This window comes from Jatrophihabitans sp. YIM 134969 (assembly GCF_054456675.1).
Window position 1 is genome coordinate 1 of sequence record NZ_JBTJEQ010000021.1, and the last position, 57,671, is coordinate 57,671.

57 protein-coding genes and 1 tRNA gene (1 of these 58 running past the window's edge) are annotated in these 57,671 nt (G+C 72.8%); 13 read left to right on the forward strand and 45 right to left on the reverse strand.

Annotation, left to right across the window (positions count from 1 at the left end):
* The 7 genes from ACXR2U_RS12605 to ACXR2U_RS12635 form a co-directional block, all read right to left on the reverse strand.
* Positions 1-563 (reverse strand): GNAT family N-acetyltransferase (locus tag ACXR2U_RS12605; protein WP_458825393.1); only part of this gene is annotated, 563 nt, incomplete at its 3' end.
* Between the two features lie 198 nt (positions 564-761).
* On the reverse strand, positions 762-1,553 hold the full coding sequence (locus ACXR2U_RS12610) for an ABC transporter ATP-binding protein (RefSeq protein WP_458825394.1): 792 nt from the start codon (positions 1,551-1,553) through the stop codon (positions 762-764).
* Complete coding sequence (locus tag ACXR2U_RS12615; RefSeq protein WP_458825395.1) at positions 1,550-2,506, reverse strand: ABC transporter ATP-binding protein; 957 nt, start codon at positions 2,504-2,506, stop codon at positions 1,550-1,552. The genes ACXR2U_RS12610 and ACXR2U_RS12615 overlap by 4 nt, the downstream gene beginning before the upstream one ends.
* Positions 2,503-4,785 carry a branched-chain amino acid ABC transporter permease gene (locus tag ACXR2U_RS12620; protein WP_458825396.1) on the reverse strand — a complete coding sequence of 761 codons (2,283 nt, stop codon included), beginning with the start codon at positions 4,783-4,785 and terminating at the stop codon, positions 2,503-2,505. The genes ACXR2U_RS12615 and ACXR2U_RS12620 overlap by 4 nt, the downstream gene beginning before the upstream one ends.
* Positions 4,782-5,738: a branched-chain amino acid ABC transporter permease gene (locus ACXR2U_RS12625; protein WP_458825397.1), complete on the reverse strand. Its 957-nt coding sequence runs from the start codon at positions 5,736-5,738 to the stop codon at positions 4,782-4,784. The genes ACXR2U_RS12620 and ACXR2U_RS12625 overlap by 4 nt, the downstream gene beginning before the upstream one ends.
* 235 nt (positions 5,739-5,973) lie before the next feature.
* Positions 5,974-7,179, reverse strand: a complete 1,206-nt coding sequence (locus tag ACXR2U_RS12630; protein ID WP_458825398.1) for a branched-chain amino acid ABC transporter substrate-binding protein — start codon at positions 7,177-7,179, stop codon at positions 5,974-5,976.
* A gap of 196 nt (positions 7,180-7,375) precedes the next feature.
* Complete coding sequence (locus ACXR2U_RS12635) at positions 7,376-7,987, reverse strand: ANTAR domain-containing response regulator (RefSeq protein ID WP_458825399.1); 612 nt, start codon at positions 7,985-7,987, stop codon at positions 7,376-7,378.
* Between the two features lie 165 nt (positions 7,988-8,152).
* Here ACXR2U_RS12635 and ACXR2U_RS12640 point away from each other — a divergent pair.
* A tRNA-Leu gene (locus tag ACXR2U_RS12640) sits at positions 8,153-8,233 on the forward strand.
* Positions 8,234-8,263: 30 nt separating this feature from the next.
* Here ACXR2U_RS12640 and ACXR2U_RS12645 read toward each other — a convergent pair.
* The 4 genes from ACXR2U_RS12645 to lgt all read right to left on the reverse strand — a co-directional run bounded on the left by ACXR2U_RS12645 (position 8,264) and on the right by lgt (position 16,340).
* The gene (locus ACXR2U_RS12645; protein WP_458825400.1) at positions 8,264-9,142 is read right to left on the reverse strand and encodes an acyl-CoA thioesterase; all 879 of its coding nucleotides are present in this window, start codon (positions 9,140-9,142) and stop codon (positions 8,264-8,266) included.
* Entirely contained in the window at positions 9,139-10,566 is a 1,428-nt protein-coding gene (pyk, locus tag ACXR2U_RS12650) for a pyruvate kinase (RefSeq protein WP_458825401.1), read from the reverse strand. Before pyk ends, ACXR2U_RS12645 begins: the two co-directional genes overlap by 4 nt.
* 91 nt (positions 10,567-10,657) lie before the next feature.
* Positions 10,658-15,301: a glutamate synthase large subunit gene (gltB, locus tag ACXR2U_RS12655; RefSeq protein WP_458825402.1), complete on the reverse strand. Its 4,644-nt coding sequence runs from the start codon at positions 15,299-15,301 to the stop codon at positions 10,658-10,660.
* 76 nt (positions 15,302-15,377) lie between these two features.
* Positions 15,378-16,340: a prolipoprotein diacylglyceryl transferase gene (lgt, locus tag ACXR2U_RS12660; protein ID WP_458825403.1), complete on the reverse strand. Its 963-nt coding sequence runs from the start codon at positions 16,338-16,340 to the stop codon at positions 15,378-15,380.
* Positions 16,341-16,414: 74 nt separating this feature from the next.
* Between lgt and ACXR2U_RS12665 the strand changes: the two genes are divergently transcribed.
* The 3 genes from ACXR2U_RS12665 to ACXR2U_RS12675 all read left to right on the forward strand — a co-directional run bounded on the left by ACXR2U_RS12665 (position 16,415) and on the right by ACXR2U_RS12675 (position 19,015).
* Positions 16,415-17,062 carry a hypothetical protein gene (locus tag ACXR2U_RS12665; RefSeq protein ID WP_458825404.1) on the forward strand — a complete coding sequence of 216 codons (648 nt, stop codon included), beginning with the start codon at positions 16,415-16,417 and terminating at the stop codon, positions 17,060-17,062.
* A 10-nt stretch (positions 17,063-17,072) separates the two neighbouring features.
* On the forward strand, positions 17,073-18,062 hold the full coding sequence (locus ACXR2U_RS12670; protein WP_458825405.1) for a quinone oxidoreductase family protein: 990 nt from the start codon (positions 17,073-17,075) through the stop codon (positions 18,060-18,062).
* Between the two features lie 77 nt (positions 18,063-18,139).
* The gene (locus ACXR2U_RS12675) at positions 18,140-19,015 is read left to right on the forward strand and encodes a LolA-like protein (protein ID WP_458825406.1); all 876 of its coding nucleotides are present in this window, start codon (positions 18,140-18,142) and stop codon (positions 19,013-19,015) included.
* 124 nt (positions 19,016-19,139) lie between these two features.
* Here ACXR2U_RS12675 and trpA read toward each other — a convergent pair whose 3' ends face one another.
* The 11 genes from trpA to ACXR2U_RS12730 form a co-directional block, all read right to left on the reverse strand.
* On the reverse strand, positions 19,140-19,952 hold the full coding sequence (gene trpA, locus ACXR2U_RS12680; protein WP_458825407.1) for a tryptophan synthase subunit alpha: 813 nt from the start codon (positions 19,950-19,952) through the stop codon (positions 19,140-19,142).
* Positions 19,949-21,229 (reverse strand): tryptophan synthase subunit beta, encoded by a 1,281-nt coding sequence (gene trpB, locus ACXR2U_RS12685; RefSeq protein WP_458825408.1) that lies wholly within the window; start codon positions 21,227-21,229, stop codon positions 19,949-19,951. The genes trpA and trpB overlap by 4 nt, the downstream gene beginning before the upstream one ends.
* A gap of 87 nt (positions 21,230-21,316) precedes the next feature.
* Positions 21,317-22,123 carry an indole-3-glycerol phosphate synthase TrpC gene (gene trpC / locus ACXR2U_RS12690; RefSeq protein WP_458825464.1) on the reverse strand — a complete coding sequence of 269 codons (807 nt, stop codon included), beginning with the start codon at positions 22,121-22,123 and terminating at the stop codon, positions 21,317-21,319.
* Positions 22,124-22,250: 127 nt separating this feature from the next.
* The gene (locus ACXR2U_RS12695) at positions 22,251-23,714 is read right to left on the reverse strand and encodes a HAMP domain-containing sensor histidine kinase (protein WP_458825409.1); all 1,464 of its coding nucleotides are present in this window, start codon (positions 23,712-23,714) and stop codon (positions 22,251-22,253) included.
* A 5-nt stretch (positions 23,715-23,719) separates the two neighbouring features.
* Positions 23,720-24,493, reverse strand: coding sequence for a response regulator transcription factor (locus ACXR2U_RS12700; protein WP_458825410.1), 774 nt, complete (start codon positions 24,491-24,493; stop codon positions 23,720-23,722).
* Positions 24,494-24,534: 41 nt separating this feature from the next.
* On the reverse strand, positions 24,535-25,230 hold the full coding sequence (locus ACXR2U_RS12705) for a Trp biosynthesis-associated membrane protein (RefSeq protein ID WP_458825411.1): 696 nt from the start codon (positions 25,228-25,230) through the stop codon (positions 24,535-24,537).
* Positions 25,227-26,759, reverse strand: a complete 1,533-nt coding sequence (locus tag ACXR2U_RS12710; protein WP_458825412.1) for an anthranilate synthase component I — start codon at positions 26,757-26,759, stop codon at positions 25,227-25,229. Before ACXR2U_RS12710 ends, ACXR2U_RS12705 begins: the two co-directional genes overlap by 4 nt.
* Positions 26,756-27,121 (reverse strand): phosphoribosyl-AMP cyclohydrolase, encoded by a 366-nt coding sequence (gene hisI / locus ACXR2U_RS12715; protein WP_458825413.1) that lies wholly within the window; start codon positions 27,119-27,121, stop codon positions 26,756-26,758. The genes ACXR2U_RS12710 and hisI overlap by 4 nt, the downstream gene beginning before the upstream one ends.
* 39 nt (positions 27,122-27,160) lie before the next feature.
* Entirely contained in the window at positions 27,161-28,744 is a 1,584-nt protein-coding gene (locus tag ACXR2U_RS12720; RefSeq protein WP_458825414.1) for a sensor histidine kinase, read from the reverse strand.
* A 19-nt stretch (positions 28,745-28,763) separates the two neighbouring features.
* Positions 28,764-29,492, reverse strand: coding sequence for a response regulator transcription factor (locus ACXR2U_RS12725; protein WP_458825465.1), 729 nt, complete (start codon positions 29,490-29,492; stop codon positions 28,764-28,766).
* Positions 29,493-29,686: 194 nt separating this feature from the next.
* Positions 29,687-30,292, reverse strand: a complete 606-nt coding sequence (locus tag ACXR2U_RS12730; protein ID WP_458825415.1) for a hypothetical protein — start codon at positions 30,290-30,292, stop codon at positions 29,687-29,689.
* Between the two features lie 58 nt (positions 30,293-30,350).
* Between ACXR2U_RS12730 and ACXR2U_RS12735 the strand changes: the two genes are divergently transcribed.
* A complete protein-coding gene (locus ACXR2U_RS12735) occupies positions 30,351-30,689 on the forward strand; it encodes an MGMT family protein (protein ID WP_458825416.1) in 339 nt (112 codons plus the stop codon).
* A 5-nt stretch (positions 30,690-30,694) separates the two neighbouring features.
* On the opposite strand, the gene hisF is transcribed toward ACXR2U_RS12735, so the two are convergent.
* The 3 genes from hisF to ACXR2U_RS12750 are packed head-to-tail and all read right to left on the reverse strand — an operon-like array spanning position 30,695 to position 32,929.
* The gene (gene hisF / locus ACXR2U_RS12740; protein ID WP_458825417.1) at positions 30,695-31,474 is read right to left on the reverse strand and encodes an imidazole glycerol phosphate synthase subunit HisF; all 780 of its coding nucleotides are present in this window, start codon (positions 31,472-31,474) and stop codon (positions 30,695-30,697) included.
* Complete coding sequence (locus ACXR2U_RS12745; RefSeq protein WP_458825418.1) at positions 31,471-31,947, reverse strand: GNAT family N-acetyltransferase; 477 nt, start codon at positions 31,945-31,947, stop codon at positions 31,471-31,473. The genes hisF and ACXR2U_RS12745 overlap by 4 nt, the downstream gene beginning before the upstream one ends.
* Before the next feature lies 1 nt (position 31,948).
* Positions 31,949-32,929, reverse strand: coding sequence for a zinc-binding metallopeptidase family protein (locus tag ACXR2U_RS12750; RefSeq protein ID WP_458825419.1), 981 nt, complete (start codon positions 32,927-32,929; stop codon positions 31,949-31,951).
* 102 nt (positions 32,930-33,031) lie between these two features.
* On the opposite strand from ACXR2U_RS12750, the gene ACXR2U_RS12755 reads away from it, so the two are divergent.
* Positions 33,032-33,589, forward strand: a complete 558-nt coding sequence (locus ACXR2U_RS12755) for a TIGR03086 family metal-binding protein (RefSeq protein ID WP_458825420.1) — start codon at positions 33,032-33,034, stop codon at positions 33,587-33,589.
* 6 nt (positions 33,590-33,595) lie between these two features.
* Here ACXR2U_RS12755 and ACXR2U_RS12760 read toward each other — a convergent pair whose 3' ends face one another.
* From ACXR2U_RS12760 to hisD, 6 genes are all read right to left on the reverse strand, one after another.
* On the reverse strand, positions 33,596-34,477 hold the full coding sequence (locus ACXR2U_RS12760; protein ID WP_458825421.1) for a 1,4-dihydroxy-2-naphthoate polyprenyltransferase: 882 nt from the start codon (positions 34,475-34,477) through the stop codon (positions 33,596-33,598).
* Positions 34,477-35,262 (reverse strand): bifunctional 1-(5-phosphoribosyl)-5-((5-phosphoribosylamino)methylideneamino)imidazole-4-carboxamide isomerase/phosphoribosylanthranilate isomerase PriA, encoded by a 786-nt coding sequence (gene priA / locus ACXR2U_RS12765; protein ID WP_458825422.1) that lies wholly within the window; start codon positions 35,260-35,262, stop codon positions 34,477-34,479. Before priA ends, ACXR2U_RS12760 begins: the two co-directional genes overlap by 1 nt.
* Positions 35,263-35,335: 73 nt before the next feature.
* A complete protein-coding gene (gene hisH / locus ACXR2U_RS12770) occupies positions 35,336-35,944 on the reverse strand; it encodes an imidazole glycerol phosphate synthase subunit HisH (protein ID WP_458825423.1) in 609 nt (202 codons plus the stop codon).
* Position 35,945: 1 nt separating this feature from the next.
* A complete protein-coding gene (gene hisB / locus ACXR2U_RS12775; RefSeq protein WP_458825424.1) occupies positions 35,946-36,539 on the reverse strand; it encodes an imidazoleglycerol-phosphate dehydratase HisB in 594 nt (197 codons plus the stop codon).
* Positions 36,536-37,636 (reverse strand): histidinol-phosphate transaminase, encoded by a 1,101-nt coding sequence (locus ACXR2U_RS12780; protein ID WP_458825425.1) that lies wholly within the window; start codon positions 37,634-37,636, stop codon positions 36,536-36,538. The genes hisB and ACXR2U_RS12780 overlap by 4 nt, the downstream gene beginning before the upstream one ends.
* Positions 37,636-38,976, reverse strand: coding sequence for a histidinol dehydrogenase (gene hisD, locus ACXR2U_RS12785; RefSeq protein WP_458825426.1), 1,341 nt, complete (start codon positions 38,974-38,976; stop codon positions 37,636-37,638). The genes ACXR2U_RS12780 and hisD overlap by 1 nt, the downstream gene beginning before the upstream one ends.
* Positions 38,977-39,030: 54 nt before the next feature.
* Between hisD and ACXR2U_RS12790 the strand changes: the two genes are divergently transcribed.
* Entirely contained in the window at positions 39,031-39,756 is a 726-nt protein-coding gene (locus ACXR2U_RS12790; RefSeq protein ID WP_458825427.1) for an LON peptidase substrate-binding domain-containing protein, read from the forward strand.
* A 14-nt stretch (positions 39,757-39,770) separates the two neighbouring features.
* Complete coding sequence (locus ACXR2U_RS12795) at positions 39,771-40,775, forward strand: alpha/beta fold hydrolase (RefSeq protein WP_458825428.1); 1,005 nt, start codon at positions 39,771-39,773, stop codon at positions 40,773-40,775.
* On the opposite strand, the gene ACXR2U_RS12800 is transcribed toward ACXR2U_RS12795, so the two are convergent.
* Positions 40,667-41,332, reverse strand: a complete 666-nt coding sequence (locus ACXR2U_RS12800; protein ID WP_458825429.1) for a hypothetical protein — start codon at positions 41,330-41,332, stop codon at positions 40,667-40,669. The two genes, ACXR2U_RS12795 and ACXR2U_RS12800, sit on opposite strands and share 109 nt — an antisense overlap.
* A 15-nt stretch (positions 41,333-41,347) precedes the next feature.
* Positions 41,348-42,424: a hypothetical protein gene (locus ACXR2U_RS12805; RefSeq protein ID WP_458825430.1), complete on the reverse strand. Its 1,077-nt coding sequence runs from the start codon at positions 42,422-42,424 to the stop codon at positions 41,348-41,350.
* Between the two features lie 44 nt (positions 42,425-42,468).
* On the opposite strand from ACXR2U_RS12805, the gene ACXR2U_RS12810 reads away from it, so the two are divergent.
* From ACXR2U_RS12810 to ACXR2U_RS12820, 3 genes are read left to right on the forward strand one after another with little or no spacing between them, the layout of a single operon-like run.
* Positions 42,469-43,230: an SDR family NAD(P)-dependent oxidoreductase gene (locus ACXR2U_RS12810; protein ID WP_458825431.1), complete on the forward strand. Its 762-nt coding sequence runs from the start codon at positions 42,469-42,471 to the stop codon at positions 43,228-43,230.
* Positions 43,231-43,269: 39 nt separating this feature from the next.
* Positions 43,270-43,731, forward strand: a complete 462-nt coding sequence (locus ACXR2U_RS12815) for a hypothetical protein (RefSeq protein ID WP_458825432.1) — start codon at positions 43,270-43,272, stop codon at positions 43,729-43,731.
* 13 nt (positions 43,732-43,744) lie between these two features.
* Positions 43,745-44,638: an HTTM domain-containing protein gene (locus tag ACXR2U_RS12820; RefSeq protein ID WP_458825433.1), complete on the forward strand. Its 894-nt coding sequence runs from the start codon at positions 43,745-43,747 to the stop codon at positions 44,636-44,638.
* Here the strand turns inward: ACXR2U_RS12820 and ACXR2U_RS12825 are convergent.
* From ACXR2U_RS12825 to ACXR2U_RS12855, 7 genes are all read right to left on the reverse strand, one after another.
* Positions 44,601-45,236: a response regulator gene (locus ACXR2U_RS12825; RefSeq protein ID WP_458825466.1), complete on the reverse strand. Its 636-nt coding sequence runs from the start codon at positions 45,234-45,236 to the stop codon at positions 44,601-44,603. The genes ACXR2U_RS12820 and ACXR2U_RS12825 overlap by 38 nt on opposite strands.
* Before the next feature lie 29 nt (positions 45,237-45,265).
* Positions 45,266-46,495, reverse strand: coding sequence for a MacS family sensor histidine kinase (macS, locus tag ACXR2U_RS12830; protein ID WP_458825434.1), 1,230 nt, complete (start codon positions 46,493-46,495; stop codon positions 45,266-45,268).
* Positions 46,496-46,507: 12 nt separating this feature from the next.
* Entirely contained in the window at positions 46,508-47,152 is a 645-nt protein-coding gene (locus ACXR2U_RS12835; protein ID WP_458825435.1) for a hypothetical protein, read from the reverse strand.
* A gap of 64 nt (positions 47,153-47,216) precedes the next feature.
* Entirely contained in the window at positions 47,217-47,882 is a 666-nt protein-coding gene (locus ACXR2U_RS12840; protein WP_458825436.1) for a DUF4232 domain-containing protein, read from the reverse strand.
* A gap of 66 nt (positions 47,883-47,948) precedes the next feature.
* Positions 47,949-48,389, reverse strand: a complete 441-nt coding sequence (locus ACXR2U_RS12845; protein ID WP_458825437.1) for a VOC family protein — start codon at positions 48,387-48,389, stop codon at positions 47,949-47,951.
* A gap of 52 nt (positions 48,390-48,441) precedes the next feature.
* Positions 48,442-52,056, reverse strand: a complete 3,615-nt coding sequence (gene dnaE, locus ACXR2U_RS12850; RefSeq protein WP_458825438.1) for a DNA polymerase III subunit alpha — start codon at positions 52,054-52,056, stop codon at positions 48,442-48,444.
* A gap of 179 nt (positions 52,057-52,235) precedes the next feature.
* Complete coding sequence (locus tag ACXR2U_RS12855; protein WP_458825439.1) at positions 52,236-52,865, reverse strand: dienelactone hydrolase family protein; 630 nt, start codon at positions 52,863-52,865, stop codon at positions 52,236-52,238.
* Positions 52,866-53,018: 153 nt separating this feature from the next.
* On the opposite strand from ACXR2U_RS12855, the gene ACXR2U_RS12860 reads away from it, so the two are divergent.
* Entirely contained in the window at positions 53,019-53,528 is a 510-nt protein-coding gene (locus ACXR2U_RS12860; protein ID WP_458825440.1) for a hypothetical protein, read from the forward strand.
* A 91-nt stretch (positions 53,529-53,619) separates the two neighbouring features.
* Here the strand turns inward: ACXR2U_RS12860 and ACXR2U_RS12865 are convergent, their stop codons facing one another.
* Together ACXR2U_RS12865 and ACXR2U_RS12870 are read right to left on the reverse strand one after the other, a co-directional pair.
* On the reverse strand, positions 53,620-54,882 hold the full coding sequence (locus tag ACXR2U_RS12865) for a HAMP domain-containing sensor histidine kinase (RefSeq protein WP_458825441.1): 1,263 nt from the start codon (positions 54,880-54,882) through the stop codon (positions 53,620-53,622).
* Complete coding sequence (locus ACXR2U_RS12870) at positions 54,879-55,562, reverse strand: response regulator transcription factor (protein ID WP_458825442.1); 684 nt, start codon at positions 55,560-55,562, stop codon at positions 54,879-54,881. Before ACXR2U_RS12870 ends, ACXR2U_RS12865 begins: the two co-directional genes overlap by 4 nt.
* 103 nt (positions 55,563-55,665) lie before the next feature.
* On the opposite strand from ACXR2U_RS12870, the gene ACXR2U_RS12875 reads away from it, so the two are divergent.
* Positions 55,666-56,412 (forward strand): hypothetical protein, encoded by a 747-nt coding sequence (locus ACXR2U_RS12875; RefSeq protein ID WP_458825443.1) that lies wholly within the window; start codon positions 55,666-55,668, stop codon positions 56,410-56,412.
* A 15-nt stretch (positions 56,413-56,427) separates the two neighbouring features.
* Here the strand turns inward: ACXR2U_RS12875 and ACXR2U_RS12880 are convergent, their stop codons facing one another.
* The 3 genes in view from ACXR2U_RS12880 to ACXR2U_RS12890 are tightly spaced (at most 12 nt apart) and all read right to left on the reverse strand, a layout consistent with a single transcriptional unit that may run on beyond the window.
* The gene (locus ACXR2U_RS12880) at positions 56,428-56,949 is read right to left on the reverse strand and encodes a universal stress protein (protein WP_458825444.1); all 522 of its coding nucleotides are present in this window, start codon (positions 56,947-56,949) and stop codon (positions 56,428-56,430) included.
* A gap of 12 nt (positions 56,950-56,961) precedes the next feature.
* Positions 56,962-57,669, reverse strand: coding sequence for an FAD-binding oxidoreductase (locus ACXR2U_RS12885; RefSeq protein ID WP_458825445.1), 708 nt, complete (start codon positions 57,667-57,669; stop codon positions 56,962-56,964).
* Positions 57,669-57,671 carry the final stretch of a sulfite oxidase-like oxidoreductase gene (locus ACXR2U_RS12890; protein WP_458825446.1) on the reverse strand. It continues 612 nt past the right edge of the window, so 3 of the gene's 615 nt are visible here — the last part of the coding sequence; its start codon lies off the right edge, out of view; the stop codon is at positions 57,669-57,671. Before ACXR2U_RS12890 ends, ACXR2U_RS12885 begins: the two co-directional genes overlap by 1 nt.

Below are 57,671 nucleotides of genomic sequence, written 5' to 3' on the forward strand. Positions count from 1 at the left end.
GCCGGGCGGCCGTCGGCGCCGGCGACCACCAGGCCGAGCGACGGCAGCCCGAGGGCCCGGCGGACGGTCGGGACCGGGGCCATCCGGCGGGTGGCGATGGCGGCGAACCCGACGCGGGCGAGGTAGCGGTTGGCGTCGCGCGCCGACGGGTGGGACACGCTCTGCAGGTACTGCACGCCGGCACTCTCGGACAGCTCGATGCAGGCGGTCAGCAGCGCCCGGCCGATCCCCCGGCGGCGCAGCCCGGGCGACACCGCGAGGCGGCCGACGGCGAGCACGGGGGTCGGGACGATGAGGCCGGCGTCCTCGAACCGGGCGGCGACCACGCCGACGACCGGTTCGCCGGCCTCGCCGGTGTCGGTGGCGACCAGCACGTGCTGCTCCGGGTCGTCGAAGCGGGCCAGCAGGTGCTCGGCCGCCGCCTCGACGGTCAACTTGTGCTCGGCCCGGGCGCCGCGCCCGGCCCGGCCGACCGGGAACGCGGTCGGGATCGACGGCTCGAACGGCACCAGCAACTCCGCGACGGCCAGCGCGTCGGCGGCGACCGCCGGGCGCACGCACACGTTTGCACGGCGGCTCGCGGGGGAACCGATCGCCACACTGGCCTCCTGTGCGCACCCCTCGACCGGAGCCACGCCGGCCCGGTGACACGCCGACACTAAACCCCCGCGGTCAGACGGCGGAAGACTCTCGGCGCGGGGAAGTCGCACGCTCCGAGAGGCAGCGTCACCGAACGGTGACGCCACCACCCGTCGTCGAGGTCAGGACGCGATCTCCTCGCCGAGGTACGCCGCCCGGATCCGGTCGTCGGCCAGCAGGTCCTTGCCGGTGCCCGAGAGCACCAGTTCGCCGGTCTCGAGGACGAAGCCCCGGTCGGCCAGGGCGAGCGCCTGCGCCGCGTTCTGCTCGACCAGCAGCACGGTGACGCCCTCGCTGTTGATCTGCCGGACGATGTCGAAGATCTGGGCCACGATGAGCGGCGCCAGACCCATCGACGGCTCGTCGAGCAGTAGCAGCCGCGGCCGTCCCATGAGGGCGCGGCCGATGGCCAGCATCTGCTGCTCGCCACCCGAGAGCGTCCCGGCCTGCTGGCCGTAGCGCTCCTGCAGCCGCGGGAACATCTCCAGCACCCGCTCGAGGTCGCCGGGGTTGGGCCGGCGGAACCGGAACGCCCCCATCTCGAGGTTCTCGGCGACCGTCATCCGCGGGAACACGTGGCGCCCCTCGGGGACGTGGCACACGCCCAACGAGATCAGCTCGTGCGGCGGGATGCCGTCGATGCGCTTGCCGTCGTAGGTGATGCTGCCCTCGGCGGGGCGCAGCATGCCCGACACCGTCTTCTGGGTCGTGGTCTTGCCGGCGCCGTTCGCCCCGAGCAGCGCGACGATCTCGCCTTCGCGGACGTCGAACGAGATGCCCTTGATCGCCGCGATCGCGCCGTACTTGACGACGATGTCCCGCACGTCGAGGAGCACGTCGCCGACGACCCGCTCACCGGTGGGTCGGGCGCCCCGGACCACTCCTCGCGAGGAGTCCTTCGACAGGTCGGTCATGCCTCGTGCCTCCCGGGGCCGTCGTGCGTGTCGTCCTCGGCGCCGAGGACGACGCCCTCGGTGTCGATGCGGTGCAGTTCGGGCTGGGTGTGCGACGCCAACTCGGTCTCGGCCTCCTCGGCCGACGTGCCGAGGTACGCCGCGACCACGGCCGGGTCGCGCTGGATCTGGTCCGGTGTCCCCTCGGCGATCTTCTGCCCGAAGTTCAGCACGACGATGCGGTCGGCCACCGACATGACCAGCTTCATGTCGTGCTCGATGAGCAGGACGCCGATGTCGTCGTCGTTGACCTGCTTGATGAGCGCGGCGAGGTCCCGCTTCTCGGCCGGGTTGGTGCCGGCCGCGGGCTCGTCGAGCAGGATCACACCCGGGTTGGTCCCCAGCGCCCGCGCGATCTCCAGACGCCGCTGCTCGCCGTAGGCGAGCGACCCGGCGAGCTCGTTGGCCCGCAGCGACAGCCCGACCCGGTCGAGCAGGGCGTACGCCTTCGCGGTCGACTCCCGCTCCTCGCGCCGCTGCCACGGCAGGCCGAGCATCGAGGAGACCGGCCCCGCCTTCATGCGGGTCTCCACCCCGACCTTGACGTTCTCCAGCGCGGTCAGCGCCGGGAACAACCGGATGTTCTGGAACGTGCGGGCCACACCCAGGTGGTTGACCACGTGCGTCTTCTTGCCGATGACGCTCACCGGAGCGTCACCGGGATGCGCGACCAGGTCGATCGACCCCTCCTGCGGCGTGTAGACGCCGGTGAGGGAGTTGAACAACGAGGTCTTGCCGGCGCCGTTCGGGCCGATGACGGCGAGGATCTCGCCCCGTCGCATCTGCAGCGAGACGTCGTTGAGGCTCGTGACACCACCGAAGCGCAGCGTGACGTTGCGGACGTCGAAGACGAGGTCCCCGCGGCCGCGTGGCGGACCCGCGGGCGCCACGTCCTTCTCGGTGCTGATGGTCACCGTCCTGCACCTCCCGCCGGGGCGCCGCCGAGGCCTTCGCCCGCCGGCACCGCCTGTTCCCTCGCTCTGACCGCATCGTCGTGACCCGCGAGGCCGGTGAGTTCGGCCTTGCGCCGCCGCGCCGGGATGAGCCCCTGCGGCCGGAAGATCATCATGACGATGAGCACGGCACCGATCCACATCGTGCGGTCCTCGGCGGGCACCTGGTCGCGCAGGAAGTTCGGCAGCCAGGTGAGGAACGCGGCGCCGGCCATCGCACCCGGCAACGAACCCATGCCACCGAACACGACGTAGGCGACGACGAGGATCGAGTTGTTGAGCACGAAGTTCTGCGGGTTGAAGTAGCCGATCTGGCTGGCGAAGAACACGCCCGCGAGACCCGAGGTCGAGGCACCGATCGCGAACGCCAGCAGCTTGACCCGGGTGGTGTTGACACCGGTGGCCTGCGCCGCGATCTCGTCCTCCCGGATGGCCGCCCACGCGCGCCCGAGGCGCGAACCCTCGAGCCGGTAGAACAACGTGACGACGATGATCAGCAGCACGAGCAGCAGGTACCAGTACTGCAGGGCGTTGCTGCCCCACTCGATCTTGAACAGCCGGATGTCGGTGAACGGGATGCGCAAGTCGATCACCGGGTGCGGCACGGTCTTGGAGACACCCCGCGGGCCGTTGGTGAAGTTGCCCGGGTTGTTGACCGCGATGAGGCGGATGATCTCACCGAAGCCGAGCGTGACGATGGCGAGGTAGTCGCCGCGTAGCCGCAGTGTGGGTGTGCCGAGCAGGACGCCCGCGACCAGACAGATCGCGATCGCGAACGGGATCGCCCACAGCGGCGACAACGGTTCGAAGGGCGGCTGCACCGGCAGGGACCCGGTGAGGTACGCGGTCATGTACGACCCGATCGCGTAGAACGCGATGAACCCGAGGTCGAGCAGACCCGCCCAGCCGATGACCACGTTGAGGCCGACGGCCAGCAGCACGTAGACGCCGATGTCGGTGACGAGCGCCTTCTGCCAGAACGCCGTGGCGGTCGGGGGGTAGAACAGCGCGAACGCGATGCCGACGAGCGCGAGGCTGCGCATCGTGGTGGACCGGGCCGCGGTGTGCAGCCGGTCGGCCACGGGCGCGGCGTCGGAACTGCGGACCTCGTGCTCGCCGCGCTCGCGACCGCTCACGGCGGCGACGACCCCCGCCGCGCCGAGGACGAACAGCGCGATGCACGCGCCCCACCCGCCGGCACCGAGGTTCGACCAGGTCCCGCTCGAACCCGGCGATCCGGCGTCGGTGGCGAGCGAGCTGATGGCGTGCAACGTGAACACGGTGAGGATCACGGCGACGACGGCCACGACGCCCGCGGCCCAGCCGAGCGCCTTCTGTCGCAGCAACACGGCGCCCGCGGCGAGCACGAACGTCACCGCGAACAGCACGTAACCCAGCCACGCGAGGTACTGCACCGCGAGCGGGGCGAGCGGTGAGTTGAAGAACGCGTGCCGGGTGTCGGTGAGGGTCGCGTTCCGGTTCTGCGGGCTGAACCAGGTCGCCGCGAGGAAGGTGATCAGACCCATGATCAGGCCGAGCACCAGGATCGGCAGACCGGGGCGGTAGGCGAACACCCGCTCGACGTAGTCGCGGCTGTCGGCGGTCTCGCGGCGGGTCAACGCCACGATGCCGCCGCCGAGCGCGAACACCAGGTACCCGATGATCGCGGCCTCGACGCCGAAGGAGTGGTCGATGCCGCCGACGTAGTCGACGACCGCGCCGTGCGCGATGTAGGCGATGACCGCCGACACCACCGCCACACCCGCGACCACCCAGCCCAGGACCTTGAGGTTGGCGATGATCGCCAGCGCCAGCAGGACGATCAGCAACAGCATCGTGAGCAGCCAGAGCCAGCCGAAGTACGCCTTGGCCAACGGCGCGAGCCCACCGGTGTTGGTGGCGGCGTCGGAGACGGTGCCGAACTTGCCGTCACCGACGGCGTCGTTCCACTTCATGAGGAAGAACGCCGCGACCAGGACGAGCGTCCCGAGCGCGAGCGGGCGCACGCCCGGTCGATTGAGGTACGGGGTGATGACCGGCCGGTAGGTGATCGCGAGCCACGCCACCGCGCCGATGACGAGGAACGGGATGACCCGCGGGTTGAGGACGTGCTCGCGGAAGCCGAGACCGAAGTCGGACTGAGCACCCGAGCTCGACCCGACCATCATCGCCAGCACGATCGCGCCGGCGAAGCAGGCGAGAGCACGGACGGCCCACGTGGGGAGGGAGGAGAGTTTCACGCCGCACGCCCCAGACGCTCGCCGAGGATGCCGGTAGGTCGGAAGACCAGGATGCCGACGAGGATCACGAACGCGACGACGTCCGTCCACTGGATGCCGATGAACTGCCGGCCCCCGACCCACGGCAGGGTCGGGATGAGCGCTTCGAGCAACCCCAGCAGCAGACCGCCGATCATGGCGCCGCGGATGTTGCCGATGCCGCCGAGCACCGCGGCGGCGAACGCCTTGATGCCCGGGGTGAAGCCCATGTTGTACGAGAACGCGCCGAACGCGGTGGCGAACAGGAAGCCGGCCGCGCCGGCCAGCGCGCCACCGATCATGAACGTGCGCGAGATCGTCTTGTCGATGTCGATGCCCATGAGCGCCGCGGTGGGAGCGTCCTCGGCGGTGGCGCGGATGCTGCGCCCGAGCTTGGTCCCCGACACCAACCGGTCGAGGAAGATCATCATGATCACGGCGGAGCCGATGACGATGATCTGGATGAGGTTGATCTTCGCGCCGCCGCCGAGCGGGATGACCGTGGCGTTGGTGTTGAAGAAGCCGGGGATGGTGTTGTTGCCCTGGCGGTTGAACATCTTGCCGAACAGCTGCGAGAGCAGGAACGACGCCCCGATCGCGCTGATGAGGAAGGCGAGTTTGGGTGCGCCACGTCTGCGCAGTGGCCGGTACGCGACCCGCTCGAGGGTCCACGCCACGAGGGCGCCGGTGATCGCTCCGGCGAGCAGCGCCGCGAGGATCACGAAGGGAACGGCCCAGGTCGCGGTCGCCGCGCCGTCACCCACCATGAAGTGGACGAGCAGGTAACTGCCGAACGCGCCGGACATGAACACCTCGCTGTGCGCGAAGTTGATCAGTTGCAGCACGCCGTAGACCAGCGTGTAACCCAGCGCCACCAGGGCGTAGGCCGATCCGCGGGTGATCCCGAGGACCAGGTACGACAGGAAGTCGGACACGTATCGCCCTTCCAGAATGAGACGGTCAGCGTGAGGGACGGCTCCACCGGGGCGCCGTCCGGCCAGACGCAGCGCGTCAGCGTTGCACAGTGCAGGGGTCACCGGAAGCCCATCCGGGCGACGGGTTCACCTGCTGGTGCCCGTGTCGCTGACGCCGGACAGCACACGAGGACGGGGCCACCCCAGGGTGTGGGGCGGCCCCGCCCTCGTCGTGATCGATCAGGTCAGAGCGTGATCAGCTCTGGTCCTGGATGTTGCCGAGCGTCTTGATGACGCCGTCTTCCTGCTCGAACAGGTTGATGACCTGCGAGGACGCGTCCAGCTCGCCGTTCTCCTGGAACTTCACCGTGGTGGTGATGCCCTTGTAGTCGAGCTTGTTGACCGCGTCGAACACCGACTGGCGGGTCGGGGCGCCGTCCTTCGCCGCCTCCTTGAACGCCTCGATCATCGCGTTCGTGGCGTCGTACGCCTCGGGCGAGTAGGTCGACGGGTCGGTGTTCCACTTGGCCTTGTAGGCCGAGGTGAAGTCCTTGGCTTCCGGCGCCGTGGTGGCGTCGGCGCACCCGCAGGAGAAGAACCAGCCGTTGCCGGCGTCGCCCGCACCCGAGGTGAAGACCGAGGACTTGCCGCCGTTGCCGGTGTACTTGTCGCCGGAGTAGGAGGTCGCGGCGACCGCCTTGGCGAGCAGCGCGGCCTGGGCGTCGTAACCGCCGTAGAAGAACGCCTGCGCACCCGAGCCGGCGATGGTCTGCGCGGTGGGGCCGTAGTCCTTCGTGTCGGCGAGGACCGAGATGCGCTGGACCTGCTTGCCACCCGCCTTGATGCCGGCCTCGACGGTGTCGGCGACGCCGGTGCCGTAGTCGGAGCCGTCGTCGATGACGACGACCTTCGAGTAGCCCTTGGCCACCAGGTGGTCGGCGAGCTCCTTGCCCTCGAGGCCGTCCGGCGGGACCACGCGGTGGAAGGCCTTGAAGCCCTCCGAGGTCAGGGTGTCGTTGGTGGCCGACGGGCTGATGAGGACCAGGTTGGCCTCGCCGTAGCTGTTCGCGACGGCCTTGGTGGCGCCGGAGAACGACGGGCCCACGACGCCGAGCACGCCGGTGTCCTGGAGCAGGGTCGCCGCCGCGGTGGGCGCCTGGGCGGGGTCGCCGACGTCGTCGGCCTTGACCAGTTCGAGCTTGAAGGGCAGGTCGCCCGACTCGTTGGCCTGGTCGATGGCGAGCTCGACGGCGTTGACCTCGTTGATGCCGAGCTGCTGGTTGTCACCGGACAGCGGGCCTTCGAAACCGATCTTGTAGGTGGCGTTGGTGTCGCTGCCACCGTTGTTGCCACCGGAGGCGAGACCGCCGCCGCCGCCTCCGGAGCCGTTGGAGCAGGCGGTGAGCGCCAGCGCGCCGGCCGCGGAGAGGGCGAGGATCTGCCCCACGAGTCGCTTTTGCACGAACTGTTTCTCCTTGTCGTGGACTGTCTGGGTTGTGCGCGTCAGCGGACGTTCGGGTCCTGCGACGATGTCCGGCGGGACAGTAGCTCACCCGCAACCCGCCGGACGGGGGTCGCAGCCCGAACGCCGCGCTTCCGTGACCAAATCCTTACGTGGCGGCCGACGGCACCTGGTCGCCGAGCGGGAGATCGTCCCGTCAGGCGCGTGCTGCCCCCGCGCTGCGTGCCGGGGCGGCGTCCGCGGCGTCGGCGGCGGTGCCACCGCCCAGCACGACCTCGGCGACGGCCTTCATGGTCGTCCGGTTGTCCATCGCGGCGCGCTGGATCCACTTGAACGCGTCCGGCTCGGACAGCTTGTGCTCGACCATGAGCACGCCCTTGGCCCGCTCGACGAGCTTGCGGGTCTCCAGGCGCTCGGAGAGCGTCTCGACCTCGCCCTCGAGCGCGCGGATCTCGGCGAAGCGGGAGGTGGCCATCTCGATGGCGGGCAGCAGGTCGCGCTTCTGGAACGGCTTGACGAGGTAGGCCATCGCGCCGGCGTCACGCGCCCGCTCGATGAGGTCGCGCTGGCTGAACGCGGTGAGGATGACGACCGGGGCGATGCGTTCGCCGGCGATCAGGCCCGCCGCGGTGATGCCGTCCATCTTCGGCATCTTGACGTCGCAGATCACCAGGTCGGGTCGGAGCTCCCGCGCCTGCTCCACGGCGGCCTCGCCGTCGGCGGCCTCGCCGACGACGTCGAAGCCCTCCTCGGTGAGCATCTCGCGGAGGTCGAGCCGGATGAGCGCCTCGTCCTCGGCGATGAGCACCCGCCGGCCGGACGCTGTGGACGCCCCCTGAACTTCGCGGTCCTGCTGGCTGGCCACTGGAACAACGCCCCCTTGCGTCGGGACCGCCGCCGGAGAGGACGGTCCCTGATCGGAGTGGTCAGGGTATCGCCGCTACCATGACCGGCGCGTTACGCAGCAGTTCCCGCCGGGGTGATGGAACGGCAGACATGGTCGCCTCAAAAGCGACTGCCGAAAGGCGTGCGGGTTCGAATCCCGCTCCCGGCACCGACCAGACGACGACCGGTCACCGACCGCTCACACGCCGCGCAGGCGCAGCATCCCTTCCTGGAGCACGGTCACCGCGTGCTCGCCGGACGCCGTGAACATCCGGCCCTCGTTGAGCCCGCGCCCACCGGACGCCGCGGGTGACGCGGTGTCGTAGAGCAACCACTCGTCGACCCGGAACGGCTGGTGGAACCACATCGCGTGGTCCAGCGAGGCGCCGACCACCTCGTCGCGGTCCCACGAACGTCCCTGGCGGACCAGGGACGCCTCCAGCAGGCTGAAGTCCGAGGCGAAGGTCGCCACGCACACGTGGAGCAACGGGTCGTCGGGCAGCGTGCCCTTGGCCTTGAGCCACAGCCGGTGGTCCTCGCGGGGCGTCTCGTGCGCCCACGGCGGGTTGAGGTACCGCAGGTCGATCGGGTTCGGGACGGCGAGGAACCGTGGCGGCGCGTCCCCCCGCTCGAGCAGTTCGGCCAGGGACGGCACCTCGTGCGCGCCGGGCACCGCCGGCATGGTCGCGCCGTGTTCGAAGCCCGGCTGCGGCAGCTGGAACGACGCCGACAGCGTGAAGATCGTCTTGCCGTGTTGCTGGGCGACGACCCGCCGCACGCTGAACGAGCGACCGTCACGCACGTTCTCGACCAGGTACAGGATCGGGCGCGAGGGGTCACCCGGGCGGATGAAGTACGCGTGCAACGAGTGGACGCGCCGCTCCGGGTCGACGGTGCGGCCGGCCGCGACCAGCGCCTGCCCCGCGACCTGACCACCGAACACCCGCTGCAGCGAGGTCTCCGGGCTCTGCCCGAGGAACGCGGCGTCGTCGAGGGTCTCGATGTCGAGCAACCGGACCAGGGCGTCGAGCAGGTCCTGGTCGACGACGTCGGGGTGGGCGGTCGCGGCGTCGCTCACCGGTCGCGCTGGAGGACGTCGCCGATGTGGTGCACCCGGATGGTGTTGGTGCTGCCGGGGGTGGTGGGCGGCGTGCCCGCGATGATGACGACGAGGTCGCCCGGGTGGGACACCCCGCGCTGGACCAGGCCCGAGTCGACCTGGCGCACCATCTCGTCGGTGGTGCGCACGGTCCACACCACGTGCCCCTCGACGCCCCACAGCAACGCCATCTGCCGTTGCACGTTCTCGTCGGGGGTGAAGACGATGAGCCGCTGCCGCGGGTGCAGGCGCGACATGCGGCGGCCGGTGTCGCCGGTCTGGGTGAACGCGACCAGGGCGGACGCACCCATGGCGTCGGCGATCTGCACGGCGGCGTTGGTGATCGCGCCGCCGGAGGTGCGCGGGTCGTGGCGCAGCGGCGCGACGCGGTTGCCGGCCTCCTCGACCGACCGGATGATGCGCGACATCGTGGCGACGGCCTGGACGGGATAGGTCCCGACGCTGGTCTCGCCCGACAGCATCACGGCGTCGGCACCGTCGAGGACCGCGTTCGCGACGTCGGACGCCTCCGCACGGGTGGGCCGGGAGTGGGTGATCATCGACTCGAGCATCTGGGTCGCGACGATGACCGGCTTGGCGTTGTCGCGGGCGCTCTGGATGAGCCGCTTCTGGATGATCGGCACCTGCTCCAGCGGCATCTCGACGCCGAGGTCGCCGCGGGCGACCATGATCGCGTCGAACGCCAGCACGATCTCCTCGAGCCGGTCGACGGCCTCGGGCTTCTCGATCTTGGCGATGACCGGGCGGTGCACGCCGACGGCGTCCATCACCTGGTGCACGAGCTTGATGTCCTCGGGGGCGCGGACGAACGACAGCGCGACGTAGTCGACGCCGAGCGCGAGCGCGAACTCGAGGTCGGCGGTGTCCTTCTCGGACATCGCGGGGACCGAGACGTTCACGCCCGGCAGGGACAGACCCTTGTTGTCGCTGACCTTCCCGCCCTCGGTGACGTCGCAGACGACGTCGTCGCCGTCGACCTCGACGACGACCAGGCCGACGTTGCCGTCGTCGACGAGCAGACGGTCGCCCGGACGGCAGTCCTGCGCGAGTTGCTTGTAGGTCGTCGAGACCCGGTCGTGGTTGCCGGGGACGTCCTCCACGGTGACGCGGATGCGCTCGCCGGTCTGCCAGACGACCGGGCCCTCCTCGAACCGGCCCAAGCGGATCTTCGGGCCCTGCAGGTCGCCGAGGATGGCGACGTTGCGGCCCGCCGCCTCGGCGGCCTTGCGGACCTCGCGGAACCGGCGGCCGTGCTCGGCGTGCTCACCGTGGCTGAAGTTCAGCCGCGCGACGTCCATGCCGGCCTCGATGAGCGCCCGCAGCCGTTCCGGCGGGTCGGTGGCGGGACCCAGCGTGCAGACGATCTTGGCGCGACGGTTCACAGGCCCAGCCTAAGGGAGCGCCCGCCCAGGCCAAATTCTGTGTACTCCTGCAGCCTCAGACGGCAGGAGTACACAGAATTCGGCATGTGCGTCAGGTGCGGGCGGCGTCCATGACGGCCTCGTCGACGTCGCGGCCGGCGGCCTGCGCCGCGGCGGTCGCCTCGAGCACCCGGCGGTAGTCGCGGGGCACGACGACGCTGAACCGGGCGACGGCGGCGGGCCAGTCGGCCAGGAGGCTCCGCGCCCGTTCCGAGCCGGTGACCCGCGCGTGGCGCTCGACGATGCCGCGCAGGGTGTCGGCGTGGTCGTCGCGACCGCCGAGGTCCCCGAGGTCGGCGAGCGGCACGACGTCGACCATGGCGTCGTTGACCCGCCGGCGGTCGAGGTCGAGCAGGTACGCCAGGCCGCCGGACATGCCCGCGGCGACGTTGCGACCGGTCGCGCCGAGGATGACCGCGGTACCGCCGGTCATGTACTCCAGGGCGTGGTCGCCGACGCCCTCGGCGACGGCCGTGGCGCCGGAGTTGCGCACGCAGAAGCGCTCGCCCACCGTGCCCGACAGGTACAACTCCCCCGACGTCGCGCCGTAGGCGATGACGTTGCCGGCGATGACGTTGTCGGCCGCCGCGAACGGGGCCTCGGGGTCCGGTGCCACGGAGACCACGCCGCCGGACAATCCCTTGCCGACGTAGTCGTTGGCGTCACCGGCGAGCCGCAGGGTGATGCCGGGCGGCAGGAACGCCCCGAAGCTCTGCCCGGCCGAGCCGTGGAAGTCGATCTCGATGGTGTCGCGCGGCAGGCCCTCGGCGCCGTAGCGGCGGGTGACCAACGACCCGAGCATCGTGCCGACGGTGCGGTTGACGTTGCGCACCGGCAGTTGCAGCGTGACCGGTGTTGCATCGAGCAACGCTCCCTCGGCCAACTGGATGAGGGTGTTGTCGAGCGCCTCCTCCAGGCCGTGGTCCTGGTCGATGCGCTTGCGCAGCGCGGTGCCCTCGGGCAGCTCCGGCATGGTCAGCACCGGGGTCAGGTCGATGCCGTCGGCCTTCCAGTGGTCGACCGCACGGCGGACGTCGAGGGCGTCGGCGCGGCCGGTCGCCTCGTCCAGCGAACGGAAGCCCAACTCGGCGAGCAACACCCGCACCTGCTGGGCGACGAACTCGAAGAACGTCTCGACGAACTCGGGCTTGCCGGTGAAACGCTCGCGCAGCACGGGGTTCTGGGTCGCGACGCCGACCGGACAGGTGTCGAGGTGACAGACCCGCATCATCACGCAACCCGAGACCACCAGCGGCGCCGTGGCGAAGCCGAACTCCTCGGCGCCGAGCAGCGCCGCCACCACGACGTCGCGGCCGGTCTTCATCGCGCCGTCGACCTGCACGGTGATGCGGTCGCGCAACCCGTTGAGCAGCAGGGTCTGCTGGGTCTCGGCCAGGCCGAGCTCCCACGGCATGCCGGCGTGCTTGAGCGAGGTCAACGGCGCTGCGCCGGTGCCGCCGTCGTGGCCGGAGATCAGCACGACGTCGGCGTGCGCCTTGCTGACACCGGCGGCGACGGTGCCGACGCCGGACTCCGCGACCAGCTTGACGTGCACCCGCGCCTGCGGGTTCGCGTTCTTCAGGTCGTGGATGAGCTGGGCCAGGTCCTCGATCGAGTAGATGTCGTGGTGGGGCGGCGGGCTGATGAGGCCGACACCCGGCGTGGAGAACCGGGTGCGCGCGATCCAGGGGTAGACCTTGTAGCCGGGCAGCTGCCCGCCCTCGCCGGGCTTCGCGCCCTGCGCCACCTTGATCTGGATGTCGTCGGCGTTGACGAGGTAGTTGCTGGTCACGCCGAAGCGGCCGGACGCGACCTGCTTGACTGCCGACCGGCGCAGGTCACCGTTGTCGTCGGGGGTGAAGCGACGGGCGTCCTCGCCGCCCTCGCCGCAGTTGGACTTGCCGCCGATGCGGTTCATCGCGATGGCGAGGGTCTCGTGGGCCTCGGCCGAGATCGAGCCGTACGACATCGCGCCGGTGGCGAAGCGCTTGACGATCGCGCTGACTGGTTCGACCTCGTCGATCGGCACCGGCGGCCGCACGCCGGTCCGGAGTTCGAACAGCCCGCGCAGCGTGCCGCCGGCCTGGGAGATCTCGTCGACCTTGGCCGTGTACTCCTCGAACAGGTCGAAGCGGCGTTGGCGGGTGGCGTGCTGCAGCAGGAAGACCACCTGCGGGGTGAACAGGTGCAGCTCCCCCTCGCGCCGCCACTGGTACTCCCCGCCGACCTGCAACCGCCGGTGGGCGCGCGCGGTGGGCGACGCCGGGTAGGCGTCGGCGTGCCGGGCGGCGCACTCGGCCGCGAGCTCGTCCAGACCGACGCCGCCGATCTTGCTCGGCACGCCCTGGAAGTACTCGTCGACGACCTCGTGCGAGAGCCCGAGCGCCTCGAAGACCTGCGCGCCGGTGTACGAGGCGATGGTGGAGATGCCCATCTTCGACATCACCTTCAGGACGCCCTTGGACAACGCGCCGACGTACTTGCCGATGGCGGCCCGGGCGTGGTCCTCGGGGGTGACGCCCTCGGGCAGCGGGATCGCGCCGGTGCGGACGAGGTCGTCGATCGACTCGAAGGCGAGGTACGGGTTGACGGCGGCCGCGCCGAAGCCGATGAGCAGCGCGACGTGGTGAACCTCGCGGCAGTCGCCGGACTCGACGATCAGGCCGCACTGGGTGCGCTGACCGGTGCGGATCAGGTGGTGGTGGACCGCTGCAGTGAGCAACAGTGACGGGATCGGCGCGTGGTCGGCGTCGCAGTCACGGTCGGAGAGGATGAGGATGCGGGAACCCGCGTCGACCGCGGCTGACGCCTCCCGCCGCACGCGCTCCAGCGCCGCCCGCAACGCCTCGGCGCCGCCGTGCACGCGGTACCGGCCGTCGATGATGTGCGCGGCGAAGCCGGGCTTGTCACCGTCGGCGTTGACGTGCCAGATCTTGGCCAGCTCGTCGTTGTCGATCACCGGGCGCGGCAGGACCAACTGCCGGCACGAGGCGGGGCCGGGCGCGAGCAGGTTCTGCTCCGGTCCGACCGTGGCCGACAACGAGGTGACCAGCTCCTCGCGGATCGCGTCGAGCGGCGGGTTGGTGACCTGGGCGAACAACTCGACGAAGTAGTCGTAGAGCGGGCGCGGGCGCTGGGACAACGGCGCGATCGGGGTGTCGGTGCCCATCGAGCCGAGCGGTTCCATGCCGGTCGAGGCCATGGGTTCCAGCAGCAGCCGCAGTTCCTCCTCGGTGTAACCGAAGATCTGCTGCCGGCGGGTCACCGACTCGTGGCTGAACACGACGTGCTCGCGCGGCGGGAGATCGGCCAGCGGCACCAGGCCCGCGTGCAGCCACTCCCCGTAGGGGTTCTGCGCGGCGAGGTGGGCCTTGACGTCGTCGTCGGACGCGATGAGCCCGCGCGCGGTGTCGACGAGGAACATCCGGCCGGGCTGCAGCCGCCCCTTGGCGACGACCTGCGACGGCGCGATGTCGAGCACGCCCGCCTCCGAGGCCAGCACCACCATGTCGTCGCTGGTGCGCCACCAACGCCCCGGGCGCAGGCCGTTGCGGTCGAGGACGGCCCCGATGATCGTGCCGTCGGTGAACGTGACACAGGCCGGGCCGTCCCAGGGCTCCATGACCGAGGAGTGGAACTCGTAGAAGTCGCGGCGACGCTGGTCCATCACGCCCTTGGCGTGCTCCCACGCCTCCGGCACCATCATCAGCACGGCGTGGGGCAGTGACCGGCCGCCGAGGTGCAGCAGCTCCAGGACCTCGTCGAACGTGGCGGAGTCGCTCGCTTCGTCGGTACAGATCGGGAACAGCCGCGAGAGGCCGGTCGCCGGGTCGTTGTCGTTGAGCAGCAGGTCGCTGTGCAGCTGGGCCTCGCGGGTGCGCATCCAGTTGCGGTTGCCGCGGATGGTGTTGATCTCGCCGTTGTGGGCGATGAGCCGGAACGGGTGCGCGAGCGGCCACGACGGGAACGTGTTGGTCGAGAACCGGCTGTGCACCAGGGCGATGGCGGTGGCGTACCGCTCGTCGCGCAGGTCGGTGTAGAAGGTCGCCAGCTGCGCGGTGGTCAGCATCCCCTTGTAGACCAGGGTGCGGGTCGACAGCGACGGGAAGTACAGCTGCGCGTCGGTGTCGCCGGCCGCGCGCCGGGCCGCGATCTCGCGTTCGGCGACCTTGCGGGTGCAGAACGCGCGCCGCTCGAGCTCCATGACCGGGTCGTTGCCGCGCATCCCGCCCTCGCCGCGGGCGAGGAAGACCTGCTCGAAGTGCGGCATCACCGACACCGCGAGAGAGCCGAGGCCGTCCGCCTCGGTGGGGACGTCGCGCCAGCCGAGGACACGCAGGCCCTCGTCGACCGCCGTGGCCTCGACGACGGCCTTGACCGCGGCCCGGGCCTCGGCGCCGGTGGGCAGGAACGCGGTGCCGACGGCGTAACCGCCCTCGGGCGGCAGGTCGAAGTCGACGACCTCGCGGAGGAAGGCGTCGGGGATGTTGGTGGTGATGCCGGCGCCGTCACCGGACGAGCTCTCCGCGCCGGCGGCGCCGCGGTGGTCGAGGTTGTGCAGCGCCGCGAGGGCGCTGCGGACCGTCGCGTGGGTGCGGCGGCCGTGCAGGTCTGCGAGGAACGCGACGCCGCACGAGTCCTGCTCGGCGGCCGGGTCGTAGAGACCGGACGGCCCCGGCTGGGCGGAGAACTGCACGCGGTGGACCCCCGGCATCTGGACTTCGGGAAGGCGGAAGGCGGGACGTCGGCGGCCCTGGGAACTGACCAGCAGGTTACCGGGTGGTTTCCCGGTCGCCCCCGGTCTCGGTGACGTCCGCCTCGCTACCGGGATCGGCCGGCTCGGGCGGTTCGGTGTCAGTGTCCCCCACGGCGTCAACCGGTTCGACCGTGTCCCGGCCGTCGCGGTAGATCGAGGTCTCCCGCGGCCCCCGGTGGGTGAGGAACCAGGCCAGGCCGGCGAGGAACACCAGGATCGAGGTCCAGACGTTCAGCCGGACGCCGAGGATGTGGTTGGCGTCGTCGGTGCGCAGCATCTCGATCCACACCCGGCCGGAGGTGTAGCCCATGACGTAGAGGGCCATGACCCGGCCGTTGCCGAGCCGGAAGCGTCGGTCGGCCCAGAGCAGCACGAAGCCCAACGCGATGTCCCAGAGCAGTTCGTAGAGGAACGTCGGCTGGAAGTACCCGATGACCGGCCCGGCCTTGCCGGTGACCAGGTCCATGGTGTGGATCTCGAGCCGCCACGGCACCGAGGTCGGCCCGCCGTAGAGCTCGTTGTTGAACCAGTTGCCGACCCGGCCGATCCCCTGGGCGAAGACCACACCCGGCACGACGGCGTCGGCGAACGGCGGCAGCTTGATCCCGTGCCGTCGGCAACCGATCCAGGCGCCGAGGGTGCCCAGCGCGATCGCGCCCCAGATCCCGAGGCCGCCGTCCCAGATCTTGACCGCGTCGATCGGGCTCGTCCCCGGGCGGCCGAGGAAGTACAGCTCGGGATCGGACAGCACGTGGTACAGCCGTCCCCCGATGATCCCGAGGACGACGGCCCAGCCGGCGACGTCGAGGACCTCCTCGGGCTTGCCGCCCCGCTGCCCCCACCGCCGCATGCCGAGCCAGACCGCCACGATGATCCCGACGATGATGCACAGCGCGTAGAACCGCAGCGGCAGCGGACCGAGGAACACCGCACTGCGCGTGGGGCTGGGCAGTGAGGCCAGGGTCGCAGCGGCGGACACGAGCGGTCACGGTACTGCGCCCGTCCTGTGCCGGTCCCCGGGACGGGCGGCCACGCGCGGGTACACCGCGCGGCGTGCGACGTGTGCTGCTGGTGTTCTCCACCGTCCTCGTGTTCGTCCTCGCGGGGCTGCTGATCGCCCACGACGCGCTCTGGTCGGTCCTGCTGGGCATCGTCGTGGCCCTGGGCGGCTGCGTCGCTGCCGTCGGCCGGTCGACGGCGCGCCTCGGCGCGCTCCACGGGCTGGTCGGGGGCGTCGCCGTGACCCTCGGGACGGCTGCGGCGGGGTCGGAGCTGTGGCTGCAGACCGTCGGCCGCGAGGCGACCGTGACCGTGGCGTCCGTGCACCAGCACGACGGGGGCAAGGGCGTCGGGCTGGTGGACGAGGACACCCTGCGGCTCGACGACGGATCGGAGGTCGCCGGCCCGCTACGGGACGTCCGCCTCGGGCGGTACCACCCCGGCGACCGGGTCGACGTCCGGTACGACCCGGTCGGGCTGGTCCGGTTCCCGACGCTCGCCTCGGACCACCACCGGGACGGCGACGTGCTCGGCGGTGCGATCGCGGTCGCGGTCGGTCTCGTCCTGCTCGCGGCCGCCCGACCCCGGCGCCCCGACGACCAGCGCCGGCCCTCGTCGCCCTCGTCGTCCTCGTCGTCCTCGCCGTCCGGCGGATCGCCGCACCGACAACGGCGGGACGGGTCGGGCGCCGGGGCTCGGTAGCGTCGCCCGGGTGAGCAGCCGCGCCGTCCAGGTCAGCCGCACGGGCGGCCCCGAGGTCTTCGAGGTCGTCGAGGTCGAGCTGGGTGGGCCCGGCCCGGGTGAGCTCGCGGTCGACGTCACCGCGGCCGGGGTCAACTTCATCGAGGTGTACTTCCGGGAGGGTCGCTACCCCCGGCCGCTGCCGTACGTGCCCGGCGGTGAGGGCGCCGGGGTGGTGACGGCGCTGGGGTCCGACGTCCACGGGTTCGCGGTCGGCGACGTCGTGGCGTGGGCGGGCGGCAGCCGCGGCAGCTTCGCGGAGCGGACGCTGGTGGCGGCGGACCAGGCGGTACCGGTGCCCGCCGGGCTCGACCCGGCCCTGGCCGCCGCCGTGATGCTGCAGGGGATGACCGCCCACTACCTGGTCACCTCCACCTACCCGGTCGGGCCGGGCGACGTGGCCTTGGTCCACGCGGCGGCCGGCGGGGTGGGGCAACTGCTCGTCCAGATGCTGAAGACCCGCGGCGCCACGGTGGTCGCGACCGTGTCGACCGAGGCCAAGGCGGCGATCGCGCGCGACCGTGGGGCCGACTCCGTCCTGCTCTACGACCCGGTACCGGACGCCGCCGAGTTGGCCGGCCGGATCCGGACGGCGGGCGGGGGGCACGGCGTCGACGTCGCCTACGACGGGGTGGGCGCCGCCACGTTCGAGGCCACCCTCGCCGCGATGGCGCGGCGCGGCACCATCGCGCTGTTCGGCGCCAGCAGCGGCCCGGTGCCGCCGTTCGACCTGCAGCGCCTGAACCCGGCCGGGTCGCTGTTCGTCACCCGCCCCACGCTGGGCGACCACACCGCCACGCGGGAGGAACTGCTGTACCGCGCGGGCGATGTGCTGGACGCGGTCGCGGACGGCTCGCTCGACGTGCAGATCGGCGGCCGCTACGCCCTCGACGACGTCCCGCGCGCGTTCGAGGACCTCGAGGGTCGGACGACGACCGGCAAACTGCTCGTCGTCCCCTGAGCACCTCACACCGGTCCGTGACCGGTTCGTGACGCGTCCCGCGGTTGAGCAGGGCCGTCACCGGTGACCACAGGACCGTGACCTCACGTTTCCCACACGCCCGCCTGTTCACCGCCGGCGTCTCGGCCGTGCTCGCCTTCTGCGTCCTCGCCGGCTGCTCGGGTTCGACGTCCGGCTCGGGCGCCCCCGCCGGGGCGTCGACCGGTTCGGGATCCTCGGGCTCGGGTTCGGGCTCGTCGTCGGGTTCGGGTTCGTCCGGGTCGGGCCAGGCCCAGCCCGCCGGGTCGATCGAGGAACTCGCCGCCACCCTGGTCACGTCGACCTCGAAGGCCACGACCGTCCACCTGACCCTCTCGACCACGGGCGACGCCGCCGGTGACTCCGCCACCAACGGCGAGGGCGACGTCCGCACCGGCGCCGGCGGGAAGACCGAGGCGTTCTCCTTCGCCGTCGGGTCCGGCGGGTCGAACATCGAGCTCGTCTACATCGACGGGACCGGGTACGTGAAGCTGCCGGCGTCGGAGCAGTCCGACCCGTCGAAGCCGTGGGCGAAGGTCAGCGCCACCAGCTCGAACCCGCTGGTCAAGGCGATCGCGCAGTCGTTCGACCAGGTGCAGACCCAGACCTCGCTGACCCAGTACGCCACCCTCGTCAAGGGCGGGTCGAAGTTCGAGGCCACCGGTTCCGGCGACGTCGACGGCACCCCGGTGCAGGAGTACCGCTTCGAGATCGACCCGAAGGACCTGCCGAACGCGGCCGAACTGGGCGGTGTGGTCTCGCAGATCGACCCGGTGCCCACCACGATCTCGCTCGACGATCAGGGCCGCCCGGTGAAGGTCGTGCAGGACATCACGATCGCCGGCAAGACGCTCACCAACACCGTCACGTTCTCCGACTACGGCCAGGACGTCGACATCACCGCGCCGCCCGCCGCCCAGACCTCGACCGACTGAGCCCGAGGGTGTCGGCGGCGCCGACGGCGACCGGACGTCGACGCGGCCTTCGCGGGCTCCCGCTGCTGCGGCCCGGTCTGGTGCTCCTGCGAACCCACACCGCGCCGGTCGAGGCCGTGGCAGCTCAGCGGCGGCGGACGCCCTCGGCCAGTTCGGCGGCGAAGTCTCGGACCGCGGCGACGCCGCCGGGGCCGGGGTCGTCGAGCATGCGGCGCACGAAGGCGGAACCGACGATGACGCCGTCGGCGAAGCCCGCGACCTCCGCGGCCTGGTCGCCGTTCGAGACGCCGATGCCGACGCACACGTTGGTGTCGGGGGCGAGGCGGCGGACCCGGGCGACGAGGTCGCCCGCGGCACTGCCGATCGTGGCGCGGGTGCCGGTGACGCCCATGGTCGAGGCGGCGTAGACGAACCCGCGCGACGCCGCGGCGGTGGAGACCACACGGGCGTCGGTCGACGACGGCGCCACGAGGAACACCCGGTCCAGGCCGGTCTGCTCCGAGGCGGCGATCCAGTCAGCCGCTTCGTCGGGGATCAAGTCGGGCGTGATGACACCGGAACCCCCGGCGCCGGCGAGGTCCTCGGCGAACCGTTGCACACCGTAACGATCAACCGGGTTCCAGTAGGACATCACGAGGGCGACGGCACCGGCGTCGGCGACCGCCCGCGCGACGGTGAGCGTGTCACCCAACGACGTGCCGTTCTGCACGGCCACTTCGGCCGCCTGCTGCACGGTCGGGCCGTCCATCACCGGGTCGCTGTACGGCACGCCGATCTCGATGACGTCGCAGCCGCCCTCGACCATCGCCACCATGGCGGCGACCGAGGTGTCGAGGTCGGGGTAACCGGTCGGCAGGTAGCCGATGAGGGCGGCACGGTTCTCGGCCTTCGCGGCGTCGATGGCCGCGGCGACGGAGCGCGGCTGGGTGACGGTCATGACGACGGCGCGGCTTTGGCCGCCTCGAGGTGTTCCTGACCGCCCTGGGTCTCCCGCAGGTTGCCGACGTTGTCGGCGTCGGCGTCGAGCAGGTCGAACCAGCGGGCGGCGGTGTCGACGTCCTTGTCGCCGCGGCCGGACAGGTTGACCAGCAGGACGGCCTCGGGGCCGAGTTCGCGGCCGAGGGTCATCGCACCGGACAACGCGTGGGCGGTCTCGATCGCCGGGATGATGCCCTCGGTGCGGCACAGCACCCGGAAGGCCTCCATGGCCTCGGTGTCGGTCACCGACCGGTACTCGGCCCGGCCGATGTCGTGCAGGTACGAGTGTTCCGGGCCGACGCCGGGGTAGTCGAGACCGGCGGAGATGGAGTGGGACTCGACGGTCTGGCCGTGGGAGTCCTGCAGGAGGTACGAGCGTGCACCGTGCAACACTCCGGGCGTCCCGCCGGTGATGGTCGAGGCGTGACGCCCGGTGTCGACACCGTCGCCGCCCGCCTCGAGACCGACGAGCCGCACGCCGTCGTCGGGCACGAACGCGGTGAAGATGCCGATGGCGTTGGACCCACCGCCGACACACGCCAGCACGGCGTCAGGCAGGCGGCCGATGCGTTCGAGGACCTGCTCGCGCGCCTCGTCACCGATGATGCGCTGGTACTCGCGGACCATCAGCGGGAACGGGTGGGGGCCCGCCACGGTGCCGAAGACGTAGTTGGTGGTCTCGACGTTGGTGACCCAGTCGCGCATGGCCTCGTTGATGGCGTCCTTCAAGGTGCGCGACCCGGTGGTCACGGGCACGACCTCGGCGCCGAGCAACCTCATGCGGGCGACGTTGAGCGCCTGCCGGCGGGTGTCCTCCTCGCCCATGTAGACCGTGCAGTCCAGGCCGAACAACGCCGCGGCGGTCGCGGTGGCCACGCCGTGCTGGCCCGCGCCCGTCTCGGCGATCACCCGCTTCTTGCCGATCTTCTGGGTCAGCAGGGCCTGCCCCAGCACGTTGTTGATCTTGTGCGAGCCGGTGTGGTTGAGGTCCTCGCGCTTGAGCAGGACGGTCGCCCCGCCGCAGTGCTCGGAGAACCGCGCCGCGGTGGTCAGCGGCGAGGGCCGGCCGGTGTAGTCGCGGTGCAGGCGGGCCAACTCGGCGCGGAACGCGGGGTCCGCCTGCGTGGCGTGGAAGGCCTCGGTGAGTTCGTCGATCGCTGCGACGAGGGCCTCGGGGACGAAACGACCGCCGTAGGGGCCGAAGTGGCCGGTGGCGTCGGGAACGGTGGCTGTCATGACGCCTCCATCATGACCCTTCGGGTCCAGGCCGTTTCCACCGAGCCCGTGCGCTGGTGCGCAACGCGCGGGGCCCGGCGGGCACGCCTACCGCCGTTGCGAACGCGGGGTGGCCGGGTGCGAGCCGGCGGTGACCAGGTCGGCGACGGCCGCGCGGGGGTCATCGGCGGTGACCAGGCCGGAGCCGACGAGCACGGCGTCGGCGCCGGCCGACGCACACTCGATGAGGTCGAGCGGGCCGCGGACGCCGGACTCGGCCACGACGACGACGTCGCCGGGCAGGCCCGACACGATGCGGGCGAACGTGCCACGGTCGACGTGCAGGGTCCGCAGGTTGCGGTTGTTGATGCCGATGAGGGTGGCGCCGGCGTCGAGCGCGCGCGTGGCCTCCTCCTCGTCGTGCACCTCGACCAGGGCGGTCATACCGAGGGACTCGATGCGTTCGCGCAGCCCGACCAGCACGTTCTGCTCGAGGGCCGCCACGATCAGCAGGACGAGGTCGGCGCCGTGCGCCCGGGCCTCGTGCACCTGGTAGCTGCTGACGATGAAGTCCTTGCGCAGCAGGGGAAGGTCGACGGTGCGGCGGACGCTGTCGAAGTCCTCGAGGGACCCGCCGAAGTGGGCGCGCTCGGTGAGCACGCTGACCGCGGACGCGCCGCCGTCCTCGTACAGCCGCGCGAGGGCGGCGGGATCGGCGATGTCGGCGAGCGACCCGGCCGAGGGGCTGCGGCGCTTGACCTCGGCGATGACCGAGACTCCCGGGGCGCGGAACGCGGTGAGGGCGTCACGCGCGGGTGGGGCGGCGGCGGCGCGGTCACGCATGACCTCGAGCGGGACGGCCGCTTCCCGGGCCGCGAGATCCACCCGGACACCGGCGATGATGTCGGCGAGCACGTCGTGCACGACTGCTGTCGCCTCCCACGGTTTCCAGGCGGACGGTCACGGCGACATCGGATCGCCTCCGGACGTGCTGACTGTAACCGTGGCCCGACCACGGCCCCGACGCGGGTCGGAGGGCCGTTCAGGGAGCGACGGCGACCGGCGTGACCGCCGCGGGGGTCTGCCGCGTGAGCAGCGGCAACCACACCGTGAACGACGCCCCGCCCTCCGGCGCCCGGCCGGCGGTGACCTGTCCCCCGAGTCGCGTCACCAGGCCGTGCACGATCGCGAGTCCGAGGCCCGTGCCGACCGGTCGCACGCCGCGGTAACGCTCGTACAGCGCGCCCCGGTCGAACGCCACGGCGAGGTCGTCGTCGGACAGGCCCGGGCCGCCGTCGCGCACCGACACCTCGACCCCGGGCACCCCGGCGCGGCCGTCCGGCCGGATGGCGATGACCATGGGCCGTCCCGCGGGGGTCATGCGCAAGGCGTTCTCGCACAGGCCGTCGATGACCTGTCGGATGCGGCCCGGATCGGTGCGGACGCGGTACGACATCCCCGGCGGCGGTGGGTCGTTCTCCACCGAGAACACCACCCCGACGCTCTCGCACCGGTCGCTCCAGACCACGCCCGCGCGGCGGACCAGGTCGGCGAGGTCGACCTCGGTGAGGTCGATGCGGAACGTGTGGGCGTCCAGGCGCGCGAGGTCGAGCAGGTCCCTCACCAACCGGGCCAGGCGGTGCGACTCGTCGAGCATCACCTGTCCGACGACCGGGACGCCGTCGCCTTCGACCACGCCGTCGGCGAGGGACTCGGCGTAGCCGGTGATCGCGGTGAGCGGGGTGCGCAGATCGTGCGAGACCGAGAGCAGGAACTCGCGCTGCCGGGCCTCGGAACTGGCGAGTGAGCGGGACAGCGCGTTGATGGCCGCGCCGACCTCGGCGACCTCGCGGGGACCCTCGGGGCGGACGTCGACGTCGCGGTGCCCGTCCGCCAGCCGCAGCGCCCCGCGGGCCGTGCGTTGCAGCGGCCGCGCCAGACGCAGCGCGTAGAACAGCGACAGTGCGATGCCGAACCCCAGCGCGACGGCCAGGGCGACGAGGAGCAGGTTGATGGCGTCGTTGACCGGCCGCAGCGCGTCGGAGCGCCGTTGCACCAGCACGAGCGCGCCGTCCCGGGTGGGGCGGGCCTCGACGAACACGTCCTCGCCGTCGACCGTGCGCCGGTCGGACAGCGACATCCCGCCGAGCAGGCGGGTCACCTCGTCGTCGGTGACGGCGTCACGGGCGAGCTGCGCACCTCCACCGCGTTCGTGGCCCGCGACGTCGATGCTCGCGTACGCGATCCGCAGCGCACTCAGCGCCGACAGCGCGTTCTCCTGACCGAGGGCGGGCGACGAGCCGCTGTTGGCCGTGGCCTGGGCGGCGTCGGCGAGCGAAGCGAGCGAGCGGTCGGCCACGGCGTCGCTCTGGCGGCGGATGAGTCCGACGGCGAGGGTGCCCGCGACGAGCAGGCTCACCACGGACACCGCGATGCCGAGCACGGTCATGCGCGCGGCGAGTGTGCGCGGGCGCCGCACCACGGGAGAGGCGGTCGCGCTGCTCACGCCGCTCAGGTCGTGGAACCGACGGTGACGTCACCGTCGTCCGGGGCGCGCTCGTCGCCGCGGTCCTCGGCGGCGTACCCGACACCGCGCACGGTGCGCACCGGGCTGGCGTCGCCGAGCTTGCTCCGCAGCTGCGCGACGTGGACGTCGACGGTGCGGGTGCCGGCCGTCGGCGCGTAGCCCCAGACCTCGGACAGCAGCTGCTCGCGGGTGTGGACCCGGCCGGGCTTCTTCATGAGGTACGACAGCAGGTCGAACTCGGTCGCGGTGAGCGCGACCTCCTTGCCGGCGGCGTAGACCCGGTGGCCGTCGAGGTCGACCCGGACCTGGCCGACCTCGAGGGTCGAGCTGCTGGGCACGCCCTGGGTGCGGCGCAGCACGGACGCCACCCGGGCGACCATCTCCCGCGGGGAGAACGGCTTGGTGACGTAGTCGTCGGCGCCGAGCTCGAGCCCGACGATCCGGTCGACCTCCTCGTCACGCGCGGTCATGAACAGCACCGGGGTCCAGTCGTCGTCGGCGCGCAGGCGTCGGCAGATCTCGACGCCGTCCATGCCGGGCAGGGCGATGTCGAGGATGACGGCCGCGGGCCGCAGCCGCTTGATGGCGGCGTACCCGGCGTCGCCGTCGCTCTCGTGCTGCACGCCGTACCCGGCGCGGACGAGGTACATGGACACGACGTCGGCGATCGACTTCTCGTCCTCGACGATGAGCACCATGCCGCGGGCGGCGCCGGTGCTGCCCGGACCGGAGGTCGACGAGGTCTGCGTGCTGGTCATGCGGCCGAATCTAGCGCCCCGTGGGCTCGATCGGCGCGAGTTCACATGGAGGTCGTGGGTGGCGGCGCGAACCGGCCGCTCGCTGCGTCAGAGCCGTGTTCGTGCCCGTTCGGTGGCGGGTCAGCCTCGTCGACGGTGGGATCCTCGCCGTGGTCCAGCGCGGACCACAGCGTCGTGTCGCGGGGACGCTCGGCCGCCACCGGCGCCTCGTAGCGGGGGCCGAGGCCCCCGGCCGTGGTGGCGCGGCCCCGGGAGCGGTCCGGCAGCACGAACAGCACGCCCGCGACGACCGCGAGCACCGCCGCGACCGCGGTGAGCACCGGCCACAGCGCGTGGGCGACCACGGCCACCGTGCCGTCGTCGATCGGCACCACCGCGGTGGCCGAGGTCCGGTCCGCGACCGCCTCGGCCGCGAGGGTGCGGGCGTGGGCGTCCGAGGGCGCGCCGGTGGCCAGCAGGGCCGCGACCGCCGTGCCGACACCGGCGGCGGTCACCAGGACGCCGACGACGCGCCGCGCCACCCCGCGGGTGGCGAGCGCGGCGACGGCCCCGGCGAGGGTCACGAGCGCGAGGCCGAAGGCGGCGGGCGCGACGGTGCGACCGGACAGGCCGACCGCGACGTCGGCGAACGGCGGTTGGCGGTCGATGCGGACCTGCTGCCAGGTCAGCGACAGCAGGATCAGCACGACCGCGCTGCCGACGACGTCGAGCCCGACCGCGGCCGCGACGCGTCTCACGCGCGCGGATCCGTCTCGACCGGGCGCATCGTCTCGGCGGTGGCGATGGCCTGCAGCACGGCCCGCGCCTTGTTGCGGGTCTCCTGCGCCTCGAGCGCCGGGACGCTGTCGGCGACGATGCCGGCGCTGGCCTGGACGTAGGCGACGCCGTCGCGCAGCACCGCGGTGCGGATCGCGATGGCGAGGTCCATGTCGCCGCCCGCGCCGAAGTAGCCGACCGCGCCGCCGTAGACCCCCCGCCGGACGGGTTCGAGTTCGTCGATGAGCTGCATGGCCCGGACCTTCGGGGCCCCGGTGACCGTGCCGTGCGGGAACGCCGACACGAACACGTCGTAGGCGTCCTTGCCCTCGGCGACGTCGCCGCTGACGGTGGACACGATGTGCCACACGTGGCTGTAGCGCTCCACCGCGCCGAACTGCGTGACACGCACCGTGCCGGGGGTGCAGACCCGGCCGAGGTCGTTGCGGGCGAGGTCGACGAGCATCACGTGCTCGGCGCGTTCCTTCGGGTCGTTGACCAGCTCGGTCACCATGGCTTCGTCCTCGGCCGCCGTGGCGCCGCGGCGGCGGGTGCCCGCGAGCGGGTGGATCGTCGCCTCTCCCTCCCGCACGGTCACCAACGCCTCGGGGCTGGAGCCGACGATGTCGAGGCCCGGCAGGCGCAGGAAGTACAGGTAGGGCGACGGATTCAGGGTCCGGAGGACCCGGTAGACGTCGAACGGGTCGGCGTCGGTGGCGGTCTCGAAGCGTTGGCCGGGCAGGATCTGGAACACCTCACCGGCCCGGATGGCCTCGATGGCCCGCTCCACCGTGCGCTCGTACTCCCCCGCCGGCGTGCGGGACGTCGCCTCCTTCGGCGGCACCTGACTCAAGGTGGCGGGCGCCGCGGGCAACGGCCGCGCGAGGTCGGCCGTCATCCGGTCGAGGCGGTCGACGGCGTCGTCGTAGGCGGCGTCCGGATCGGTGCCCGGTGCAACGATCGCGTTGGCGACCAGGACCACGCGGCACTCGTAGGAGTCGACGGCGGCGATGTCGGTCGTGAGCAGCATGGTCAGCTCGGGCAGGCCGAGGTCGTCGACCGCTGCATCCGGCAACGGTTCCAGCCGGCGTACGACGTCGTAGCCCAGGTAGCCGACCAGCCCACCCGTGAACGGCGGCAGCGAGTCGTCGTGGTCGGTGCGCAGGAAGCGCCAGGTGGCGGCGAGGGCCTCGAGCGGGTCGCCGTCGACCGGCACGCCCGGCGGTGGCGTCCCGCGCCACACGGCGTTCTCGCCGTCGGAGGTCAACGCCGCCTGCGCCCGCACGCCGACGAACGACCAGCGCGAGAACGAGCGACCGGGCTCGGCCGACTCCAGCAGGAAGGTGTCGGGGCGACCGGCGGCGAGCTTGCGGTAGACGCCGATCGGGGTCTCGGTGTCGGCGACCAGCGTGCGGGTCACCGGCACCATGCCGCCCGTCGCGGCCAGGCGCGCGAAGCCGGCGCGGTCGGGACGGACCTGGGTCTCGCGGTCGAGGTCGAGGGCGGTCACGGTGCGCTCACCTCGAGCGCGCCGTCGTCGAAGCAGGTGCGGGTGCCGGTGTGGCAGGCCGGGCCGGTCTGGTCGACCCGGACCAGCAGGGTGTCGCCGTCGCAGTCCAGTGCCACGCTCACGACGCGCTGCACGTGCCCGGACGTCTCGCCCTTCACCCAGTACTCCTCGCGCGACCGCGACCAGAAGGTCCCGCGGCCGGTGGTGAGCGTGCGGTGCAGCGCCTCGTCGTCCATCCAGCCGAGCATGAGCACCTCGCCGGTGTCGTACTGCTGGACCACGGCGGGGACCAGGCCGGCGGCGTCGCGCTTGAGGCGCGTGGCGACAGCCGGGTCGAGCTGGGAGACGGGGACGGCACTCACGGCGCCCATTGTGCCGTCCGCGCCCACTCCGATCCGGGGTCAGTCCACGGGGACGGCGGCGGGCAGGACGATCGTCACGGTGCTGCCGGTCTCCGGGGTGCTGTCGAACCGCACCACGCCCTGGTGCTGCTCGACGATGGTCGCGACGATGGACATGCCGAGCCCCGACCCGCCGCGGGCGCGGGTGCGGGCCTTGTCGGCGCGCCAGAAGCGGTCGAAGACGTGGGCCGCCTGGTCAGGTTCCAGGCCGGGCCCCGAGTCCGCGACCTCGATGACGACCTGTTCACCGTCGGCGTGGGCCCGGACCAGGATCGGTCCCCCGGGTGCGGTGTGGACCGCGGCGTTGGTGACCAGGTTGCGCACGGCACGCAGCAGTTGGTCGCGGTCTCCGAGCACCGCCAGGTCCGCGGGGACCTCGGCGTCGACCGGTCGGTCGGGGTAGGCCGCGCGGGCGCTCTCGACGACGTCGCCGACCATCTCGGCGACGTCGACCCGGTCGCGGGCCGGTGTCGAGCCGTGGTCGCTGCGGGCGAGCAGCAGCAGGTCGTCGACCAGTTTCGACATCCGGGTGCCCTCGGACTCGATCCGGTCGAGGGCGTCGTCCTCGGCGGCGGTCGCGGGGTCCAGGCCCGCCTGCAGCGCCGACTGGCGTCGTTGCATGCGCGACAGTTCGGCGAAGCCGCGGATGGACGTCAGGGGCGTGCGCAGTTCGTGGGAGGCGTCGGCGAGGAACTCGCGCATGCGGTCCTCGCTGCGCACCCGCGCGGCGAACTGCGCCTCGACCGCCCCGAGCAGCGTGTTCACCGAGGTGGCGAGCTGCCCGACCTCGGTGTCGGTGTTGGGTTCGATCGGCACGCGCCGCTCGAGGCCGCCACCGGTCGGCGAGAGCTCGGCCGTCACCTCCTGCGCGGTGCTGGTGACCCGCCGCAGCGGCCGCAGACCGAACGTCACCCCGAAGTAGCTGGCCAGCAGCGCGACGGCGATCGCACCCGCCCCGATGCTGATCTCCAGGGTGAGCAACCGGCCGAGCGTGCGATCGACCTCGCGGGTCGAGAGGCCGGTGACGACGTAGATCCCGGGCTGGATGCGGGCCGGGGCTGCAAAGACCTCGAGGCGTACACCGTCGCCGGTGGTGAGAGCGACCGGGCCGTCGCTCCGGATGACCTTCGCGGCCTGGGCGCCGGTGATGCTCATGATCTTCAGGCTCGGGTTCTCACTGCTGGCCTTGATGACCTGGCTCTGCGAGGGGTCGTACAACGCGACCCACTCGACGAGTGGGGACTGCAGACGGGCCTCGTCCTCGGACTGCGCGGCCTCGTACCCGAACTGGCACCCGGTGGCCTGCTGACAGTTGAAGCTGTTGCCGTTGCTCCCGGCCAAGCCGGTGACCTGCGTGCGCAGCTGGTCGTAGAGGAACGCTTTCAGCAGGAAGAACGTCGACGCGCCGATCGCGAGCACCAGGACCGTCACCAGCACGACGACCCCGCTCACCAACCGGCTGATCAGTGAGCGTGGGCCGACGCGGACGAAGAGCGGCTCGCGGGGCGGCCGCTGCTGCAGCTCCTCGACGCCGCCGTCGCCGGCAGGACCGGGCTGGGCGGACGGCTGGACGGTGAGGGTCACGGCAGGTGGTGGGCGCGGATCAGTGCCGCGGGGCCTTGATGACGTAGCCCGCGCCGCGGACGGTGTGGATGAGCTTGGGCTCGACCGAGTCGACCTTCTTGCGCAGGTACCCGATGTAGAGCTCGACGATGTTGCTCTGGCCCTGGAAGTCGTACTTCCAGACGCGGTCGAGGATCTGGGCCTTGCTCAGCACGACCCGCTCGTTGCGCATGAGGTAGCGCAGCAGCTCGAACTCGGTGGCGGTGAGGTGCACCTCGACACCCGCGCGGGTGACCTCGTGGCTGTTCTCGTCGAGCTCGAGGTCCGCGACGGTGAGCACGCCCTCGCGCGCCTCGTCGGGCTGGGCGCGGCGCAGGACGGCGTGGATGCGGGCGAGCAGTTCCTCGACGCTGAACGGCTTCACGACGTAGTCGTCGGCGCCGGCCCGCAGCCCGCCGATGCGGTCGGCGGAGGCGTCACGCGCGGTGAGGAAGATGACCGGCACCTGCGAGCCCGCGGCGCGGAGGTTGTGCAGGACCCCCAGGCCGTCCAGGCCCGGCATCATGACGTCGAGGACGATGAGGTCGGGGTCGTGCTCGGCGACCGCGGCGAGCGCGGCGTGGCCGTTGTCGGCGGTGACGGTCTCGAAGCCGTCGAACCGCAGCGCCGAGCTCACCAGGTGGGTGACGTTGTCCTCGTCGTCGACCACGAGCACACGGCGCTTGGTCGGGTTCTGCTGGCCGCTCGCGACCGGTGCGTCACTGGTCATGGTCATCGTCGCTCCCTGTCCGAGGCCCGCGGGGTCCGCCGGGTCCCGGTCACGGCCGGGGCGACGGACGGCTGAGCCTCTGCTGTGCCGATCCTGTGCCCCCACGATGCGGGCCGTGGCCAGGCCCCGGGTTTGATTCAACTGTGCGCAACCTGTGAGGGCGCTTGCGGCAAGGCCGCGGTGTGCGGAACCGGTCAGCTGGAGGCGCGGTCGAGGGTGTGCGCGGCGAACCAGCGTCGCGACACCGGCGTCAGGGCGAGTCCGATCGCGACCACGGACAGGACCAGCACGGCGATCGTCACCGACCGGCCGCCGTGGGCGTCGTCGGACAGCAGGTAGGCGCAGGTGCCGACGACCACGACCTGGGCGCCGACGAACACCGGCAGCCCGCGCCCGCCCGCGGCCCGGGCGACGATGACGAGCATGACGATCGCGAGCACCGCCGCGACGACCCCCGCGATCCCCTCCCCGGTCCAACTCGACGTGATGTCCGGCGAGACCCCGGGCTCCAGGAAGTACCGCGAGACGAACAGGACGGCGTAGACCCCGAGCAGCGGTGCCGCGACGACCCCGAGGGCCACGGCACCGACCACCGGACCGGGTGTCGTGGTCAGGTCGACGCTGCCGAGGTCGACCGGCTCGGCGTGGCGCTCCCGCCGCCACCGGCGGCTCGGACGGCTCTGCTCGTCCTCGTCGGTCGCGGCGTCGGTGTCGTCGGTGAGCAGCGCCGCCCGTCGGGCCTCCTCGGCCTCCACGTCCTCGGGGACCCGGAACTCACCGTCCGTCGTCTCACGCGCCACGGCAGGGATGGTGCCACGGCGTTCGGGCCGCCGCCCGCCGGCCGCCTACCGTGTCGGCGTGCCCCGCGCCGTCCGTCCGGACCCGATGCCGCCGCACGCACGGCCTTGGCCGGCCGACCACGTCCCGACGCCGTTCCAGCGCGAGGTGGTCGAGACGGTCGCGGCGCTCGAGCGCGGCGAGGTCGTGACGTACGCCGAGATCGCCCTCGAACTGGGTCGGCCGCGCGCCGCCCAGGCGGTCGCGAACGTGCTGCGGTGCGCACCGGGGTTGCCGTGGTGGCGGGTGGTGCCGTCGGACGGCCGGGTCTACGGCTCGCACGCCCCGGTCCAGGTCCCCCTGCTCGAGGCCGAGGGGCACCGGGTCGACGAGCACCGGCGGGTGCACCCCGCGGCCTAGGTCGTTCAGGCGGTGCGGACCACGACTCCCTCGGCGGCGAGGGCGGTCTTGACCTCGCCGACGGTGAGGGTGCCGAAGTGGAAGACGCTGGCCGCGAGGACGGCGTCGGCGCCGGCGTGCACGGCCGGCGCGAAGTCGGCCAGCTTGCCCGCGCCGCCGCTGGCGATGACCGGCACCGACACCGCGGCCCGGACGAGGGAGACGAGCGGCAGGTCGAAGCCGTCCCGGGTGCCGTCGGCGTCCATGGAGTTGAGCAGGATCTCGCCGGCGCCGAGGTCGGCGGCGCGGGCGGCCCACTCGGCGGCGTCGATGCCGGTGCCCTGCCGGCCGCCGTGCGTGGTGACCTCGAACCCCGACGGCGTGGGCGGGTCGCCGGGTCGCACCCGGCGGGCGTCGACCGAGAGCACCAGCACCTGCCGACCGAACCGGTGCGCGATCTGCGCGACGAGTTCCGGCCGGGCGATGGCCGCGGTGTTGACCCCGACCTTGTCGGCGCCGGCGCGCAGGAGCGCGTCGACGTCGTCGACCGTGCGGACCCCACCCCCGACGGTCAGCGGGATGAACACCTGCTCGGCGGTGCGGCGGACGACGTCGAACGTCGTCGCGCGGCCGGCCGACGACGCGGTGACGTCGAGGAAGGTGAGCTCGTCGGCGCCCTGCTCGTCGTAGCGGCGGGCGAGTTCCACCGGGTCACCGGCGTCGCGCAGACCCGCGAAGTTGACGCCCTTGACCACCCGGCCGGCGTCGACGTCGAGGCACGGGATGACCCGGACGGCGAGGCTCACGCGTCCATCGTCCCGGACCACCCGGACGGCCGTTCGAGCAACGTCCGGTCCGGACGCTCGAAACCGGAGCGGGCGTAGAGCTCGTGGGCGTCGGCGGTGTGCAGCAGCCAGCGGAAGTTCGCGCCGGGGCCGTCGTCGACCATGTGCCGTACGAGGGCCGCGCCGAGTCCGCGGCCGCGGTGCGAGCCGAGGACGTAGACGTCGGCGAGGTAGGCGTTGCGCACGGTGTCCGACCACGCCCGGCAGAACCCGATCTGGTCGGCGGCGTCGTCGTCGGTGTAGACGCCCACGACCCGCCAGGCGTTCGCGATCTGCGCCTCGAGGTCCTCCAGGGTGCGGTCGCGGCCCCAGTAGGCCTCGGCCTTCAGGAACTGCCAGACGGCGTCGAGGTCGACGAGTGTGGGGTCGTCGGACACCACGAACCCGCCGGGCAGCACCCGCGAGCGGACACCGTCCGCGTCGGGTTCGACCACCTCAGACCGCCGTGCCGGACGTGACGACCTCGGCGACGAACCGCACCTTGGTGAGCACCGGCGCCGACAGCACGAACGGGTAGGCGTCCTCCTGGCCCAGGCTGCGGTTGACGGCGTTGAGCGCGTAGGACAACGGCAGCCAGGTCGAGATCAGCGCGTCGAACGCGAGCGGCCGGTCGATCGGGTACGACGACAGCGAGGCGAGGTTGTTCACCAGGGGCTGCGTCACCGGCCCGGCGATGGTCACCTGCCAGGTCGCCGCCGTCTGCACGGTGTCGGTGATGAGCAGGTAGTGCGCGAAGCACTCGGCCCAGTCCTCCCACGGGTGCGAGGCCGCGTACCGCGACAGGAACTGGCCGCGCCACGCACCGTCGTCGGGCTTGGCGTAGTGGACCTCGAGGGCGTGGGCGTAGTCCTCGCGGTCGTCGCCGAACAGGCGGCGCGAGGGTGCGAGGAAGTCGGTGCCGTCGACCAGCACCTGCCAGTAGTAGTGGCCGATCTCGTGCCGGAGGTGGCCGAGCATCGTGCGGTACGCCTCGCCCAGCCCGATGCGCACGGACTCGCGGTGGACGTCGTCGCCCTCGGCCATGTCGACGGTGATGACGCCGTCGGCGTGGCCGGTCGTGACGCTCTCCTCGCGGCTGGAGAGCAGGTCGAACACGACGTCGCCGGTGGGCAGGTGCAGGTCGTCGAGTTGGTAGAAGAGCCGGCGTTTGGCCGTCTCGGTCAGCGCCCAGGCCGCGACCCCGGCGATGTCGGCGTCGTTCGGGCGCACCCGGGTGGTCGCGCACGCCTCGCACAGGCCGCCGGCCGACGCCCAGTTGCAGCCGATCTGCTCGCGATTGGTGCACACAGCAGCGTTCGCGGCGCGCTCCATCCGGCGCAGCGGGCGGTCGTAGACGACCTCGGTGTGGCAGGACAGGCAGCTGAGGTCCTCGAACGACAGGAGGGCGTTGTCGACGGGACACACGAAGGGGCGCACCTGTCCATGCTGCCCGCCGCCCACCCGGGCCACGCCACCGGGCGGCTCGGGATGGTTCGAGCGAAGTGGAACAACGCACCGGGCGGGGGCGTTGCCGCAGCCATGGCGTCTGAACTGGAGCTCTACCGGCAGGTGGTCGACCACTTCGCGAAACTCGTGGGGACCGTGGCCCCCGACCAGTGGACCGCCGACACCCCCGACGAGGGGTGGACGGTCGCCGACCTGGTCGGACACGTGATCGAGCGCGACCGGATGCTCGCGGCCACCGTCGGCGGACCGACGCCCGACGAACTCGACGTCGTCGACGAACCCAGCCGACTGCCCGACGCCTGGGCCGAGCGGATCTCCTGGTGGGAGGAGCGCCTGGCCGACCCCGGCACGGCCGCCCGCACCTGGCAGACGCCGTTCGGGACCATGACGTTCGCCGCGGCCGCCTCGGCCTTCACCGTCGCCGAGGTGACCGTCCACGCCTGGGACCTCGCCCGCGCGATCGGCGCCGACGAGACCCTCCCGCCGGAGGCCGTTGCCGCGGCGTCGGAGCAGCTGCACTCGACCGAGAACACCCTGCGGCGTCCGGGGGTCATGGCTCCGGCCGTCGAGGTCCCCGACGACGCCGACCCCCAGACCCGGTTGCTGGCCTTCACCGGGCGCCGGCCGTAGGGAGGTTCAGAGCGCGGTGAGGCCCACGCCCAAGCCGAGCAGCACCGCGTAAGCGAGCGTGAGCTGGCCGGTGTGCTGGAGGGTCGGGATGAGCTCGGGCCCGCGCTTGCCGGTCACGACCGGGCGCAGCGCGACTGGGAGCAGCGGCAGGGCGAGCAGGGCCAGCAGCGGCCAGAACGAGGAGAGCCCCAGCGCCACGAACACGGCCCAGGCGAACGGCACCACGACCAGGACCGCGTACAGCAGCCGGGCGTGTCGTTGCCCGAGGCGGACGGCCAGCGTGCGCTTGCCGACCACCGAGTCACCCGGGATGTCACGGACGTTGTTGGCCACCAGCAACGCGCACGCCAGCATGCCGACCGGAACCGCCACGGCCACGGCCAGGGCGGTGATGCGGTCGACCTGCACGAACGCGGTGCCGACGACGGCGACGAGCCCGAAGAACACGAACACCGCGACCTCGCCCAGCGCGCGGTAGCCGTAGGGCTTCGAGGTGCCGGTGTACGCCCACGCGGCCGCGATGGCGACGACTCCGACGGCCACCAACCACCAGCTCGACAGCGCGGCGAGCGCGAGACCGGCGACTCCCGCGACGAGGAAGCTCAGCAACGCCGCGGCCAGCACCGCGCGCGGTGGCGCGGCGCCGGAACCGACCAGGCGTTGCGGGCCGACGCGGTCGGCGTCGGTGCCGCGGACGCCGTCGGAGTAGTCGTTGGCGTAGTTGACGCCGACCTGCAGGGCGAGGGCGACGACGAGGGCGAGCAGCGCCGGCCCGGCCTCGGCGGACGACGCGGCGGCCGCGACGCCGGTGCCGGCCGCGACCGGCGCGAGCGCCATGAACAGGGTGCGGGGGCGGGCGCCGTTCACCCACTCGGCGGTGGTGGCCATCAGAACGAGCCGAACCCGCCGCCGGACCCCGGTGCGTCCGGCACCGCCGCCACGGCGGCGAGGGCCTCGGGGAGCGTGAACGCGCCGGCGTAGAGCGCCTTGCCGACGATCGCGCCCTCGACGCGTCGCGCCGCCCCCGACGGCTCGAACAGGCGCACCGCGGCGATCTCGCGCAGGTCCTCGAGCGAGGACACCCCGCCGCTGGCGACCACCGCGGCCCTCGTGCGCTGCAACATCTGCTCGAGCAGCTCGAGGTTGGGGCCGGTGAGCGTGCCGTCGCGGCGGACGTCGGTGACGACGTACCGGGTGCAGCCGTCGGCGTCGAGGCGTTCGACCGCCTCCCACAGGTCACCGGCGTCGCGGGTCCAGCCGCGCGCGGCGAGGGTGGTGCCGCGGACGTCGAGCCCGACGGCCACCCGGTCGCCGTGCTCGGCGATCGCCTTGCGCACCCAGTCCGGCTGCTCCAGCGCGGCGGTGCCCACGTTGACCCGCGTGCAGCCGGTCGACAGTGCACGCTGCAACGATGCGTCGTCGCGGATGCCGCCGGACAGCTCGACCTTCACGTCCAACGCGCCGACGACCTCGGCGAGGAGTTCGGCGTTGCTCCCGCGACCGAACGCGGCGTCGAGGTCGACGAGGTGGATCCACTCCGCCCCGCCCTCCTGCCAGGCCAACGCGGCCGCCAGCGGCTCGCCGTAGGTGGTCTCGCTCCCGGCTTCGCCCTGGACGAGGCGGACGGCCTGACCGTCGGCGACGTCGACGGCCGGCAGCAGCTCCAACGTCACGACGACCCCTCACGACCGGATTTCGTGTACTCCTGCAGCGTCACGACGCAAGAAGACACAGAATTTGCCTCTGTCACAGACTCTTCACCCAGTTCTCCAGCAGGTGCGCACCGGCGTCGCCGGACTTCTCGGGGTGGAACTGGGTCGCGGCGAGCACCCCGGACTCGACCGCGCTGACGAACGTCTCGCCGTAGGTGGTGGTCGTGACGATCTCGGCGGCCGCGGTGTGGGCGGCGTAGGAGTGCACGAAGTAGAAACGGGTCTCAGCGGGCAGACCGTCGAACAGCACCGAACCGTTGCCCGCTGCAACGGTGTTCCAGCCCATGTGCGGTACCACCGGCGCGGCGAGCGGGGTGACCGACCCACCGACGGCACCGAGGCCGGCGGTCTGTTCACCGTGCTCGACACCGGAGTCGAACAGCACCTGCATGCCGACACAGATGCCCAGCACCGGCGCACCCGCGCCCAGCCGTTCGGCCAGCACCGCCCGGGCGTCGACGGCCTCGAGCCCCGCCATGCAGGCGGCGTACGCGCCGACACCGGGGATGACCAGACCGTCGGCGGCCACCGCGGCGGCCCGGTCGGCGGTGACCGTGACCTCGGCCCCGGCGCGCTCCAGGGCGCGGTGGGCGGAACGGATGTTGCCGGAGCCGTAGTCGAGGACGACCACGCGACTGCTCAACTCAGAGCACGCCCTTCGTGGACGGGACGCCCGTGACGCGCGGGTCGAGTTCGGCCGCGGCGCGCAACGCCCGCGCCAGCGCCTTGTACTGGGCCTCGGTGACGTGGTGCCAGTCGCGGCCGCTGTGCACGACGATGTGCGCCGCGATCTGCGCGTGGAACACGAAGGACTCGAAGACGTGGCGGGTCAGGGTGGTCGCGTAGTCCGGACCGATGGTCGGCGGCGCGCCGTCGGGCTCGCGGTGCACGCAGTAGGGACGGCCCGAGAGGTCGACCGCCGCCTGCACCAGCACCTCGTCCATCGGGATGAGGGCGTCGCCGAAGCGGCGGATGCCGGACTTGTCGCCGAGGGCCTCGCGGAACGCCTGGCCGAGCGCGATCGCGGCGTCCTCGACGGTGTGGTGCGCGTCGATGTGCAGGTCACCGTCGACCTGCACGGTGAGGTCGAACAGCCCGTGCTTGCCGAAGGAGGTCAGCATGTGGTCGTAGAAGCCGACCCCGGTGCGGATGTCGGTGCGACCCGTGCCGTCGAGGTCGATCTCGACCAGCACCTTGGTCTCGCCCGTCACACGGTCGACGCGGCCGGTCCTGCTCATGGGGACTCCAGAACTGCGGTCAGGGCCGCGCGGAACGCGGCCATCTCCTCGGGCGTGCCGACCGACACCCGCAGCCAGCCGTCGGGTCCAGTCTCCCGGATCAGCACGCCCCGCGCGAGCAACGCCTCCCACACCGCGTGCCGGTCGTCGAAGGTCCCGAACAGCACGAAGTTGGCGTCGGAGTCCGCGGCGCGCAGGCCCCGCCCGCGCAGCCACACGACCAGGTCGTCGCGTTCACGGCGCAGGTCGTCGACCCGCGCCAGCAGTTCCGGTGCATGCTGCAACGCTGTCGACGCCGTGACCTGCGTGACGGTGGACAGGTGGTACGGCAGGCGCACGATCCGCACCGCGTCGACGAGTTCGGCCGATGCCGCGAGGTACCCGACCCGCCCACCGGCCAGCGCGAACGCCTTGCTCATCGTGCGGGTCACGACCAGCCGCTCGAACCGGGGCAGCAACGACAGCGCGCTCGGGGTGCCCGCCCGCCGGAACTCGGCGTAGGCCTCGTCGACGATCACGATCCCCGGCGCCGCCTCGCACACGGCCTCGACGTGCGCCAGCGGCAGCGCCGTGCCGGTCGGGTTGTTCGGCGAGGTGAGGAACACGACCGAGGGCCGCTCGGCCTCGATGAGGGCCAAGGCCGACGGCAGGTCGAGGGTCCAGTCCTCGGCCCGGCGCCCGGACACCCACCGGGTGGCGGTGTTGCGCGCGTACTCCGGATACATCGAGTAGGTCGGCGCGAAGCTCAACGCCGTGCGGCCGGGACCACCGAACGCCTGCAGCAGTTGCTGCATGATCTCGTTGGACCCGTTGGCCGCCCACACCTCTGCCGCCGTCAGGCCCTGTCCGCCGTCGCCGTCGAGGTAGCGGGCGAGTCCGGCCCGCAGCGCCGCAGCCTCACGGTCGGGGTAGCGGTTGAGCCCGCCCGCGGCGGCCGCGACGCCGGCCGCGAGGTCCGCGACCATCGCCGCGGACGGCGGGTAGGGGTTCTCATTGGTGTTGAGGACGACCTCGACGTCCAGCTGCGGAGCGCCGTACGGGACCTCGCCGCGCAGTTCCTCCCGCAGCGGCAGCGCCGCGCCGGCAGAGCGGTCCACTAGCCCCTCCGGGCGAGGCGGACCGCGACCGCCGCACCGTGCGAGGGCAGGTCCTCGGCCTCGGCCAGCGCGATGACGTGCGGGCCGACCTCGGCCAGCGCGGCGGCGTCGTAGTCGACGACGTGGATGCCGCGCAGGAACGTCTGCACCGACAACCCTGACGCGAACCGGGCCGAGCCTCCGGTGGGCAGCACGTGGTTCGACCCTGCGCAGTAGTCACCGAGCGAGACCGGGGCGTGGTCGCCGACGAAGATGGCGCCGCCGTTGCGCACCTGCGCGGCGACCGCGGGAGCGTCGGCCGTCATGACCTCGAGGTGTTCGGCCGCGTAGGCGTCGACCACCGCCAGACCCTGCTCGAGGTCGCGCACGAGGATCGTCGCCGACTGCGAGCCGGACAACGCCTCCCGGACACGGTCCAGGTGCTTGGTGGCGGCGAACTGCCGGGCCAGTTCGACGTCGACGGCGTCGGCGAGCTCGACCGAGTCGGTGACCAGCACCGACGCCGCGACGACGTCGTGCTCGGCCTGGCTGATGAGGTCGGCGGCGACGTACTCGGGGTCGGCCGTCGCGTCGGCGAGGATCGCGATCTCGGTGGGCCCGGCCTCGGAGTCGACGCCGATGAGTCCGCGCAGCGCGCGCTTGGCGGCGGTGACGTAGACGTTGCCGGGGCCGGTGACCAGGTCGACCGGCTCGAGGTCGAGGTCCTCGTCGCCGTACGCGAACAGGGCGACGGCCTGGGCGCCGCCGATGGCCCACACCTCCTCGACCCCCAGCAGTTCGCAGGCGGCGAGGATGGTCGGGTGCACGGCGCCGCCGAACTCGCGCTGGGGCGGTGAGGCGACGACCAGCGACCCGACGCCCGCGACCTGCGCCGGGACCACGTTCATGACGACGCTGCTCGGGTAGACCGCCCGCCCGCCGGGAACGTAGAGGCCGACGCGTCCGACCGGGCGCCAGGTCTCGGCGACGGTGCCGCCGGGGGCCACCTCGGTGGTGACGTCGACACGCCGCTGGTCCTCGTGGACGGTCCGGGCGCGGGCGATCGACTCCTCGAGCGCGGCCCGCACGGCCGGGTCCAGACCGGCCAGGGCCTCGGTCAGCGCCGCGCGCGGCACCCGCGGGTCGGGGACGTCGACACCGTCCCACTCCAGCGTGTAGCTGCGGGCGCCGGCGTACCCGCGGTCCGCGACGGCGGAGACGACCGGGGCGACGGCCGACGCAGCCGCGGTGACGTCCTGCTCCGCACGGGGCAGCACCCGACGCAGGTGCGCGGACGACGACCGGTTGCCGGTGAGGTCGAGGCGGCGCAGGCCGGAGGTGTCGGACGCAGGGGTTGCCACGGGACCCCATCGTAGTGAGGGCGCCCCCGCGGAATCGTGGCTACCGTGGGCCCCGTGGACAGCGCGGTGCCGCCCGGCGGCCCCACCCGGAGCCGGGTCGACCGGCTCGCCCTGTTCCCACTGCCCGGCCCGCTGTTCCCCGGCACGCCGCTTCCCCTGCACGTGTTCGAGCCCCGCTACCGCCAGTTGGTCGCCGACGTCGAGGCGGCCGAGCCGATCCACCAGCACTTCGGCGTCGTGAGCATCTGCTCGCCCGCCGGCATGACCCCGGCCGCCACGACCGACGACCTGCGCACGATCGGCACCTCGGCCCGCGTGCTGGACGTCCGTCCGCTCGCCGACGGCCGGTACGACCTCACCACGATCGGCTCGCGGCGGTTCCGGCTGCTGCGCCTGGTCGACGACGGCGCCCACCCCTACCTGGTCGGCGAGATCGAGTGGATCGACCGGCCGCTGCGCGAGGAGGAGGACGTCCCCGAGCCGCTCGTGACCAACGTGACCGAGGCGTTCGACCGGTACGTCTCGACCGTCGCCGCGCTGCAGGACCTCACCCTCGAGGACCTCGACCTGCCCAGCTCGGGCGAGTCGTTGTCGTGGACCGTCGCCACCGTGGCGCTGTTCAGCGGCGACGAGCGCCACGACCTGCTCGCGACCGTCTCCGCCCGCGAGCGGCTGCTGCTCGAGCTCGGCATGCTCCGCCGCGAGATCGCCCTCATGCGCGCCACGCGCACCCTGCCCGCGAGTGACGGCATGCTCGCCGTCGAGCACAGCGACAGCTGAGACCGGAGATCCCGTTGCCGTCCGAGGTCCGCACCGTCGAACTGCTCGGCACGACCATCCGTTACCTGCAGCTCGGCCGGGTCGGCGGTGACCGCCCGGTCCTGTTGCTGCTGCACGGCATCGGCGACAGCAGCCGCACCTGGACCACCGTGCTCGACCGTCTCGCCGCGGTACCGGCGCGGCGGCGACCGGCGGTGATCGCCGTGGACATGCTCGGCCACGGCGGATCGTCGAAGCCGCGCACCGACTACTCCCTCGGCGCCCACGCCAACGTCCTGCGCGACCTGCTCGACCACCTCGGGGTGACCAGCGTCGTCGTGGTCGGGCACTCGCTGGGTGGCGGCATCGCCATGCAGTTCCTGTACCAGTACCCGGACCGGGTCGAGGGTCTGGTGCTGGAGTCACCAGGTGGTCTCGGACCGGACGTCTTCCCACTGTTGCGTGCTGCAACGCTGCCGGGATCGAGCCCGGTCATACGGTTGCTCAGTGCAACGCTCGGCATGCGGGTGCTCGAGGCGGTCGGAGGGGCGGCGTTCAAGGCCGTCGAACTGGCCCGGGTCCCGCTCCCCCGCGACGCCGGCGAGGTCATGCGGATCGTCCGCCCGCTCGTCGACGTCGAGGCGCGCGCGGCGTTCGTGTCGACGCTGCGCTCGGTCGTCGACCCCGCGGGTCAGCGGGTGTCCGCGTTGTCGAAGCTGCTCCTGGCGGGCGATCGCCCGGTCACGCTGGTCTGGGGTGACCGCGACCCGATCATCCCCGTGGCCCACGGCCACAACGCGTCGAAGCTGCTGCCGCAGGCCCGCTTCGAGGTCTTCCAGGGCGCCGGTCACTTCCCGCACAGTGACGACCCGGGCCGTTACGCCGACCTGTTGGTCGACGCCGTCCGGACGGCGCGGGCGGCGCGCCGGACTCAGGCCGGCGGGAACACCGACGCGTCCGGCGCGTCGGGGTCGTCGTCGGGCGGGTCCTCGCCGGTGCCGAGGTCGTCACGGGCCGACACGGTGACCAGCACCCCGTAGATCAACAGGGCGACGATCGCCTCGAGGGCGAGCAGTCCGGTCGCCCGCAGTTCCAGGTGCGGCGTGACGATCGGGCCGCGCTGCCCCTCGAACACCGCGCCGCTCACCCCGCCGCCGAACAGACGTCCGACCAGTGCGGTGAGCACGGCCCCGGCGCCCGCCCCGACGCCCAGGGCGAGCGCCAGCACCGGCCCGCGGACCGCACGCCACAGCCAGCCGCCGACCCCGGCCAGCACGCCGACCGCGGCGGTGAGGACCGCGTACCGGCCGTCGGCCGCGACGAAGTTCTCGGTCTCGTCGGGCAGCAGGGTGTGCGGGCCGAGCGCGAGCGCGATCCCCCGCGACGGGCTCCACCACAGCCACACGAACCCGGCCAGCACGCCGACCACGACCAGCACGCCCACGACCAGCGCCCCCGCCCGCAACTCGCGGCGGGTCACCCAGGGTCTCGCCGGCGGGGCGGCGGGCGGCGGTGGCGCCCACGCGGCGGGCGGCGCCCAGACGTCCGACGGCTCCGGGCCGGGGACCGGCGCGGACGGCGGTGGGGTGACGGTCATCGGGGCCAGTATGTGTCAGCCGCTGCGACCGGCGAGGACCCGTCCTCCCACGACGACCAACCTCGGGGTCCGCCAGGCGAGCGGTTCGACCAGCGGATCGGCCGTCAGCGCGACCAGATCGGCGGGTTCCCCCACGACCAGACGACCGCGGCGGCCGGGGAACACGTCGGCGGCGCCGTCGGTCGCGGCCCGCAACGCGCCCAGCCGCCCGAGCCCGGCGTCGGCGAGCCGGTCCAACTCCCGTGCGTCGATCCCGGGCGCTCCGCCGCCGCCGCCCTGACCCAGGCGGGTGCCGTACCGCAACGGCACACCGGCCCGGACGAGCGTGGCGGCGGTGGCGGCGGCGTCACGCCCGCGCCCCGCCGAGAAGTAGGCCTGCAGGGTCGACGTCACGCGCAGACCGGCGGTGGCGAGGCGTTCGACCAGCGCGTCGGACAACCGCTCGCCGGGGACCCGCAGCAACTCGTCGACGCCCGTGTCGAGCGCCCGCCCGACCAGGTCGGCGGTCACCGCCTCGGCGAGGACCGCGAGTCCGGCCTCGTGGGCCGCCCGGGTGACGCGTGCGGCGGTGTCGGGACCGGTGGTGAGGTCGACGGTGACGGCGCGGACCCCCGCGGCGGCGAGCCGGGACAGCCGGGCGGCGAGCGCGGTGTCGGTGAGCGCGGTCACCGGCACGACGACGGTGTCGGCGCCCACGCCGGTGGTCGGGAAGGCCAGGACCCCACCGGCGTCACGCACACCGGCGAGCCCGGCCGCGTGCCACCGGTCGAGATCGGCGCCCGACCGGAGCCGGACGTGCGCGTCCAGCAGCGCCGGGCCGATCCAGGTCGCCTCGACCAGGCGGGCGTCGGGGGGTGGTGGCGGGGTCCCCGGCCGGTCGAGCACGACGGTCGCCAGCCGGCCGTCGACCCCGATCGTGACCCGGCCGGGCGCCGGGACGTCGTCGGCGCCGCGCCACACCGTGCCGGTGACGACCGTGGCGCGCGGCCGGGTCCGGGCGCGGGGGCCGGGCACGAGGCGGCGCACCACCCGGCCGAGCCACCGGGACGCGACGACGCTCCCGGACTCCACGCCGACCAGCATGCCGAGCACGGCCGGTGTGTGGGGGGACCGACGCGGCGGGCAGGCTGTCGGGCGTGACACGACTCGAGGGCACGGCGGCACTGGTGACCGGTGCGAGCAGCGGGATCGGCGAGGCCACGGCGCTGGCGCTGGCGGCCGAGGGGGCGAAGGTGGCCGTGGTCGCCCGACGCCGCGACCGGCTGGAGGACCTGGCCGGACGGATCGGCGCGGCCGGCGGCGAGGCGTTGGTGGTCGAGGCCGACGTCACCGACGAGGCCGCGGCCCGTGACGCCGTGGCCCGGGCGGTCGACCGGTTCGGCCGGCTCGACACCGTGGTGGCGAACGCCGGCGTGATGCTGCTCGGCCCGATCGAGGACGCGCCGGTCGAGGAGTGGCGGCGGATGGTCGACCTCAACGTGATGGGGTTGCTGTACACCGCCCACGCGGCGCTGCCGCACCTGCTCGAGGCGGCCGGGCAGGCCCCGCGCGAGGTCGCCGACCTGGTGCTGGTCAGCAGCGTCGCCGGCCGCGTCCCGCGCCAGAACAGCGGCGTCTACAACCTCACCAAGCACGGCATCGGGGCGTTCGCCGAGTCCATGCGCCAGGAGTTCACCCAGCGTCACCTGCGGGTGTCGTTGGTCGAGCCCGGCGCGGTGGCCACCGAGCTCACCGACCACCTGCGCCCCGAGATGCAGGAGGTCTCCCGCAAGCGCTTCGCCGAGATGGAACGTCTCGAGGCCGAGGACATCGCCGACGCCGTCAGCTGGATCGTCACCCGCGGGCGTCGGGTGGCCGTCAACGAGGTGCTGATCCGCCCCACCGACCAGAAGCAGTAACCGCACCGCGGCGGCCGCGGCGTGCCAGACTCGCCCGCGATGACCGGCACCCGCACCGAGGAGCCGACACCCGCCGAGCGTGGGCTGTCGCGCCGCTCGCGGGTGTCCCGCCTGGTCGCCGCGGGCGCGGTGCTGGCCCTGCTGACCACCGGCACGCTGGTGGGGCAGGACCACGACTTCCCGTTCGGTCCGTTCCGGATGTACGCCACCCGCGACGACCCGGACGGCGCGGTGATCCAGGCCGTCGTCCTCGCCCGGACGGCCGACGGCCGCACCGTCGACGTCACCGACACCGCGGGCGCGCCGCGACGGGCCGAACTCGAGGGGCGGCTGTCGACCTTCGAGCACGACCCGGCGTCGTTCGCCCCGCTCGGCCCGGCCTACGTCCACGCCGCGCGGGGCGTCGTCGAGGTCACCCTGGTGCGGCGGGAGTTCCGCCTGCACGACGGCCGGCGCGCGGCGACCGTCGACGTGCGGCTCGCGACCTGGCAGGCCCCGTGAGCGGGGAGGCGACGTGACCTCGCCAGCGGCCGCGGTGGCGCGGTGGTGGTTCGACCCCGTGCCGCTGGGACGCATCGCCGCGTTCCGCGTGCTCGTCTACCTGTTCGTGCCGGTCGACGTCGCCCTCGGTCAGTCCTGGGTGCGCGGTCACGTCGCGCAGGGGTCCGAGCTGTACCAACCGCTGCGGGTGTCGCAGCTGCTGCACCTGCCCACCCCGACCACGGCGTCGGTCACCGTCGTCCTGGTCGCGCTGCTGGTGTCGGCGCTGGTCGCGGCGACCGGGCGCCTGCCCCGCACGTCCGGGACGGCCGTCGCCGTGCTCTACCTGCTCTGGATGCTCGTGGCGATGAGCTACGGCAAGGTCGACCACGACCGGGTCGCCTACCTGGTCTGCCTCGCCGTCCTGCCGACCGTGGGGCGGGCCCGCTCCGGCGACGCCACCCGCTCGGCCGCCGCCGGCTGGGCGTTGCGGTCGGTGCAGGTGGCGGTCGTGCTGACCTACTTCTTCTCGTCGTGGGCGAAGCTGCGGTTCGGTGGCTGGAACTGGGCCACCGGCGCGATCCTCGAACGGGCGCTGCTGCGGCGTTCCACCCCGCTCTCGGGGTGGTTGATCGACCACACGACGTTGCTGCAGGCGATGCAGTGGGCGATGATCACCGCCGAGTTCTGCTCGCCGCTGCTGCTCCTGCTGGCCCGCACCGACCGGGCGCGGATAGTCGTCGCCGTGCTGCTGTGGGGGTTCCACATCTCGGTCTTCGCCGGCGTGACGATCATCTTCCTGCCCCACTGCATCGCGATCGCGTCGTTCGTGCCGATGGAGCGGGTCGCTCCGGCGGTGCGACGGGCCGCGGGCCGGGTGGGGGGGTCGCTCAGTCGGCGATCCCCTGCTCGATCGCCCAGCGGGTGAGCTCCACCCGGTTGTGCAACTGCAGCTTGGTCAAGGTGTTCTGGGTGTGGTTCTGCACCGTGCGCACCGACAACACCAACCGGTCCGCGATCTGCCGCGCGGTCATCCCGCTGGCGGTGTACTTGAGGATCTCGGTCTCGCGCTCGGTCAGCACCGGGGTGTCCTCGGCCGGCGCGGCGCGCTTCGGGTCGGCCAGGCGGCGGTACTCCCCCAGCACCAGGGCGGCGAGCCCGGGTGAGAAGACCGCCTGGCCGGCGGCCGTGCGGGCGACCGCGTCGAGCAGTTCCGCGCGGGCGGCCGACTTCACCAGGTAGCCGCGGGCGCCCGCCGTCACGGCCGCGAGCACGTCGGCGTCCTCTCCGGACGAGGAGAACATCAGCACCCGCACCGACGGGTCGGCGGCGACGATCGCCCCGGCCGCCTCCACCCCGCTGGTCGTGGGCAGCTGCAGGTCCATGAGGACGACGTCGGGTCGCACCGCCGGCGTGACCCGGATCGCGGCGTCGCCGTCACCCACCGTGGCGACGACGTCGTAGCCCGCGGCCGCGAGGTCGGCCGCGACGGCCTCACGCCAGATCGGGTGGTCGTCGACGACCATGACGCGGACGGGCGGGGTGGCGGCGTCGGTCACGGGGACGATCCTGCCCGCTCCCGCGGCACGTGCAGCGTCACCTCGACGCCCTGGCCGGGTGCGGTGCAGAGCTCGACCCGACCACCCAACGCCTCGATCCGGCCGCGGACCGAACCCGCCACGCCGATCCGCCCGCCGGTGGCGGCCTCCGCCAGCCGGGCGGGGGTGGTGCCGACACCGTCGTCGCGCACGCTGACCGTGAGGTCCGCCGCGTCGTCGTCGACGAACACCCAGGCTCTCGCCGCCTCGCCCGCGTGCCGCGCGACGTTGTCCAACGCGGCGGCGACGGCCGCGACGACGTCGTCGACCACCTCGGCCGGGAGGACCACGGGCGTGGCCGGCCCGCTCACGGTGACCGTGGTGCCGGCCAGCGGTCTCAACCTGGACAGCAGGTCCGTGCCGACCCCGGTGGTGGGGGCGGGGCCGGAGGTCAGCAGCGAGCGCATGGCGATCTCCTGCCGGCCGGCGAGTTCGGCGAGCTCGGCCCGGTCGGCGTCGGGCACGGGTTCGCGCAGTCGTCGTTGCAGCAGGGCGAGGGTCTGCAGGGCGCCGTCGTGGATGTCGCGGGCGAGCCGTTCGCGTTCGGCGACCTGCGCCTCGGCGGCGGCGGCGGCGACCAGCCGGTCCTGCCCGCGTTCGGCGACGCTCGCGGCGTAGCCGGTGGCCGCCCCGGCGAGGACCAGGATCGCGCCGTTGGCGAGGGTGCCGTCGCCGAGCGAGTCGTTGCCGCCGGTGCCGTGGGCGAACACCGACGCGAGGAACTGGACGACCGCCGCGACGACTCCCCAGGCGACGCCGCCGACGACCGCCGCCTCCAGCAACGGCCCGGCCGCCCAGACGGTCGTGACGGTCGGCAGGTTGCCCGGCCCGTAGTCCGAGGACCGTTGGACCAGCACGGTCGCCAGGGTGAGCGCGGCGGTCACGACGGCGTCGAGGGTGACGACCGCCGCCTGGATCCGCCGCGGGCGGTGGGGCAGTCCGGTGAGCACCAGGGCCACGAGGACGGCGGTGACGGCCGCGGCCAGGACGAGCACGGCCACGCCGGTGCCCTGGTGCTCGAGGCGGTCGCGTTGCCGCACGTGCACGATCACCAGGTAGGCGAGCGCGGCGAGCCGGAACGCGGCGGCGGCGCGCCACAGCGAGACGCGGACGTCGGGCGCGCCCGCGGTGGGAGTGCGGCCCGGCGGCACCGAGCCGGCCGATCCGGTGCCGGCCGCCCTCGTCACGGGGTCAGGCTGTCACACGGGGGTGGTCTCGACCCGTTCCAGCAGCAGCACGACGCGGTCGACCCGGTCGGCCGGGACCACGCGGTCGACGTCGAACTCGCGCATCTTCGCCGTGGTCTCGGAGCGGCGGCGCCCGCCGAGGCGGCGGGCGAAGGCGAACGCGGCGAGGGGGTGGGCGGGCAGGCCGAGGCGACGCAGCTCGCGCCGGACGTCGGGGCGGGTCTCACCGACCAGCCGGTCGAGCTCGTGCCGGACCGGCGCCAGCGCGGGCCCCCCGGACAGCCGTGACCACAGCGCGCGGGCGAGGCGCCAGCCGCCGAACCAGCCCAGGGCGACCAGGGCGCACAGCACCGTCAGCACGACCGGCGCGCTGAGCACGGCCAGCACGACGGTGAGGACGGCGAACAGCACCGCCACCCCGAGCAGGGCGCGCACCGCGCCGTCGCCGATGGTGCGGGCGACGAGGTAGCGGGCGAGCGCCCACCGGCTGGCGGCATCGCCCCGCCGGAACTCGCCGACCTCACCGGTGAAGACCGTGGCGCGGGGCCGCTCGCCCCCGGTCCCGCCGGCCCGACCGTCGCCCTCGCCCAGCGTGACGCGGGCGGGCAGCACCTCCACGATGCGCGGGTCGGGTGTTCCGGACACGGGCGAGCTCATGAGCCCACGCTAGGCACGTCGGCTGTGCGACGGCTGGGCTCGTGCTGTGGCAGGACGGGAACGGTCACAGGCCCCCGGTCGTCCCGCGCACGAAGGCCCGCACTCCCACGCCCCCGCTGCAGGCGGGCAGGCCCACGACGAGCCGGGTCGAGTCGGTGTTGTCGGGCAACGTGAACAGGATCGCCGGCGCGGTCGGACACTCCGGGATCCCCGGCGCCATCGAGGCCCCCGACAGCAGGGCGCTGATCTGCTGACCGGGTTGCACGACCAGGGTGCTCGCGCCGCTCGCGGTCTCCCGCTGGGCCTGCGCGATCTGCTTGCCGGAGGCGTCGAGCGCGGCCACGCCCGGGAAGCCGGTGGTCACGCACGGCTGGTGCGAGGCGTTCGTGGCGATGATCGGGACGTAGAACGTGCCCGCCGCTCCCCCGCCCTGACCGACCCGGAACGTCATCACGGTCGGGGTGCACAGGCCCGGTCCGGACCCGGAGTGGGAGGTCCCGGTCGAGGTGCCGGTCGAGGTGCCGGTCGAGGTGCCGGTGGACCCGCCCGATGCCGTGGTCGTGACGGTGCTGGTCGGTGGCGAGTCGGTCGCGGTCACCGTGTCGGTCACGGTGGCCGACGGGCTCGAGGTGGGGCCGGCGTCACCGTCGGACCCGCTGGTGCACCCGGCCAGCAGCACCACGGCCGCCACCGCCGCGGCCGCGCTCACCACGATCCTCGGCTTCGTCACGGGGAGTTCCGTACCCAGGGGCCGATCGCAGGACGCGAAGGTCGGGTTCGGATCGGGTCAGGACCCTCAGCCCACGCAGAACTCGTGACCCTCGGGATCGGTCATCGTCACCCAGTAGGTCTGCCACTCGTCGGCCCGGGTCCGGCGCACCACCGCGCCGCCGAGCTCCTCGAGCCGGGCGACCCGCTCCTCGACCAGGGCGGCACGGGCGTCCTGGTCCAGGCGGTCGTCGCGGCCGGTCACGTAGGCGTCGACGTGCAGCTGGGTCGGCCCGGCGCCTCCCGCGGGCTCGCTGCGCCGTTGGAACCACACCGGCGGGCGCAGTCCCTCGGGATCGAAGATGCGGTCGGTGAACCGGTCCGCACCCTCGAGCCGGCCGCGGTAGTGACGGTTCCAGGTGGTGTCGGGCTCGACCGGTGGGACGTCGGTGTAGTCCAGGGCGACCGCCCAGAACGCGGCGAGACGTTCCGGGTCGTCGGCGTGGACCGTCAGCTGCCAGAAGGCCATGGCGGCACGCTAGGGCGGGCCACCGACAACGACCGGCGGTTCGACGGACCGGTCAGGCGACGTTGCTGGCGCCGAGCAGGTGCTTGAGGTCGCTGATGAGCGCCGGTGACCGGGTGACGCGCAGTCGGTCGTCGAGGTTGAACAGCCGTTCGCGGTCACCGTTGACCAGCGTCAGCATCACCTCGGTGGTGCCGGGGTGGCTGCCGAGCACCGACTTCAACTGCTCGACGCGCGGTTCGGTGCACAACTGCGTCGGGAGTTTGATCTTGACCGGGCCGCGGTCGTCCTTGGCCGAGAGGTCGGGGACGCTGACCTCGCTCACGATGAGTTTCACGGTGTCGTCACGGTGGTCGGTGCGGGCGCGGATCACCACGATCGCGTCCTCGGCCAGCAGCATGCTCACTTCGGCGTAGGCCTGCGGAAAGACCAGCAGCTCCACCGCGCCGGAGAGGTCCTCGAGGGTGCACTGCGCCCACGGCGCCCCGGCCTTCGTCGTGCGGCGGTTGACGCCGGACAGGATGCCCGCGACCGTCACGAACTCCCCACGCCGGTCGACCCGGCCACCCGCCTCGGCGGCGGCGAGCTCAGGGTCGTCCGCTGCACTCTGCAACGAGGCGATCGTGGTGTCGGACGCGGCGGCCAGGACGTGCTCGACGCCGAACAGCGGGTGGTCGGAGACGTAGAGCCCGAGCATCTCGCGCTCGAAGGTCAGCAGGACCGTCTTGTCCCACTCGCCGTCGGGGATCGCCACGGTGAAGGCGTCGTCGATCGCCGGCTCGCCCGCCGCGGCGTCGTCACCACCGAACCCAGCGAACAGGTCGAACTGCCCGATCGCCTCGGCCTTCTTGGTGTCGAGGACGGCGTCGATCGACTGCTCGTAGACCTTGATGAGACCGAACCGCGGGTGACCCATCGAGTCGTAGGCCCCGGCCTTGATGAGCGCCTCGACGACCCGCTTGTTGCAGGCGACGGCGTCGACCTTGCGCAGGTAGTCCGGGAAGTCGACGAAGGCGCCCTTGGCCTCGCGTGTGGCGATGATCGAGGCCACGACGTTGGCGCCGACGTTGCGGATCGCGGACAGCCCGAACCGGATGTCCGCCCCGACGGAGGTGAACTCGGCCTGCGAGGAGTTGACGTCGGGCGGGAGCACGGTGATGCCCATGCGCCGGCACTCGGCCAGGTAGATCGCGGACTTGTCCTTGTCGTCCTTGGTCGAGGTGAGCAGCGCGGCCATGTACTCGGCCGGGTAGTTCGCCTTGAGGTAGGCGGTCCAGTACGACACGACGCCGTACGCCGCCGAGTGCGCCTTGTTGAACGCGTAGTCGGAGAACGGCAGCAGGGTGTCCCAGAGCTTGGTGATCGCTGCGGTGGAGAAACCGCGCTCGCGCATGCCGTTCTCGAAGGTCTCGCGCTGGGCGTCGAGTTCCTTCTTCTTCTTCTTGCCCATCGCCCGCCGCAGCAGGTCCGCAGCACCGAGGGAGTAGCCCGCGACCTTCTGGGCCACGGCCATGACCTGCTCCTGGTACACGATCAGGCCGTAGGTCTCACCGAGGATCTCCGCGAGCGGCTCGGCCAGTTCGGGGTGCAGCGCCTCGACCGGCTTGCGGCCGTTCTTGCGGTCGGCGTACTCGTTGTGCGAGTTCATGCCCATCGGACCGGGGCGGTAGAGCGCGCCGACCGCCGAGATGTCCTCGAACTTGTCCGGGCGCATCGACCGCAGCAGGGCCCGCATCGGCCCACCGTCGAGCTGGAACACGCCGAGGGTGTCGCCGCGGGCGAGCAGGGCGTAGGTGTTGGGGTCGTCCAGTTCGAGGTCCTCGAGGACGACCTTCTCGCCGCGGTTGGCCTCGATGTTGCGCAGGGCGTCGTCGAGGACGGTGAGGTTGCGCAGGCCGAGGAAGTCCATCTTGAGCAGGCCGAGCGCTTCGCAGGTCGGGTAGTCGAACTGCGTGATGATCGCGCCGTCCTGCTCCCGCTTCATGATCGGGATGACGTCGGTCAGCGGGGCGCTGGACATGATGACGGCGCAGGCGTGGACGCCCCACTGCCGCTTGAGGCCCTCGAGGTCCTTCGCGGTGTCGACGACCTTCTTGACCTCGGGGTCCTGCTCGTACAGCGAGCGGAACTCGCCACCCTCGTTGTAGCGGTCGTGGGTGGAGTCGAAGACCTTGGCGAGCGGGACGTCCTTGCCCATCACCGGCGGGGGCATGACCTTGGTGATGCGGTCGCCCATGGCGAAGGGGTAGCCGAGCACGCGGGACGCGTCCTTGACGGCCTGCTTGGCCTTGATGGTGCCGTAGGTGACGACCTGCGAGACGCGGTCGGCGCCGTACTTGTCGCTGACGTACGCCATGACCTCGCCGCGGCGACGCTCGTCGAAGTCGACGTCGAAGTCGGGCATGGACACGCGGTCGGGGTTGAGGAACCGCTCGAAGATCAGCCCGTGCCGCAACGGGTCGAGGTCGGTGATGCCCATGGCGTAGGCGACGATCGAGCCCGCACCCGAGCCACGTCCGGGACCCACCCGGATGCCGTGCTCCTTGGCCCACTGGATGAAGTCCGCGACGACGAGGAAGTAACCCGGGAACCCCATCGAGGTGATGACGCCGACCTCGTACTCGGCCTGCTTGCGCGAGGCCTCGGGCACGCCCGCCGGGTAGCGGGTGAGCATGCCCCGCTCGACCTCCTTGACGAACCAGGAGGTCTCACTCTCACCGTCGGGCACCGGGAAGCGCGGCATGTAGGTGCCGTTGCCCTCGGTGAAGCTGACGTCGCACCGCTCGGCGATGAGCAGCGTGTTGTCGCACGCCTCGCGCAGGTCGTACTTGTCGGCCCACAGCGAGCGCATCTCGGCCGGGCTCTTGAGGTAGAAGTCGCGGGCGTCGAACCGGAAGCGGTTCGGGTCCGCCATGGTCTTGCCGCTCTGCACGCAGAGCAGGACCTCGTGGGCGTCGGCGTCGGAGGCCTTGGTGTAGTGCAGGTCGTTGGTGGCGACCATCGGCAGCCCGAGGTCACGGCCGAGGCGCAGCAGGTCCTCGCGGACGCGGGTCTCGATGCCCAGGCCGTGGTCCATGAGCTCGAGGAAGAAGTTCCCCGCCCCGAAGATGTCGCGGAACTCGGCCGCGCTCTCCAACGCCTTCTGGTAGTTGCCGATGCGCAACCAGGTCTGGATCTCCCCCGACGGGCAGCCGGTGGTGGCGATGAGGCCCGAGGCGTACTCCGAGAGCAGCTCCCGGTCGGCGCGGGGCTTGTAGAAGAAGCCCTCGAGCGACGAGCGCGACGCCAACCGGAACAGGTTGTGCATGCCCTGGTTGTTCTCGGCCAGCAGCGTCATGTGGGTGAACGCGCCACCGCCGGAGACGTCGTCCTCCCCGCCGTTCGCCCACCGCACGCGGGTGCGTTCGTAGCGTGAGGTGTTCGGGGTGAGGTAGGCCTCCATGCCGATGATCGGCTTCACGCCCGCCGCCGTGGCCTGCCGCCAGACGTCGTAGGCGCCGAACACGTTGCCGTGATCGGTCATGGCGATCGCCGGCATGCCCATCCGCGCGGTCTCGCCCATGAGCTCGCCCACCCGGGCCGCACCGTCGAGCATCGAGTACTCGGTGTGGACGTGCAGGTGGACGAACGAGTCGTCCGCGCCGCTGGGTGAGGGGGTCGAACTGGTCACGGGAGTCGTGCGGTCCTCTGCTGTCGGAGATCTGGGATGTGGGCGGTCGGGGTTCGGTGGCTGTCGGCGGGGGGCGGAGTGGTCGATTCTGCACCCTCGCGAGGTGGCCTTCGGCGTGTCGCGCGGACGTGGCGTGGCGTGTCGCTGGACCTCGGGTGGAGGTCGAGGCACGGGCCGGGTCAGACGACGTCGTCGAGCGCCTCCAACCCGTCCGGCCCGAGCCGTTCGAGGAACCCCAGCACCCGTTCCCACTGCAGGTCGGAGGCCTCGGGCTCGTACTCGGCCGGGAGCGACGCGTCGGTGAACAGGTGACCGGAACCCTCGTACCAGTGGCTCTCCACCACCCCACCCGCCGCCTCGACCTCGGCGGTGAACGCCTCGACCCGCCCCTCGCGCAGGAAGGGATCGTGGCGTGCGTAGTGGGTCTGGACCGGGACCCCGACGGGCCAGCGCAGGCCCGGCTCGAGATCGGTCAGGTCGGCCAGGGGGACGACGCCGGAGAACAGCAGCGCCGCGGCGACCGGGCGGTGGGTGGCGACCCACTCGGCCATGGCGCCGCCGTTGGAGAAGCCGGCCACCACGAGGGAGTCCGGGCGGTCCGCCACCGCCGCCAGCGCCGCCGCCGTCAGCGCCGGGTAGCCCCGCTCCCCCTCGGCGTACGCCTTCGCCTGGTCGTAGTCGTCGAACACCCGACCGTCGTACTGGTCGACGACCGTGACGTCGTGCCCGGCGTCGCGGAGCAGGTCGGCCGCCGCGCGCACGCCGTCGCGCACGCCGAGCACGGAGTGGAAGAGCGCGATCTCAGCCATGCGAAGAGTCGACCACGGACCTCTGACAGTTCCTCCCGCACGCCTTAGCGCAACGTTGGGATCGCGGCGAGGCGGGCTTGGCGTCGGCCGACGGAGGGTTGACCACGTCGCCGACCGGCGGCACGCACGTCACACCGCTTCCGGAGGTCCACCGTGAACGTCACCATCCGCGCCCTCGCCGTCCCCGTCACCGCCGCCGGCCTGCTGCTCGGCGCCGGTGCCGCCGCCGCCATCTCGGTGGCGGCGTCCGACCCGGCCGACGCCGCGCCCGCCACACGCATCAGCGCGACCACGTCGTCGTCACCCACCGGGTCACCCTCGACCACCGGCACCGACGACCGGGGCGGTCAGCGCGGCGGCCACGGCGCGGACGACTCCCCCACGGCGCTGCCGTCCTCGGCGAGCCCCACCGGGTCCCCGACGTCGTCGTCGCCCACGGCCTCGCCGACCGCGACCGGCACCGACGACCGCGGCCGCCGCCACGGTGGCCACGGCGCCGACGACGGCCCGACCCACGACGGGAACGACGACCACGCCGACGACCGGGGCGGCGACCGGGGCGGCGACCGGGGCGGGAACAGCGGGCGCGGCGGGCACGACGACGGCCCCGGCCACGACGCGGGCGACGACTCGCACGGCGGCGGCCACGGCAGCGACGACTGACCCTGCTCGACCCCCGCACCGCCACGGGTGCCGGACCGCTGCACCAGGCGGGCGGGCGACACCCGGGTGCCGAGACCGCGGCGGGCGGGCGTCAGGCGGGCGCGAGGGTGAGGACGACCTCGAGCCCGCCTGTCGGGCGACGGCGCAGGGTGAGCCCACCCCCGGCGTTCTCCGCGGTGCGGCGGGCGATCGAGAGCCCGAGACCGGTCGAGCCGCCGCCGGACTCCCCCCGCGTGAGGACGTCGGCCGAGGCGAGGCCGGGGCCGTCGTCACCCACCACCACCTCGACCGCGTCGCCCACCTCCCGCACGTCGACCCCGAACGCCGTGCCCGGCGCGGTGTGGGCGAAGACGTTGCCGAGCAGTGCGTCCAGCGTCGACCCGAGTTCGGGGGCGGCCACCCGGACGAACACCGGGGCGTCCGGCAGGTCCGAGCTCACCGCCCGGTCCTCCTCGCGGGCGAGCACCGACCAGAACGTCAACCGGGTGCGGACCACCTCGACGGCGTCGGCGCGGGGATCCTCGCCGAGGTCCTCGAGCACCGGGCGGCGGGCCTCGCGGATGACGGCGTCGACGGCGCGGTCGAGGTCGTCGACGGCCCCCTGGATCCGCACCCGTTCGGTGTCGTCGGCGAGCGACCCGGCCTCCAACCGCAGCGCGGTGACCGGGGTGCGCAGGGTGTGCGAGAGGTCGGCCGCGGCCTCGCGCTCGGCCGCGAGCAGGTCGGTGATGCGTCGGGCCAGCCGGTTGAGCGCCACGCCGACGTCGTGCACCTCGCGCGGACCGGCGGGGTCGACGCGCGCGGCGAGGTCACCGCCCTCCAACTCCCCCGCGACGCCCGCCAGTTCCACCACCGGCCGGGCGATCCCGCGGGCGATGCGGTCGGCCACCAGCAGCGCGGCGGCGAACAGCAGCACCCCGAGCACGCCGAGCACGACCCAGATCCGGACCACGCCCTGCGTGAGCTCGGCGGTCGGCGCGAGGACGAACACCGTGCGCACCACGCCCTGGACGGTCACGGGCTGGACGAACAACGTGCCCTCGTCGACGTGCAGGACGGCGTTGGTCGTCCGCGGGACCGAGAGGCGCCCCCCGGTCGGGTCGGCGCCCGCGACCACCCGCGCGTCCTCCACGACCCACGCCGCGAAGCCGTCGCCCGCCACCCGGTCGACGGCGTCGGCGATCCCGGCGTCGTCGACGGCGACGAGCGGCACCAGTCCCTGCAGCGCGGTCTGCGCCCGCGTCTCGCCGTTGGCGCGGGCGACCTGCATGACCAGGACGGCCGCCGGCACGAGGAACGCGAGCAGCACCACCGAGGTCGTCGCCGCGACCAGTGCGGTGATGCGGCGCCTCATCGGGGTTCGGCCACGCGCACACCGACCCCGCGCACGCTCTGCACGTAGCGCGGTTCCCCGGCCGTCTCGCCGAGTTTGGCGCGCAGCCACGACAGGTGGACGTCGACGGTCTTGTCGGCGCCGCCGTAGGGCAGCCGCCACACCTCGGCCAGCAGTTCCCGCTTGCTGACGACCGTTCCCGCCCGGGCGGCGAGGTAGGCCAGCAGGTCGAACTCCTTCGGACTGAGCTCGACCTCGCGGCCGTCGACCGTGACCCGGCGGGTGCGCGGGTCGACGGTCAGCCCGCCGACGACGTGGGCCGCCTGCGCCTGCTCCGCCGGCGCCGCCCGACGCAGCACCGCGGTGATGCGGGCGTTGAGCTGGTCGGCGTCGAAGGGTTTCACGACGTAGTCGTCGGCCCCCGCCTCCAGCACCGCGACGATCGTCGACCCCTCGTCGCGGGCGGTGGCCACGATGACCGGCACCCGGCTGACGGCCCGCAGCATGCGCAGCATCTCGGCGCCGTCGAGGTCGGGCAGGCCCAGGTCGAGCACGACGAGGTCGGGTTTGAGCTCGACGGCCTGCTGCAGCCCGGACAACGCGGTCTCGGCGGCCGACACCGAGTGGCCGCGGTCGCCGAGCGCGCGCACCAACCCGGTCCGGATGCGGGGGTCGTCCTCGACGACGAGCAGGTGCGGCACGCTGGCACGGTAACGGCGCGGGCGGTCCCTCCGCACCGCGGTCACGACCGACTTGTGCTCGCCTTAGCGTGACGTTGGGAGTCGGTGGCCCATCCTGGATCCCGTGACCCTCCTGCCTCCGCGTCCGCTGCGCTACGCCCTGGCCTGGGTGGGTGCCGTCGGCGTCGCCGTCGCGGTCGGCCTGCTGGCACTCTCCCTGCTCGGCGACGGCATCGGCCCGTCACTGGCCGCCGGCGCCACCACCTCGGCCACGCCGACGGCGACGTCGACGACCGCGGCACCAGCGGGTCCGTCGCAGCGGTACGTCACGGTCGGCGGTGCCGTCCTCGGCACCTGTGCCGGACCGTACGAGGAGCCCTCGGTCAGCGCGATCCAGGCCGACGGCTGGGAGGTCGGGAGCTCGCACCACGGCACCGAGGTCGAGTTCGAGCGTGGCGACCAGAAGATCGAGATCGTTGTCACCTGCAACAGTGTTGGCCGGCCGGTGTTCACGCTGGGCTCGGACGACCGGTCCGGTTCGGACGCGCCCACCTCGCCCCGCCCCACGTCGTCGTCCGGCTCCGGAGGCGACGACCACGGGGGCGGTTCGGGCGGCCACGGCGCGGACGACGGTTCGGTGGCGCCGAGCGCGACCACCTCGAGCGGGGGTGGCGACGACTCGGGCGGCTCGCGCGGGGGTTCCGGCGGATCGACGTCGCCCAGCACCTCGACCAGCACGTCGGGTGGCGGTTCGGGCGGCAGCGGTGGCTCCGGCGGGGGTTCCGGGGGCGGTGGCTCGGACGACTCCGGCAGCTCCGGTGGGTCCGGCGGTTCGGGCGGCGGCCACGGCGGCGGCTCGGACGACGACTGAGCGTCGCCCGCACGGCTACGGGACGACGGTCACCGGCCACTGCGCCGCGCGCACCAGGTGCACCGCGAGCGAGCCCACCAGGCGGTGACCCGCCTGCATCGACGCCCCGACCACGACGGCGTCGGCGCGCCGTTCGGTCGCCACGGACACGATCTCCTTGAACGGGTTGCCGTTGCGCTCGACGAACTCGATGTCCAACTGCTCGAACGGGATCTTCTGGGCGTCGGCGATCGTCTGCTTGATGCTCGCCACGACGTCCTGCTGCGCCTCCTGCAACGCCGGGATCACCGACGGCGCCGCGGCGCTCAGACCACCGATGGTGTGGACGTAGACACAGACCAGCAGGCCGTTCAGACGCCTCGCCATCCCGGCCGCGTACGCCCCGGCGTGCCCGGCAGTCTCCGAGCCGTCGACCCCCACCACGATGACGGCCCGCCGGGGTACGCCCGGCGCGTTGGTGTCGCGCTCACCTAGCGGCGCGGTGAGGTCCTCGGGGCGCAGGTGGTCCCACGCACTGTCCCCGGCGATGTCGGTCATGGACGCTCCCGTTCAGCCGGTCGGGCCGAACCGTTCGATCTTGACGTCGCGCGCCGCGACGCCGAGCCCCAGCAGCAACCCGCTCACGGTCTCGGCGAACACGGCCGAGCCGCAGACGAACACCGCCAGGTCCGGGCGCAGCAGGGGCTCGAGGTCGGCGCCGCTCAACCGGCCGGCGGGCCGCCCCGGACGGTCGGTGCGTGACCAGGTCATCGTGGCGCCGGACGCCGCGAGTTCGTCGGCGTAGAGCAGGTCGTCGGGGGTGCGGGCCGCGACGACGACCTCGAGGCGGTCGTCGGGGACGGACGGGTCCGCCGCGGCGAACCGGGACATCGACACGAACGGCACGACGCCGGACCCGCCGCCGATGCCGAGGGCCGGACGTGAGCCGTCCCAGACGAAGTAGCCGCCGATCGGTCCGCGGACCTCGAGGGTGTCGCCCGGCTCGACGCCTTCGGCGAGGAAGCCGGACACCTCACCGTCGGGCAGCACGTCGATCCCGAGTTCGACGTAGGGCTCGGACGGCGCGGAGGCGATCGAGTACGACCGTTGGGCGACGTAGCCGTCGTCGGCGGTCAGCCGGATCACGTAGTGCTGGCCGGGCAGGTGGTCGGTGCGGTCGGGGACCTCGAAGCGGACGGACACCCCGTGGGCGCCGTTGGGGCGCACCTCGGTGACGGTCGCGAAGGTCCAGGCGGTGGCCGTGCTCGGGCTCGCCATCA

Bases quoted from the DNA above. Each gene is read 5' to 3' on its own strand.
- ACXR2U_RS12725 (WP_458825465.1), bottom strand. From the start codon at position 29,492: ATGACCAGTGACGCACCGGTCGCGAGCGGCCAGCAGAACCCGACCAAG.
- ACXR2U_RS12800 (WP_458825429.1), bottom strand. From the start codon at position 41,332: ATGACCGTCACCCCACCGCCGTCCGCGCCGGTCCCCGGCCCGGAGCCG.
- hisB (WP_458825424.1), bottom strand. From the start codon at position 36,539: ATGAGCAGGACCGGCCGCGTCGACCGTGTGACGGGCGAGACCAAGGTG.
- ACXR2U_RS12700 (WP_458825410.1), bottom strand. From the start codon at position 24,493: ATGACCAGCACGCAGACCTCGTCGACCTCCGGTCCGGGCAGCACCGGC.
- ACXR2U_RS12880 (WP_458825444.1), bottom strand. From the start codon at position 56,949: ATGACCGACATCGCCGGGGACAGTGCGTGGGACCACCTGCGCCCCGAG.
- ACXR2U_RS12865 (WP_458825441.1), bottom strand. From the start codon at position 54,882: ATGAGGCGCCGCATCACCGCACTGGTCGCGGCGACGACCTCGGTGGTG.
- ACXR2U_RS12815 (WP_458825432.1), top strand. From the start codon at position 43,270: ATGACCGGCACCCGCACCGAGGAGCCGACACCCGCCGAGCGTGGGCTG.
- ACXR2U_RS12760 (WP_458825421.1), bottom strand. From the start codon at position 34,477: ATGGCCACCACCGCCGAGTGGGTGAACGGCGCCCGCCCCCGCACCCTG.
- trpA (WP_458825407.1), bottom strand. From the start codon at position 19,952: ATGACCGTCACCCAGCCGCGCTCCGTCGCCGCGGCCATCGACGCCGCG.
- ACXR2U_RS12755 (WP_458825420.1), top strand. From the start codon at position 33,032: ATGGCGTCTGAACTGGAGCTCTACCGGCAGGTGGTCGACCACTTCGCG.
- ACXR2U_RS12610 (WP_458825394.1), bottom strand. From the start codon at position 1,553: ATGACCGACCTGTCGAAGGACTCCTCGCGAGGAGTGGTCCGGGGCGCC.
- ACXR2U_RS12825 (WP_458825466.1), bottom strand. From the start codon at position 45,236: ATGGTCGTCGACGACCACCCGATCTGGCGTGAGGCCGTCGCGGCCGAC.
- ACXR2U_RS12885 (WP_458825445.1), bottom strand. From the start codon at position 57,669: ATGGCGAGCCCGAGCACGGCCACCGCCTGGACCTTCGCGACCGTCACC.
- ACXR2U_RS12845 (WP_458825437.1), bottom strand. From the start codon at position 48,389: ATGGCCTTCTGGCAGCTGACGGTCCACGCCGACGACCCGGAACGTCTC.
- trpB (WP_458825408.1), bottom strand. From the start codon at position 21,229: ATGACAGCCACCGTTCCCGACGCCACCGGCCACTTCGGCCCCTACGGC.
- ACXR2U_RS12855 (WP_458825439.1), bottom strand. From the start codon at position 52,865: ATGGCTGAGATCGCGCTCTTCCACTCCGTGCTCGGCGTGCGCGACGGC.
- ACXR2U_RS12835 (WP_458825435.1), bottom strand. From the start codon at position 47,152: ATGAGCTCGCCCGTGTCCGGAACACCCGACCCGCGCATCGTGGAGGTG.